This window comes from Dickeya undicola, assembly GCF_000784735.1.
Classification (GTDB): Bacteria; Pseudomonadota; Gammaproteobacteria; order Enterobacterales; family Enterobacteriaceae; genus Dickeya; species Dickeya undicola.
On record NZ_JSYG01000034.1, the window covers coordinates 57672 to 114733 of the forward strand.

Below are 57062 nucleotides of genomic sequence, written 5' to 3' on the forward strand. Positions count from 1 at the left end.
CAGCGATTCAGCTTCACTTTTTTATGGGTGGTGGACACGCAAATCGGCACCACCGGCACACCGGCGGCAATTGCGGCGTGAAACGCACCGGTCTTGAACGGCAACAGGCCGCGTCCACGGCTACGGGTGCCTTCAGGAAACATCCACACCGAAATGTTGCGATCTTTAATATGCTTCACGACCTGTGAAATAGTACCGTGCGCTTTGGCGCGGTTATCCCGGTCAATCAACAAGTTACCGGTCAACCAGTACAACGGGCCGAAAAACGGGATCCACACCAGACTCTTCTTGCCGACGGTCACGGTGCCGGGCATCACCACGTTTGCCGCCGTCACCATGTCATAGTTGTTCTGATGATTAGCGATATAGATGCAATTGCCGTCAATATGGGACGTTTGCGAATAACGAATTTCGACCTTAAGACCAAACACCACCGACAAACGCCCGAACAGGCGGCCAAATCGGGAAACATGACGGGGATCTCTCGGGGTAAACAAGCAGTACACAAATCCAGCCAGACAGAGCACCACAGAAAAGACGATCACCACCAAAAAGCGGAGAATGAATAACATAGCAACCTCATTAGCCAACAGCCGCCGCTAGTATAGCGACTCCGCGATAAAACACACGGCGAACCTTGCCGCAGCAGACCGCATTGTCCACCCCAAAGTGGCTATCGGACGTACAGGGAAAGACGAAAAGGGAATCTCGACGGGAAATGCTGCCTCAGCATCGGTGCCTTTCGAAAAAGGCACCCCGTTCACGGCCCGTCGCACACAACGACAGGCCGCCAGCCACCACAAGGCGGACTATTCTTCGCTGCTACCGACGCTTGCAATACCGGCAGGTGCATCAACCTCGATGCGCTCGACTCGCTGCAAACCACGTGGCAGTGGCGTACCTTTACAGCCCCGACTGGCCTGATACTTCTGCAACTCTTCCGGGCGCAATGAGTACTTGCGTTTGCCAGCATGGAGCGTGATGGTGGATTGCGGCGCGATCGCCATCAGCCACAAGATCCGATCGTCGCCACTGGCCAGTTGCGCCGCCGGGATCGAGACGATCTTATTGCCCTTACCTTTGGACAGCTCCGGCAAGTCAGACACCGGGAACAGCAACATACGGCCAGCCGCAGTGACGGTCAGCAGCAGATCATCTTCGCGTTGCAGCTCCAGCGGCGCTAGCACGCGTGCATTGTCTGGCAGGGTCAGCACCGCTTTCCCTACCCGGTTGCGTGCTACCAGATCGGCAAAGGTGCAGATAAAGCCGTAACCGGCATCGGAAGCCAGCAGCAACCGCTGGTTGTCCGCCGCCATTAATACCTGCTCAATGGTGGCACCCGGCGGCAGCGTCAGCTTCCCGGTCAGCGGTTCACCCTGACCACGCGCCGAGGGCAGCGTGAGTGGATCGAGCGCATAGCTGCGCCCGGTGGAGTCCATGAACACCACCGGCTGGTTGCTCTTGCCGCGCGCAGCAGCACGGTACGCGTCGCCCGCCTTATAACTCAGGCCAGACGGGTCAATATCATGCCCCTTGGCGCTACGCACCCAGCCCATTTCCGACAACACAATGGTGACCGGTTCAGACGGTGACAGGTCATGCTCGCTCATGGCTTTGGCTTCGCCGCGCTCATTCAGCGGCGAACGGCGCTCATCGCCGTAGGCTTTGGCGTCTTCCTGAATTTCTTTCTTCAGCAAGGTGTTCATTTTGCGCTCAGACGCCAGCAGCGCCTGAATCTGATCACGTTCTTTCGCCAAATCATCCTGCTCGCCACGGATCTTCATCTCTTCCAGCTTAGCCAGATGACGCAGTTTCAGTTCCAGGATGGCTTCAGCCTGGGTGTCGCTCAGGCCGAACTTCGCCATCAGCACCGGCTTCGGTTCGTCCTCGTTGCGGATGATATGAATGACTTCATCGATATTCAGGAACGCAATCAGCAAACCTTCCAGAATATGCAGGCGCTTGAGTACCTTATCCAGCCGGAAGTTGAGACGGCGGCGCACGGTGTCGCGGCGGAACGCCAGCCACTCGGTCAGGATCTCCCGCAGCCCTTTCACACCGGGGCGGCCATCCAGACCAATCATATTCATGTTGATGCGGTAGCTTTTTTCCAGATCGGTCGTGGCGAACAGATGATTCATCACCTGATCGGCATCCACACGACTGGAATAGGGCATTTGCAATACCAGACGGGTCGGGTTTTCGTGATCGGATTCATCGCGCAGATCATCGATCATCGGCAGCTTTTTCGACCGCATCTGGCTGGCAATTTGCTCCAGCACTTTGGCACCGGAAACCTGATGCGGTAGAGCGGTGATGACAACTTCGACCTTCTTCTTATTGTCGTCATCTTTTATCGTTTCTTTTTTCCAGAGAGCCCGCATACGCACCGAACCGCGGCCGCTTTCGTACATTTTGCGGATTTCGTCGCGCGGGGTGATAATTTCCGCCTCGGTGGGGAAATCCGGTGCCTGCACGTGGCGCAGCAACGCATCCAGCGGCGTCTCCGGCTCGTCGATCAGCGCTACCGCTGCCGCTGCCACTTCACGCACGTTGTGCGGCGGGATATCGGTAGCCATGCCGACCGCAATACCCGTGGTGCCGTTGAGCAGGATATTGGGCAGACGGGCAGGCAGCATTTTCGGCTCCTGCAGCGTGCCGTCAAAGTTCGGCACATAGTCCACGGTGCCTTGCCCCAGTTCGCCAAGCAGCACTTCGGCGTACTTCGACAAACGGGACTCGGTATAACGCATGGCAGCGAACGATTTGGGATCATCCGGCGCTCCCCAGTTACCCTGACCGTCCACCAGCGGGTAACGGTAGGAGAAAGGTTGCGCCATCAGCACCATCGCCTCGTAACAGGCGCTGTCACCGTGCGGGTGATATTTACCCAGCACGTCACCCACTGTACGGGCGGATTTCTTGAATTTGGCGCTGGCGCTCAGCCCCAGTTCAGACATCGCGTATACGATACGACGCTGCACCGGCTTGAGGCCGTCGCCAATAAAAGGTAACGCCCGGTCCATGATGACGTACATGGAGTAGTTGAGATAGGCGTTCTCAGTAAATGTGTGCAGCGCAAGACGCTCTGCGCCGTCATGAGTCATGTCACTCATTGATAATCCTTAAACCGTGGCGTTTTGCCATGTTCAAAAAAACTCGCTTATTTTACGCGATGAGCCACGCGGTGGCAGAAGCTGCCCGGATAGTACCGCAAGTTGTGTCTCTCTTCACTGCATCCCGCTGCCGCAACGCCTTACCCCGTTCAAAACCGGCGATTATTGACGATTTAGCAACAGTGTTGTGCGCCACGGCACATTTTTCTTCGTAAGCCCAACGGATAGACTGGCCTGAGATACATGCCCTTTATGCCACCCGAGGTCATCAACCATGCATAACGTACTCATCATCAACGCCGGAAAATCCTTCGGTCATTCCAAAGGCGAGCTTAACCGTACCCTGACGGATGTCGCCGCGTCTTTCCTGCGTGACAAAGGTCGTCAGGTTCGTATCACTACCGTCGATGACGGTTACGACATCGAACAGGAAGTACAGCATTTCCTGTGGGCCGACGCCGTCATTTACCAGATGCCAGGCTGGTGGATGGACGCGCCCTGGATCCTGAAAAAATACGTCGACGAAGTATTCACCGCCGGGCATGGCACCCTGTTCGCCAGCGACGGACGTACCCGCGCAGATGCCAGCAAGAAATACGGTTCCGGCGGGCTACTACAGGGCAAGCACTACCTACTGTCGCTGACCTGGAATGCACCGCTGGAAGCCTTTACCGACCCCGAGCAATTCTTCCACGGTGTCGGCGTGGATGGCGTCTACCTGCCGTTCCACAAAGCCAACCAGTTTATCGGCCTGTCGCCGCTGCCTACGTTCATCTGCAACGACGTCATCAAGCAGCCGGACGTGGAGCGGGACATCGCCCGCTACCGTGCGCACCTTGAGCAGGTTTTCGCCTGATTCCGGCCACATCGCCTTAATTTACCCTCACCGATTGACCCTCGGCGTAGCGCCCGCTTCACGACTAGAGCGGGTGCTGTGCCACCTTCTCGCTGAGAAAATCCAGAAAACAGACAATCCGGCTGGCTAGTTCCGTATTGCGGTAGTACACCGCATTCACCGGCAAGCGTCTGTCTAACGTTTCTTCCGCCAGCACTTGCACCAGTCGCCCGGCCGCCACATCGTCCTGGGTCATAAAATCCGACAGCCTGACAATGCCCTCTCCCCTCAGCGCCAGTTGACGCAACATTTCACCGTTGGATGCCGCAATCGTCGGTACGATCGGATAGCCATCGCCCAACGCGCTGCGCAACGGCCAAAGATTGAGTGAATCGGACTGGGTGAACCCCAGTAAGGTGTGGCCGCTCAACGCTTCTACGCTGAGCGGCGTACCGTGACGGTTCAGGTAAGCAGGACTTGCCAGAATCCGCAGCCGGGTGGCCCCCAGCAGCCGGGCATGGATGCTGGAATCACGTAGCTCGCCGATACGAATCGCCACATCGGTATGCTGTTCCAGCAAATCGATAATCACGTCATCGGTATTCAACTCCAGCGAAATGCAGGGATAACGCTGGCGAAACTCCGGGATCAAAGGCACGATCAAATGCTGCATGAATGAGGCGGCGGCATTGATACGCAACCGCCCGCTGGGCTTGCGGCGACGCAGCGCAATTTGCTCCTCTGCCAGCTCCACCCTCTGCAACACTTCCCGCGCATGTTGCAGAAATATCTGCCCTTCTTCCGACAACGCCAGACGTCGGGTAGTGCGATGCAATAACGTCATGCCGAGCTTACTTTCCAGGCGGCCCAACGCCCGGCTAATTCCAGACGTGGTCTGCCCCAGTTGCGCGGCGGCAGCGGTGACGGACCCACTGTCCACCACCACTACGAATGCCTGCATCTCTTCCAGAGTGACCTTCATCGTGCCTGGGCGTCAGACGTCAAGCTCGGCCTTGTCGCCCTTCTCCTGTAACCAGTTGCGGCGGTCTTCTGCACGCTTTTTCGCCAGTAGCATGTCCATGGTCGCCAGCGTCTGTTCAATGTCCTGCTCATTGATCGTGAGCTGAACCAGACGGCGGGTATTCGGGTCAAGCGTGGTTTCGCGCAGCTGCAACGGATTCATTTCACCCAGCCCTTTGAAACGCTGGACATTGGGCTTGCCTTTCTTGCGTTTGAGCTGTTCCAGAATGCCCGCTTTCTCTTCTTCATCCAGTGCGTAATAAACCTCTTTGCCGAGGTCGATACGGTATAGTGGCGGCATAGCAACATGCACATGGCCGCCTTGCACCAGAGCACGGAAATGACGCACAAACAGTGCGCACAGCAACGTGGCGATGTGCAGCCCATCCGAATCCGCATCCGCCAGAATACAGACCTTGCCGTAACGCAGCTGACTCAGATCATCGCTGTCGGGATCGATACCGATCGCCACCGAAATATCATGCACTTCCTGCGATGCCAGCACTTCATCGGACGACACTTCCCAGGTATTAAGGATCTTGCCCTTAAGCGGCATGATCGCCTGGTATTCGCGGTCGCGCGCCTGCTTGGCGGAGCCGCCCGCCGAGTCCCCTTCCACCAGGAACAGTTCGGTCTTGCTCAGATCCTGCGAGGTACAGTCCGCCAGCTTACCGGGCAACGCCGGGCCGCTGGTGAGCTTCTTACGCACTACTTTCTTAGCGGCGCGCATACGACGCTGAGCGCTGGAGATCGCCATCTCCGCCAGTTGCTCCGCCGCCTGCACGTTCTGGTTCAGCCACAGGCTGAACGCGTCTTTCACCACGCCGGAGACAAACGCCGCCGACTGGCGCGACGACAACCGTTCTTTGGTCTGGCCAGCAAATTGCGGATCCTGCATCTTCAGCGACAGCACATAGGCGCAACGCTCCCAGATGTCATCGGCGCTCAGTTTGACGCCGCGCGGCAGTATATTGCGGAATTCGCAGAACTCACGCATGGCGTCCAGCAGCCCTTGCCGCAGCCCGTTGACGTGAGTGCCGCCCTGTAAGGTTGGGATCAGGTTGACGTAGCTTTCGGTCAGCAACTCACCGCCTTCAGGCAGCCACAGCAGCGCCCATTCCACCGCTTCGGTGTCGCCGGGAATGGCACCGACAAACGGTTTTTCCGGCAATGTCGGCAGGCCGTTGACCGCTTCGCACAGATAATCGCTAAGACCGCCCTGATAGCACCAGCGCTGTTCGGTATTGTTTACGCCGTCTTTGAAGACGATTTCCACCCCCGGACACAGCACCGCTTTGGCTTTCAACAGATGCGTCAGCGACAATACGGAAAAGCGTGGGCTGTCGAAAAATGTCTCATCCGGCCAAAAATGCACCCGTGTGCCGGTGTTGCGTCGCCCGCAGGTGCCGGTCACCGTCAAATCCTGTACTTTGTTACCGTTTTCAAACGCGATGTCGTAGACCTGACCGTCGCGGCGCACCGTGACCTCCACCCGAGTGGAGAGCGCGTTAACCACGGAAATCCCCACGCCGTGCAGGCCGCCGGAAAACTGGTAGTTTTTGTTGGAGAATTTCCCCCCGGCGTGTAACCGACACAGGATCAGTTCGACGGCGGGAACGCCTTCCTCTGGGTGGATATCCACTGGCATCCCGCGCCCGTCGTCGATCACTTCCAGCGACTGATCAGGGTGCAGAATCACATCAATGCGACGAGCGTGGCCAGCCAGCGCCTCATCGACGCTGTTATCAATCACCTCTTGCCCCAAATGGTTGGGACGGGTGGTATCCGTGTACATCCCCGGACGGCGGCGCACTGGCTCCAGCCCGCTGAGGACTTCAATCGCATCAGCGTTATAACTTGATTGCGTCATGGTTAGAATGAATGTTGTCGTTGTTTGAAAGTCAGACGGTATCCCGCGATTATACGTGCCACAGGCACAACGCCAAGCGTCGATTATCAGGGTGAAAACGCCGTAAAAGCGCGTTAACCAACCTGACATTACGGGATACGAATGATGATGGGCACCGACCGCTCACCGCGGTCGTGCCGGGATGAGTCAATCTGCCGTCAATCCGAGGAAATCGATAATCGGCGCAAAGTAATGTTCAAAACCTACAAACGCGTGATTACCGCCAGACTCCACCGTCTGGCGGCAAGCGGTGTAATAGGCCACCGCCTGACGATAGTCCAGCACCTCATCCCCGGTTTGCAGCAGACACCACAGCAAATCCGGAGATTCCAGCGGCTCAACCTGCATCACCTTGAGATCGTAAATGTGCCGAGACTCTAACACATATTGCTCACCGGTGTAGGGGTTCTGCTGATCCCCGAGGAAATCGAGCAGCAGCTCATAGGGCCGCACCGCAGGGTTGACCACCACCGCAGGCAGATGAAAACGCTGCGACAGCCAGGTGGCGTAATAACCGCCCATCGACGACCCGACCAAACCGAGCGGCCGCCCGGCACGTTCCATAACCAGTTGTTCTATTCGTTCTGCCGCGTCTGCCGGGTAAGGAGGCAACTGCGGCACCAGCATCTCAATATGAGGATGATGCTGTGCCAGCCATTGCTGCAACGCCGTGGCTTTCGCCGACAGAGGCGAGCTGTTGAAACCGTGAAGATAAAGCAAGGTGGGCATCAGTAACCGTCCGAATCCATATCTGGCAGAAATTCATTCCCTTCAAGGCGGCATACCTGAGTTTCAACCTCACCCTCTGGCAACAATTCCAGATAACGCCAGCCAGGCGCGACATTATCAATGGTGAAGCTGGTGCAATGAGGCTTGAATTGCACGCAGGTCGAGGGCGTCGCCAGCAGGCGGCGGCCATTCCAATCCAGATCCATTTCCTGATGAATATGACCGCACAATACGGTACGCACGCGCGGGAAACGGGCCAGTAGCGCGTCCAGACTGTGGGCATTACGCAGACTATGTTGATCCAACCAGGTACAGCCTGACGGCAACGGATGATGATGCAGCATCAACAAGGTATGACGTTCCGGTTGGCTTTGCAGGCTGCGCTCCAGCCACTCCAGTTGGTATTCACTCAGCTCGCCGTGCGGCACGCCAAACACCTGACTGTCCAGCAGGATCACCTGCCAGTGTTCGCCCAGCAACACGTGTTTGGAAGGGGCGATTCCCGAGCGGGCCAATACATCCACCATCGCGGGCTGAAAGTCGTGGTTGCCGGGCAACCAGACGCAAGGCGCATTCAAGCGACGGATACCATCAGCGAAACGCGTGTAAGCTTCCTGAGTATGGTCCTGCGCCAAATCCCCTGTGGCGGTAATCAGATCGAACTGCCATTGCTGGGCGACGATGGCATCCAGCACCGCCTGATAGCTGCGGTAAGTATCAACACCGAGTAGCGTTCCTCGCTCACCGGCAAAAAGGTGGGTATCTGTTATTTGTAAAATCCTGATTCTGGCCCCACGTGCCACAGGAAGTGTCAACAGGCTTTCCAAATAGTGTCCTTGGGTCTTTGCAATCTGCCTAACAAATCGATCTATACCCTCAAAAATTCGCGTTGCAGCAAGGCGGCTCCCAGAATGAAGACAAATCGACACCGCCGATTTGAACGCTGCCAACGGCAGCTCCCGCAGAGCCAAACCCGAAAACAAGCCGGGTAAACGCGGCCAACACACCTGCAATCTACAGTATGACGAGTATATCTAACAAACAGGAACCGACAATGAACCACACGCCAGGCAATACCTTAGCCAATCAGCAAGAAACTGATTAATCTGATGCTTTTCGTCACGTTGATGTAATTTCTTATTCGGATAATCATAACGTGCCTTAAAGCGGAAGATCTGCTGGCTGGAACACACTTCCGCAACCATCGCATCGTAATACAAACGCACCACCAGCGTCGGCAGGCTCCAGTAGCTGACCGACGGCGCAATTTGCTGGATTTCTACCAGCGCGGTATACCGCGTAGACTCCAGAATCGTTAAACGGTAGCTGGCATGATGGACCTGATAAACCACCGCGGCCCCCACCTCTTCATTACGGGGAAGCAAGCGACGTAGCTGCGCAAAGTTGACTTCGTTTAGCCGCATCATTTCCGGGAAATCCGGGACATAACGCTTCATGATCCGTCCACCCAGTCTTTTTTTAATGTCTCATGGTGCAATGCCAACCATTGCAAGGCAATGACAGAGGCGGCGTTGTCAATAATCCCCTGTTCCACCCATTGATAGCTTTGTTCACGGCTGACCACGTGCACGCGAATGTCCTCGTTTTCTTCGGCCAGCCCGTGAATGCCGTCGGCGGCACCGGCATCCACCTCGCCGACCCAGATAGCCAGCCGCTCGCTGGTGCCACCAGGACTCGCCAGGTAGCTAAGCGCCGGGCGGCAACGCTTCACCACCAGCCCGGCTTCTTCCTGCGCTTCGCGACGGGCAACCTCTTCCAGGCTTTCGCCCGGCTCGATCATACCGGCCACCAGTTCGAACAACCACGGCGACGTGCTGGTGTCGTAGGCGGCGATGCGGATCTGTTCAATCAACACTACTTCATCGCGCACCGGATCATAGGGCAACAACACCACAGCATGGCCACGTTCCAAAATTTCCCGACTGACTTCACCACTCATGCCGCCATTGAACAAGCGGTGGCGAAAACGGTAGCGCTGCAGCGAAAAAAAACCCCTGTAGAGCGTTTCGCGTGCAATAATTTCTACATCATCTTTGGTAAATGTACCGGGTTTGGTCAAAGTACCGGGATGCGTATCTGAGGACGCCATAAACTCAACTCCTGTGAACAACACGGCGGGCAAGCCACTTTTTATGCGGCGAAATCGTGGACAGGCGTTCGCCGTTTTGTGCAATATTCATCATGCAATCGTGCCAGCCCGATAAGGATAGTCAGGTGCGGAAAGTCTACCAGCAAGAATGAGGCGTTCCCGGTATTAACACAATGTCTTTGCGATACCCGGAAACGGCAGTTCTGCCGGGGCAGCCTCTGGCAGCTGCCGGGCATTGTGCCCAGCCACAAGCCGCTAAGTAAAATAGGCTTTTGGGATAACCGCAAGGAAAAGATGGCACATTCAGCCACCTAATTCGATTGGTCGATTCTGATAGAATCGACAGGTATATCGTCTCCAGATGGCGCAACCAAGAAATTTTGCTGCACAACAAGGAATGCAAATGAAGAAACTGCTCCCACTTCTCATCAGCCTGGGTCTGGGCGGCTTTAGCGCCGTAAGTCAGGCCGAAGACCTATTACAAGTTTATCAGCAGGCTAAAACGACAAACCCTGATTTACGCAGCGCTGCCGCCACCCGAGACGCGGCCTTTGAAAAAATCAATGAAGCTCGCTCTTCCTTGCTGCCACAGTTGGGCCTGGGTGCTGACTATACCTATACCAGCGGCTATCGTGACCGCCGAGACATCAACAGCAACGCAACCAGCGCTTCTCTGCAATTAACCCAGTCCATTTTCAACATGTCTCTGTGGCGTTCGCTGACATTGCAGGAGAAACAGGCTGGTATTCAGGATGTTAGCTATCAGACTTCCCAGCAGACACTGTTACTCAATACCGCGACTGCCTATTTCAATGTGCTGCGCGCCATTGATTCGCTGTCTTACGTTAGTGCTCAGAAACAGTCGATTTACCGCGAACTGGACCAGACCACCCAACGTTTCAACGTTGGCCTGGTCGCCATCACCGACGTGCAGAACGCCCGCGCCCAATATGACAGCGTGCTGGCCAGCGAAGTGACCGCACGCAACAACCTGGATAACGCGATGGAAACCCTGCGCCAGGTGACCGGCCAGTTCTACCCGCAACTGGCAGGGCTGAATATCGATCGCTTCAGCCCACAGAAACCTGATGCGGTAAACGGCCTGCTGAAAGAAGCGGAAAACCGCAACCTCAGCTTGCTGTCGGCCCGCCTGAGCCAGGATCTGGCGCGCGAGCAGATTCGCTCAGCGGAAAGCGGACACCTGCCGACGCTCAGCCTGACTGCGTCTACGGGCGTCACTAATACCGATTTTTCAGGTTCCCGTGCAGTAGGCGACAGTTTCAACAACACCTATGTGGGGCAGAATCAGGTTGGGCTGAGCTTCTCCCTGCCTATCTACAGCGGCGGCGGCACCTCATCCAAAGTGAAACAAGCGCAACACAGTTTTGTGGCGTCAAGTGAGAATATGGAAAGCGCGCACCGCTCAGTCATTCAGACGCTGCGCTCCGCACATAACAACATCTCAGCCTCCATCAGTAGCGTTAACGCTTACAAACAGGCGGTGATCTCGGCGCAAAGTTCGTTGGACGCAATGGAAGCAGGCTATCAGGTGGGCACCCGTACCATCGTCGATGTACTGGACGCCACCACCACGTTGTACAACGCCAAGCAGCAGTTGTCCGGTGCTCGTTATGACTACCTGATCAACCAGTTGAATCTCAAGCAAGCGCTCGGTACGTTGAACGAAGACGACCTGCGTACCCTGAACGCCATGCTGGGTAAACCGGTATCGACATCCGCCGCTATCGGCGACGATGCACCTATGCCGGCAACGACACCTGCGGTAGCAAAAACCGCTGCCAAGGCCCGGCCCTGATGCCTCGCAGGGGGTCCCCACGTGGGCTCCCCTGCATTTTTCGTCCGCCGCATTCAGACAAGTAATGTCTCGTATACCGGCGCTTTACAAGCTGTTCACCCTTCTCCTATTCTAAAACCCGTTTTACTACATGTACTGTTTGTACATATACCGTTTGATACATATAAATGATGGGCACGATGCCCTTTTGCTCTGGGATCAACAATGAAAAGAACGTCAAACATCAACCATGCGCGTTTTCGCAAACGCTGGGGTTATCGTATCGCACCGATCGCACTGGCTGTCGGGGCCGTGTTTATTCTCTCCGGCTGCGAGAAAACCGACGAAACCGTATCGCTTTACCAAAACGCGGACGACTGTTCCCGCGCCAATCCGTCCATGAAGGACCAGTGTACCGCTACCTATAACAGCGCATTGAAAGAAGCAGAAAGGACCGCGCCCAAATACGCCACTCGTGAAGAGTGCGTGGCGGCTTTCGGCGAAAGTCAGTGTACGCAAAGCTCGACAACCAGCACTACATCGGCAGCCAACACGACGGCCAGCGCTGCGCCACAGCAAAGCGGCAGTTTCTGGATGCCATTGATGGCCGGTTTTATGATGGGCAAATTGATGGGTGGTAGCAGTTTTGCACAGCAGCCGGTGTTCAGTCCGCGTACCCCCAATAGCCCGGCCAACGGCAGCTATGTGGACGCCAGCGGCAAAAGCTATGGCACCGCCACCGGGCGTTCCATTACCGTTCCTAAAGACGCGATGGCCCCCAAACCGACTTCCAGTGTCGCGCCGTCCAGCATCACCACCACCCGCGGCGGCTTTGGCGACTCTGTAAACAAACTCAACAGTGCGCCTGCTGCCAACATGGCCGGTAATCAAGACAGCACTCGCGCTGCAACAAATACTACGGGTAGCAGCAGCACATCGGCCAATGGCAGTAGCACTCGCCAGACCAGCAGTAGTATTCCCGTTCGCCGTTCCTTTGGGGGCTAAGGTCACCTGCCATGAAACGTATTGCGATTCACGAACGCCCGAACTGGCAGGAAAAAGCGGCTGAGTATGGCTTTCAGTTCCACACCATGTATGGCGAACCCTACTGGTGTGAAGACGCCTACTATCAGTTTACGTTGGCGCAAATTGAAGAGCTGGAAGAGGCGACCGCCGAACTGAACCAGATGTGCCTGCAAGTGGTCGATAAGGTGGTCAACAGTGAAGCACTGCTGACTAAATTCCGCATCCCTCGCCACACCTGGGACTTCGTGCGCAATTCGTGGCTATCGCGCCAACCGGCGCTTTATGCCCGCCTGGACCTCGCCTACGATGGCAAGAGCCCGGCCAAGTTGCTGGAGAACAACGCCGATACCCCAACCTCGTTGTACGAGTCGGCGTTTTTTCAGTGGATCTGGCTGGAAGATCAGATCAATGCCGGTCACCTGCCGCCGCACGCGGACCAGTACAATAGCTTGCAGGAACAGCTCATTGAACGCTTTGAGTATCTGCGGACCCACCACGGTTTCAGCAATATGTATTTCACCTGCTGTCGGGACACCGAGGAAGATCGCGGCACGATACAATACCTGCAAGATTGTGCGCAGGAAGCCGGTGTGCCGGGCCAGTTCCTGTACATTGATGAAATAGGCTTGGGAGATCGTGGGCAATTTACCGATCTGCAAGACAATACTATCGGCAACCTGTTCAAGCTCTACCCGTGGGAATTCATGCTGCGTGAGACGTTCTCCACCAAGCTGGCAGATGCAGGGGTGCGCTGGCTGGAACCGGGTTGGAAAAGCGTGGTGTCCAACAAAGCGCTATTACCAATGCTGTGGCAGATGTTCCCCAACCACCCCAACCTGCTACCGGCCTACTTCACCGAAGATAACCCGCCCCCCATGACCGACTACGTGGTCAAGCCGCTGTTTTCTCGCGAAGGTGCCAACATACAGATTTACCAACAAGGTAAGCAGGTCGCCGCCGTGGACGGCCCTTACGGTGAAGAGGGTTGCATTATCCAGCAGTATCACCCGCTGCCGCGCTTTAACGACAGCTATACGCTGATCGGCAGTTGGCTGGTGGGTGATTCGCCTTGTGGTATCGGACTGCGGGAAGACCGGGAATTGATTACCCAGGACTTATCCCGCTTCTATCCGCATATCATTCTGGATTAACGCCAACACGTCTTGATGACACACATCGTCCTTCCGGGCGATGTGTGTTTTTAGCGGCCATCGAGGTCAGGGTATTATCCGACCTGTACCGACATCATGCTGAGCGATCCCATCACAATGCCGTCCGTCGGCGTAGATACTGGCTCCTGACCATCCCAACTGCCAAGGACGTACAGCAGCGGTAGGAAGTGGTCCGGCGTCGGGTTGGACAGCGCGGCACCAGAGTGTTGCATAAAATTCACCAGCGGGTGTTCCGCCGCGTCGCCCTGCCAGGCCAGATTACTGCGCACGAAATCATTGAACGACGTCGCCCAATCATAGGGTGCGCCATCACCATTCCACTTGATCATCCGCAGGTTATGCACCACGTTGCCGCTGGCGACAATCATGATGCCTTCGTCACGTAGCGCAGCCAGTTTACGGCCCAGCTCATAATGGTAAGCAGGTGGTTTGGTGCCGTCGACGCTAAGTTGCACCACCGGGATATCCGCCTCGGGATAAACCTTGATCAACACGCCCCAGGTGCCGTGGTCCAATCCCCACTCCTGATGATCTGCATATACCGATACCGGAGCCAGAACGTCCTGTACGCGTTTAGCCACATCCGGCGCACCCGGTGCCGGGTACTGGGTATCAAATAACGCCTGCGGGAAGCCGCCGAAATCATGGATGGTGCGCGGTTTATCCATCGCGGTAACCGCCGTGCCACGGGTATACCAGTGCGCGGATACCGCAACGATCGCCTTCGGGCGCGGCAGGGTTTCTCCCAATTTACGCCAGGCTAACGTGTAGTCATTTTCATCCAGCGCATTCATCGGGCTACCGTGGCCCAGAAACAGTGCTGGCATCCGGGAAGTGCTCATAGCGATATCCTTAGCAACAGTGAAGGTAATAAGTACCGATGGGGATTACTTTACCTCTACTGTTTCCTCGATACAGTCAGATTCCCATGATGATGATTGTCAATAAATTTGACGTTTTAGCCGTAACCGGAGTAAAGACATAAAAAAACCCCGCCGATTGGCGGGGTTCTGAAAGAGTGAAGTTGACCGATAAGCCGGGTTCTGTCGTGGACAGCCATTCATCTAGGCCAGCACTCGCGCGCTGGCTCAAGCAGCCTACCCGGGTTCAGTACGGGCCGTACCATGTGAACCCCTATTTGGCCTTGCTCCGGGTGGAGTTTACCGTGCCACGGACTGTTGCCAGCCGCGCGGTGCGCTCTTACCGCACCCTTTCACCCTTACCTGATCCCGCTTGCGCGGGCCATCGGCGGTTTGCTCTCTGTTGCACTGGTCGTAGACTTTCGCCTCCCAGGCGTTACCTGGCACCCTGCCCTATGGAGCCCGGACTTTCCTCCCCTCCGCCCGTCTTCCCCGAAAGGAACGACGACGAAGCGGCGACTGTCTGGTCAACTTCGGCGCGGATAATAGGGCAAATCGGTCGGCTTGTCATCTCTGATTATGCGTCATCGTCTTCCTGTTCCAGTCCATAGCGATAAAGCGCGTTCTTCTTCACGCCATGGATCTCCGCCGTCAGCGCCGCCGCCTTCTTCAGCGGCAACTCCGCCCGCAGCAGTTGCAAAGTACGCAACACCACCGCAGACAACGCCTCTTCGTCGGGCTGGTGCCCTTCCACGATCAACACCATCTCGCCTTTGCGGCGGTTTTCATCTTCCTGCACCCACGCCAGCAGTTCCCCCACCGGAGCACCGTACAGCGACTCCCAGGTTTTGGTCAGCTCTCGCGCCAGCACGACATAACGCTCAGCGCCCCAAACCTCAACCATGTCCTGCAGGCTATCCAACAAACGATGGGTTGATTCGTAGAAAATCAGAGTGCGCGGCTCTTCCAGCAGGTCGCGTAGCGTATCCTTGCGCGCCTTGGTCTTAGCAGGCAGAAATCCTTCATAGCAAAAGCGATCCGACGGAAGGCCCGCTGCGGACAGCGCAGTAATCGCCGCGCACGGCCCCGGCAGCGGCACCACGCGCACGCCAGCTTCGCGACAGCGACGCACCAGATGATAACCGGGATCGTTAATCAGCGGCGTACCAGCATCCGACACCAGTGCAATACTCATGCCCTGTTGCAAACGCGCCAGCAATTGCTCCGCCTTTTGCTGCTCATTGTGGTCATGGAGTGCGAACAGGCGCGCATTAATCGCGAAATGTTGTAACAATAAACCGGTATGACGGGTATCTTCTGCTGCAATAAGATCAACCTGTTGTAACACCGCCAACGCCCGCTGAGTGATATCCGCCAGATTGCCGATAGGCGTAGGAACAATGTAAAGCGTGGAGGCGGAAATCTGTGCTTGTTGGTCTTGATTCATTGTTTCATCCGGTTTGCCGATTTAATATTGAGCATCGTTAAAACATCACTGGATACAGTATGCTTCCGTTAAATTCTGTCCGTACCCATGCAGGCCGTCTGGTTCCTGTCATGCTGGCGGCACTGTTTCTCGCCGGCTGCCCCAGCCAGGCTCCGCAAGACACTGCGACCCAGCAGCACGTAGAGGGCAAAGCCGGTGCGTCTTCCGATTACTACCTGCAGCAGATGCAGCAAAGTGGTGATGATAGCAAGGCTGACTGGCAATTACTTGCGATTCATGCCCTGATTCAGGAAGGCAAACTCCCGCAGGCCAACGGCCAGTTGAACGCGTTGCCATCACAGTTGAACGACAAGCAGCGCCAGGAACAGCGCCTGCTGACCGCTGAACTGGCGGTTGCGCAGAACGATCTGAATGCCGCCAACAGCACGCTGGCCCAGTTGGATGTGAAATCGCTGTCTCCTCAGCAGCAGGAACGCTACTACCAAGCGCAAATCAAAGCGGCCCAGGATCATCCGTCATTAACGCTGATCCGCGCCTACATTGGGCAAGAGCCGTTGTTGCAGGGCGATGCACGTCAACGCAACATCGATCAAACCTGGACAGCATTAACTCGCCTGACTCAGCAGGATCTCGGCTCGATGGTGATCAATGTCGACGAAAATACCCTGCAAGGCTGGCTAGACCTGCTGAACCTCTGGCAGACCAAAGCTCAGGTTCCCTCAGACCTGCAGGCTGCGATAGAAGACTGGAAGAAACGTTATCCACGTCATCCGGCCGCCAAACAGCTGCCGTCACAACTGGGTGGCACGCCGCCCGCCGCAGCGACGCAACCGGGAGAAAGCGCACCTGCTGGCAGTAACGCCATCGCACTACTGTTGCCGCTGAACGGGCAGGCACAGATATTCGCCAATGCTATCCAGCAAGGGTTTAGCGCCGCCAAAAGCGGGCAGGCAACGCTGGCGATGCCGCCACAGGTCGCGCAATCAGCCTCGCCTGTCGAAGCGACCAGCACGGCTGCGCCTGCTACGCCATCAACAGATGCGAATGCCCCGACCCAGTCCGCTACGGCGGCTGTCTCAGCGCCTATTGCAACGGCAACCGCCGTTCCGGCGATGATGCCGACAGCAGCCAGTAACATTCCGGTGAAAGTCTACGACACCTCCAATCAGGCGCTGGCAAACGTGATTGCTCAGGCGCAGAAAGACGGTGCCACCACGATTGTCGGTCCGCTGCTCAAAAACGAGGTGGAACAGTTACCAGGACTCAATCCGTCCCTAAATGTGCTGGCGCTGAATCAGCCAGAACATATCCAGCCCAATCCGAACATCTGCTATTTCGCTCTGTCACCGGAAGACGAAGCCGCCGACGCGGCGCAATTCATTCACAAGCAGGGTAAGCAGCATCCGCTGATTCTGGCACCGCGCGGCAACCTGGGAGACAGGGTGGTGGCTGCTTTCGCCAAGTCCTGGCAACAGCAGGCAGGTGGCGTGGTATTGCAGCAGCGTACCGGCGGGGTGTATGACCTGAAGCAGGCGCTCAACAGCGGTGCAGGTATCCCACTCAACGGCCAACCGGTTATCATCGCGGCTTCCACCCCACAGTCAGCCACCACGGTTGGCGGGCTGACCATACCGAACCAGGCACCGCCGATCGCCACCGTTACCAGTGATGGCAACGTAGATGCGGTGTATATCATCGCCACGCCAGATGAACTGACGCTGCTTAAACCGATGATCGACATGCGCAACAAAGGCGCACTGCGCCCAGCGCTCTACGCCAGTTCACGTAGCTATCAGGCCGGTCTGGGGCCGGATTTCCGGTTTGAAATGGAAGGGTTACAGTTCAGCGATATTCCGCTGTTGACGGGGGCCAGCCCGGCGCTGATGCAGCAAGTCAGCACACAGTTCCGCAACGATTACTCGTTGGTGCGGCTGTTTGCCATGGGAATGGACGCCTGGAAACTGGCCAGTAACTTCTCGCAATTACACCAGCCGGGAAATTCGCTGTCCGGTGCAACCGGTGTGCTTAGCACCTCGCCAGATTGCGTCGTCAACCGTAAACTCACCTGGCTGCAGTTCCGTCAGGGACAACTGGTGCCCGCGTCCTGAACCGGCAGACTACCGGCGATCACTATGAACAACTGGCCCGGCGCTATCTTGAACGCGCCGGGTTGATGTTTGTCGCGGCCAACGTGACGGTGCGTGGTGGCGAACTGGACCTGATCATGCGCGATGGCAGTACCTGGGTCTTCGTTGAGGTTCGCTATCGCCGCAACAACGACTTTGGCGGCGCGGCAGCCAGTGTTACCCGGAAAAAGCAGCAATCATTGCTACACGCCGCAGCGGTATGGTTGTCCCGTCAGGGTGCTAGCCTCGACGCTACCGATTGTCGCTTTGACGTACTGGCGATAACCGGCACACAGGTGGAATGGTTGCCCAACGCGTTTGGGCAATCTAAGTAACATCATGATTTTCAACTTCAATACAGGTTAACAGAACGTGCTGGAGAGAATTAAAGTCTGTTTCACAGAAAGCATTCAAACCCAAATCGCCGCGGCGGAAGCGCTGCCAGATGCCATTTCGCGTGCCGCGCTGGCGATGGTGCAGTCGCTGCTCAATGGCAACAAAATCCTGTGCTGTGGTAACGGCACATCTGCCGCCAACGCACAGCATTTTGCCGCCAGTATGATTAATCGTTTTGAAACCGAGCGTCCTAGTCTGCCGGCGATTGCACTTAATGCCGATAACGTGGTCTTAACGGCTATCGCCAACGATCGTCTGCATGAAGAAGTCTACGCCAAGCAAGTGCGAGCACTGGGCCAGGCCGGTGACGTACTACTGGCGATATCCACGCGCGGCAACAGCCGTGATATCGTTAAAGCGGTAGAAGCCGCCGTCACACGGGACATGACCATTGTGGCCTTGACCGGCTATGATGGCGGTGAACTGGCGGGTTTGCTGGGCCAGCAGGATGTGGAAATCCGCATTCCGTCACACCGCAGCGCCCGCATTCAGGAAATGCATATGCTGACCGTCAACTGTTTGTGCGATTTGATTGATAACACGCTTTTCCCACACCAGAACGATTAAGGAGCACTCCATGAGGATCTACTCTTGCATTGCCGTGCTGTCTGCCTGTCTGATGCTACAGGGCTGTATTGGCGCTGTTGCCATTGGCAGCGCGGCGGTTGCGACCAAATCCGCGACCGACCCACGGACCGTCGGCACTCAGGTCGACGACGGCACACTGGAAGTCAGGGTATCCAACGCGCTGAGTAAAGACACGCAACTAAGCAAAGAAGCGCGGATCTCCGCAACCGCCTATCAGGGCAAAGTGCTGCTGACCGGTCAGGCCCCTTCGACCGAGCTGGCTAGCCGGGCTAAACAGATCGCGATGGGAGTGGAAGGTACGACCGAGGTGTATAACGAAATCCGCAAAGGCACACCGATTTCGCTGGGCACCGCGTCTATGGATACCTGGATCACCACCAAAGTCCGTTCTCAGCTACTGACCAGCGACACCGTGAAATCGTCTAACGTGAAGGTCACCACCGAAAATGGTGAAGTCTTCCTGTTGGGCCTGGTGACACGCCGTGAAGCGACGTCAGCAGCCCAAATCGCCAGCAGGGTCAGTGGTGTCAAACACGTGACGACCGCGTTCACCTACCTCGACTAATCCGCCTCTCCATATGGCGGCCAACCGGGCCGCCATACTGGCTATCCAGTAGATACCTGTCTTTACCCAGCAGAGGCTTATAACTATCCAGCCAAAGCCACAGGCATCTGCCACTCTGCTCGCTCATCCCGTGTTAATCATGGCCCGACGCATTCATGGCGTTGGCGTATTTCTCACGCTCGCGGGCGGCGATAGCAGCCAAATGCTACGGCGGGCATCAACGCTGACTCCAGCGTCTTTTTTCCCCTCTGGCGCTCCAGTCAGCAACGGTGCAAATCCCGCCTGCCTGATAGCCGCATCATAACGGGAAGAACCAATAGCCTGCTCGGCCTGTAACATTAGCGGAATCAGCGGGCCACTCTCTCGCCCCATAGTTTTATAAGGCCAGGGTCTGGACTCATCCAGATACGGAGCCATGAAATCCAGAGCCGACAGCAAACTGCTGCCTTTGGGGGTACGATACTGCCACAGGTTATCACCGTACTTTCCTGCCACGGTCGCCATCAGGCTAGCCGCCTGCAGATTGAAGTCGCTGTAATGGAACGATCGGGTACGAGCCAACTCTTCTGGTTGCGAACCATCCGCCGCCAGTTGATGGTCAAGCTTCTGGCGCTGCAATGCCACCATCGCCTTCACCGTTTCAGGCTGGCCCAGATAGGCGGCAATACCTGCCACCTGTACCGCATACCAACTACCATGATTATTCTTTGCCGAGGCTTCCTGCTTGCCGTTATGGCTGGTCAGCAACCAATGCAGGTAGTCCGTCATCCACTGCCGCATCTGCTGCTCGTCGCTGGCACCCCATCCCGGTGCCTGTCGCAACATAACCAGCGCATCCACAATACGGGTAGCGAAGAAACGACCATCAAGCACACCGGCACCTCGCCCGTCGTTTCTGCCTGGAATCGCCTGCGCGTAATTCAGATTGGGGTTCATACGCGTCTCAGGCGTGATAAACCAGGTACGAATCAGGGAAATCGCTTTACCGGCATATTCGGGACGGTCCGAGAAGTACCAGGCCAGCGCCAGCACACGTACCTGATCGGTAAACGTTGCCAAACGAATAGCATCCGTCTCCTCACCCTTGGTGGCTGGGTTTACCTTGCCGTCGTGTCGAATCCAGGGTAATCCGTCTTTCTGCTGCGGATCAGGCCACCAGTAAGCCGCCAAACTCAAATAATCATGACGGTTGCCACCGGGCGGCATTGAAAGTTTTTGAGTAACCGATAGGTCTGGCTTTTTCATGGCGCTATCCGCCGCCCGCAACAACTGCTGATAAGCCAGCTGCATCTGTGGTGGAGCAGTTTGACTGCGCAGTTGCTGTTTGACCTGGGTAAGTTTGTCTGCCTGTAAAAATACATAAGCAGAATTGTCGTTTTTAATACTAACCGTGTCGGCAGAGGCTCCCTGGCCCCACAGCAAAAGCGTCATAAGAAAAACTATGCCATATCGCATTATTTCCCTCCTTCTGTGTTCAGGATTCCCCCTATAGCCACGGGAAATGGAAACTGAACGTTGGAAAAAATCTATCAGTCAATCAGGTTTGTTAATAAAGCCGGTTCGCTTCCAGAAAATTTTCTCCGCCGATCTGGTTCATCTGACGCAAGATCCATTGCTGACGCCGCATAACATAGCCGGATGGTTTACTGGCGCGATAGCGGATAGGATTTGGCAACACCGCCGCCAGCATCGCCGCCTCCGATGCCGTCAGTCGGCTCGCTGGTTTATTGAAAAACTGACGTGACGCCGCCTCTATGCCAAAAATTCCGGGTCCAAACTCAGCAATATTCAGGTAAACCGTCAGAATACGACGTTTGGTCCATACCAGCTCAACCGCCGCCGTCAGGCCAGCCTCCAGCCCTTTACGCAACCAGCTGCGTCCGTCCCACAGCAGCAGGTTTTTTACCGTCTGCTGAGACAACGTGGAGGCACCGCGAATACGGTTCTCGTGTCGCTCGTTATGTTTGAGCGCCGCAGAAATCGCATCGAAATCAAACCCCCAATGCTGGGGGAATTTTTGATCTTCCGCCGCAATGACCGCGAGTGGTGCCACCGCAGCAATCTCATCCATCGACACCCAATCCGAATGGGCCACATACGTGAAGTCACCACTCAGCCAGGCGCTAAGCTGACGATCAATCATCACCGCAGAGAAGGGAACGGGCAGAAATGCAAACAACAGGATCGCGGCAACCCACAACGCAACGACGCCAAAGACGATGCGCAACACCCAGCGCCGGATGTTAGCTGCGACTCGTCCTAATCGGCCTTTCCCGGATCGGCCTGCTGACCTCATTCAGCCAGTTCCAAAACCCGAGCCACCAGTTTCTCAATTCCGCGGGCGGCTTCTCCAATCGAGTTCGCTAGCATGTAAGCTGGCGTCGTCACCACATTGTGTGTAACGTCAACGACAATGTCATCTACCGGGCACTTCACGTGCACGCCACCCATCGCTTCTATTGCTTGCGCCGTCCCTTCATCGTTACCAATTGTAAGCTGCACAGAGGTATCAAGCAGTTTCGGTAACATAGTGGGAGCAATGCAAATAAACCCCATTGGTTTATTTTTCTTATGAATTTCACGGGTGAGTATTTTCAGGTCGTTATCAATCTCACAGTCTGCACCGCGGGTAGCAAAATCACTCAAATTTTTTGCGGCACCGAATCCACCGGGGACAATCAGCGCATCAAGCTGTTGAGGATCAGCGCTGGATAGTGGTTGGATTTTCCCACGGGCAATCCGCGCCGATTCCGCTAAAACATTGCGTTTCTCACCGGTAACCTCACCAGTCAGATGATTAATCACATGCAGTTGTTCTTTGTCCGGAGCAAAGCAGACAGCTTCAGCACCGGCACGATCGATTGCAAGCAGAGTCAAGACAACTTCGTGAATCTCTGAACCATCATAAACGCCACATCCGCCGAGTACGACACCCACTTTTTTCATCATTAATGCCTCATTTCATTACATCAACTAATTGATTTTTTGATTGACAAACACTAATCTACATCACACATTTTAATGATTCTTGTAACAAACGACGCCATATTTGCTATGGTGTGTGTTGCCAGATGATGGGATTTCAAAACGCTTGCGTACCAACAACATCTGAGATTGAGCGCAGGTGTACCACTTTCCCTGGTGTTGGCGCATAATTCGCGCACCCCGGCTTCGGTCGGGGTCATTTTTTTTCAGCCTCTGAAACCCAGTCTTTCAATACCTGCACATCCTGCTGCCAGTCATGTTTCAACTCGTCAATCCACTCCTGCACGTTGTCCCACCATGCCGGTAATGTCGTAGTCTGAATTTGTTGCGCAACCTGTTGCAGGTGCTTGAGCCCAACCGAGCCTGCTGCGCCTTTGATTTTGTGCCCCTCTTCCGCAATACCTTTCTGGTCACGTGCGGTCATGTTGGAGTCCAGAATCGCCAGATAGCCGGGCATCATCTGCTCGAACATTGCCAGGCTCTGATGAATCAGTTTCGGCCCTACCAGCGTCAGATACTGCTCCAGCATCGGGATATCCAGCAGACGGTCCTGTAGCGACCCGGTATCCACCACCACGGCTTCCGGTTCTGGCTGCGCATGATGATCCCAGTATTGCTGGATTACCGCCGTCAGCGCTGGCACCGCCAGCGGCTTACTCAGTACGTCATCCATACCGGCGTCCAGGTACTCTTTTTTATCCTTAAGCACATTCGCCGTCAGGGCAACCAGCGGTGGCATCGACTGCCCGGCATAACGCTCACGTAGCCGACGCGCCACATCCAGACCGGTCATGTCCGGCAGTTGGATATCCAGCAGCACCAAATCAAATTCATCCGGATCGAACATATCCAGCGCCGCCTGACCGGTCATCGCCACGTCGACGCTGCTACCCAGTTTTTCCAGTACCGAGCGTGCCACTACCACGTTCAGTTCGATATCTTCCACCAGCAACACATGCAACGCTGGCAGTGGCAGTTCATCCTGTTCGTCTTCCTCTGACTCGGCATCACCCACCACCGGTGCAGCCACCGTCAGCACGAAACAAGAGCCTTTGCCCAGTTCACTGGTCACCTGAATATCACCACCCATGCTTTGTGCCAGACGCTTAGAAACCGCCAGCCCGATGCCAGTCCCCGTCGCCGGTTTACCGCCGTGTTGATCCTTGACCTGGTAATACATGGAGAAGATTTTTTCCAGCTCGTCAGCCGGGATACCCATGCCGGAATCCTCCACCTCAAAACGCAGCCGGTCGCCCTGCTCATGCCAGACCCGCACTACTACCCGGCCCTCACGCGTGAATTTCACAGCGTTGCTGAGCAGGTTCCACAGAATCTGGCGCAATCGGGTGCCGTCGGTGAGAATGGTTTTTGGCAACGGCTGATGCAGTTCCATCTCAAGTTGCAGCCCCTTGGGTTGAGCCAGCAGTCCGCCCAGGTTTTCCAGGTCCACCACAAACCCGACAAAATCCACCGGTTGGTTATCCAGTTGGACCTTGCGCCGTTCCTGCTTATCCATTTCGATGATGTCGTTGAAAATATTGCCGAGCGTGATGGCACTCACGTGGATGGTTTTCAGGTATTTTTGCTGCTCTGCATCCAACTGGGTGTCGAGCAGGATGCGACTCAGACCGACAATGCCATTAAGCGGCGTACGAAGCTCGTGGCTGATCGTAGAGATGAAGGTAGTCTTCTCCCTACTGGCGTTCTCTAACGCGTCCTGGTAGCGCTTACGCTCGGTAATATCGCGTCCAAAACCCATCAGGCCATGTCGCTTACCCATCCGGTCGTAAAACGGCACCTTGCGTAACTCAAAACAGGCTTTACGGCCATCCGGATAGACCAGCCACTGCTCATAGGTCAATGAGACGTTGTGGCGAAACACCTTTTCGTCTGTTTCCATGACTTTTTCAGCAATATCGGGCGGATAAACATCTATTGGTGTCAGGCCAATCAGTTGCTTCTGGCTTTTGCCAAGCAGCAGCTCCATCGCCCGGTTACAGCCGGAAAATTCTTTGTTTTCATTGCGGTAGTAAACCAGGTCCGGCGAAGCATCGAGAAAAGACCGCAACAGCGCTGATTGCTGTTCCAGTTCAATCTGAGCCTGCTCGCGGCGTGCCATCTCTTCACGCAGTTTGGATACCATCAGCAGGCGGGCTTCCTCCGCCTTGATACGATCGCTGATTTCCTGATTGAGCTGCGCGATATTGCCCTGCAACTGTTCGTTCAGTTCCTGATCGCGCTGACGCATCTCCTCCAGCTTGGCCACCAATCGTGACAGCCGCTGGCGCGACTCCTCAAGCTGCTCCACCACCACGGACAGGAAATACACCGCCCAGGGTGTGATTAATAAGCCGAAAAAGATAGAGCGCACCACATCGATGTTTTCCACCTTACCGGTGAGCAGCAGCGTCACCGCCATCTGCACCACCAACGCCAGTAAAACCAGCGCTGACGCCAGTAACAGAGAAAAACGGACTAGCCCCAGTTTGACCATTAAATCAACGTAGTACTGCGCCAACAGCCTGATTTGCCTCATAGCGGTGTTCCTTAATCATAAACCCGCAAATCATACCGTAAAAAAATCGTGTGCGCGGTAAATGAGCAGTCAATTTGCGAGCCGCCGCGGAGGTTAAGTTGTTGAGTAATGAAACGGCTGCCCCAGTGCGGAACCCTGCGCACCATGCTGTTGCAGGTAGTCGTGAACGCCGACCATGCCGGTCCAGCGATTTTCGCACCACAGCGGGGCCAGTAGCGTTGGCCGCCGGGCACTGGCGGAAATACGGTGATAAATAATCTCAGGTGGGGTGTGGCGAATCATCTCACCGGCAATCGATACATAACGCGCCAGTGACAGCTCCGGCAACCGACCGGCCCCCCAGGCTTTCGCCATGACGCTCCCCGTCACAATATGCAATGGGTGCAGTTTGATACCATCGACACCGGCTTCCACAACTTGCTGTAGTGTCGACAGGCAATGCTCGTCGCTCTCACCAGGCAAGCCGACAATCAGGTGGCTGCACACGTTTAGCCCTCTGGCGCGCGCGCGCTGTGCTGTCTGGCGGTAACAGGCGAAATCATGCCCGCGATTGATGCGTCGCAACGTTCGGTCATGAGCGCTTTGCAACCCCAGCTCCAGCCAGACTTCATAGCCTTGTTCGTGATAATCGGCCAGCAGGTCCAGCACCGTATCCGGTACGCAATCCGGCCGGGTGCCCACACACAGCCCCACCATGTCGGCCTGCGTTAGCGCCTGCTGGTACATGGACGCCAGCACCTGTACTTCAGCATAAGTGCTGGTATAAGCCTGAAAATAGGCTAGATAACGCCGGGCGCGATTGACTTTGTTAGCCTGGGCAACCAGTTGTTCGGCAATGCTGCGCTGCTGCATCTGCTCGTCGGCAAAAGACGCCACATTGCAGAAGGTACAACCACCACGCCCCAGCGTGCCGTCGCGGTTTGGGCAGCTAAATCCGCCGTGTAACGTCAATTTATGGATCTTTTCTCCATAACGACGCTGAAGATCGCCACCAAACATATTGATTAATTTTTGTAATTGCATATTCTGATTCTTCATTTCATAAAAAATCAGCCTACCTTTAACGCCTATTAACGGCGATGACCCCGATCAATACGTCCCGGCTTATATAACTGCATGTTTATTCGTTTTTATTGAAAATAAAATCACATCATTCCTGATTAATTTTTCTTATCTGCGAGGTTCCTTCCATTAAAAGATGACCGTAAAATGAAAAACAGTGTCATAAAGTGAAAAACCCACCCCATGCAGAATAAGATGCCACAAAGTCATGTCATTGCAGCATGTAGCGACAAAAACCCGCTATTAACATAGTGATACAGCTCACAGTTAGACCGATACCCCCACCTTGACAACGTCTTATTTTTATTAATTAAATCCTTTTATTTCATAAACATAAGTAAATATTATCCCTAAAGTGCTTACCTGTTATCGAGATTTGACCTGAACAGGGTTTCTCGCTAATTTGGGAATCCGCTGGAAGCTTTCCCGACGAGTCAACGTCTCGTCATATTTATGCAGTAAGAAGAAGACTCCCTCATCAAGCAAGCACACCACTTGTGAGACCTTACGAGAGGCCAGATAAAAGAGAGCGGCGCACACCACTGATGCCAACCTGGCGCAGTGAAGGGGTCGCTCGCGGTTAGCGCGCGGTTAACACGCAATTTAATAAGCGCCCGCATTTGGTGGTGGCATTGTGATGGGGAAGTCTATACAGAGCCTGGGGAGGTTCACTGAGATATGTTGTACGATGCATCCCATGAAAGAGACAACTGTGGTTTCGGATTGATCGCCCATATAGAAGGTGAACCGAGCCATAAAGTCGTGCGGACGGCGATTCACGCCCTGGCCCGTATGCAGCACCGCGGCGCGATTCTTGCTGACGGCAAGACCGGCGACGGTTGCGGATTATTACTTCAGAAACCCGATCGTTTCTTCCGCCTGGTCGCCGAAGAACATAACTGGCGTCTGGCCAACAATTATGCGGTCGGCATGTTATTCCTCAGCCGGGATGAAGAAAAGGCGCGTGCTACCCGCCGCATTGTCGAAGAAGAACTGCAGAATGAAACCCTGTCCGTACTCGGTTGGCGCGAAGTGCCGACCAACCCGGATGTGTTGGGTGAGATTGCGCTCTCTTCTCTGCCGCGCATCGAGCAGATTTTTGTCAACGCTCCTGCTGGCTGGCGTCCGCGAGATATGGAACGCCGCCTGTTCATGGCTCGCCGCCGTATCGAGAAACGTGTGCAGGATAAAGATTTCTATGTGTGCAGCCTCTCCAATCTGGTGAACATCTACAAAGGTCTGTGTATGCCTGCAGACCTGCCGCGGTTCTATCTGGATCTGGCGGACCTGCGTCTGGAATCGGCCATCTGCCTGTTCCACCAACGTTTCTCCACCAATACCGTGCCGCGCTGGCGTCTGGCACAGCCGTTCCGCTATCTGGCGCACAACGGCGAAATCAACACCATCACCGGCAACCGTCAGTGGGCCCGCGCTCGCGCCTACAAATTCAAGACCCCGCTGATTCCCGACCTGCTTAACGCAGCGCCGTTTGTAGACGAAAGCGGTTCAGATTCCATGTCGCTGGACAACATGCTGGAGCTGTTCCTGGCGGGCGGGATGGACATCGTGCGCGCTATGCGTCTGCTGGTGCCGCCGGCCTGGCAGAACAACCCGAATATGGACCCAGAGCTGCGCGCCTTCTTTGACTTTAACTCCATGCACATGGAGCCGTGGGATGGCCCGGCTGGTCTGGTGCTGTCCGACGGGCGCTACGCGGCCTGTAACCTCGACCGTAACGGTCTGCGTCCAGCTCGCTATGTCATCACCAAAGATAAGCTGATCACCTGTGCCTCCGAAGTAGGCATCTGGGATTACCAACCTGATGAAGTGGTGGAGAAAGGCCGCGTCGGCCCAGGTGAATTGATGGTTATCGACACCCGTACCGGTCGTATCCTGCATTCGACCGAAACCGACGATGACTTGAAAAGCCGACATCCGTACAAAGAGTGGATGGAGAAAAACGTCAAGCGACTGGTGCCGTTCGAAGAATTGCCTGACGACCAGGTCGGCAGCCGGGAACTTGATGACGTACAGCTGGAAACCTACCAGAAGCAATTCGGCTACAGTAACGAAGAGCTGGATCAGGTGATTCGCGTACTGGGGGAAAACGGTCAGGAAGCGACAGGCTCTATGGGTGATGACACGCCGTTCGCCGTGCTGTCGAGCCGCCCACGCATCATTTACGATTATTTCCGTCAGCAGTTCGCACAGGTGACCAACCCGCCGATTGACCCGCTGCGCGAAGCGCACGTGATGTCGCTCGCCACCTGTATCGGCCGCGAAATGAATGTCTTCTGCGAGGCAGAAGGTCAGGCTCACCGTCTGAGCTTCAAGTCCCCGATCCTGCTCTACTCCGACTTCATTCAGTTGATCAATCAGGATCCCGAGCACTATCGCGCCGAAAAGATCGATATCACCTTCGATCCCAAACAGCGCTCATTGCAGGACACCGTTGAAAAACTGTGCGACGAAGCAGAATACAAGGTACGCGCTGGAGCAGTATTGCTGGTGTTGACCGACCGCGGCATCGCGCAAGATCGCCTGCCAGTACCAGCACCGATGGCCGTGGGCGCGATTCAGGCCCGTCTGGTGGAAAAGAGCCTGCGCTGCGACGCCAACATCATCGTTGAAACCGCCAGTGCCCGCGATCCGCATCATTTTGCCGTGTTGCTCGGCTTCGGCGCGACTGCGATTTACCCGTACCTGGCCTATGAAGCGCTGGCCCGTCTGGTGGATAACCACACCATCGACAAACCGTACCGTACCGTGATGCAGAACTACCGCAATGGCATCAACAAAGGTCTGTACAAGATCATGTCCAAGATGGGGATCTCCACCATCGCATCCTACCGCTGTTCGAAACTGTTCGAAGCGGTCGGCCTGCACAATGATGTAGCGTCCCGCTGCTTCCAGGGCGTGGTGAGCCGTATCGGCGGTGCTAACTTCAGCGACTTCGAACAGGATTTGCAGAATCTGTCCAAACGCGCCTGGCTCAAGCGTCAGAAGCTCGATCAAGGCGGCTTGCTCAAGTTTGTCTACGGCGGCGAGTACCACGCTTACAACCCGGATGTGGTGAAAACACTGCAAACCGCGGTGCACAGCGGTGACTACCATGATTACCAGCAGTACGCCAAGCTGGTGAACGAGCGCCCCGCATCTATGCTGCGCGACTTGCTGGCGCTGCAGCCGCAGGAAGGCACGGCTATTCCGCTGGAGCAGGTCGAGCCGGATTCAGAACTGTTCAAACGCTTCGACACCGCCGCCATGTCCATCGGTGCGCTGAGCCCCGAAGCGCATGAGTCGCTGGCGGAAGCCATGAACAGTCTGGGCGGCTTCTCCAATTCCGGCGAAGGCGGCGAAGACCCGGCGCGTTACGGCACCAATAAAGTATCCCGTATCAAGCAGGTGGCTTCCGGTCGCTTTGGCGTCACCCCGGCCTATCTGGTCAACGCCGACGTTATCCAGATCAAGGTGGCGCAGGGCGCCAAACCGGGCGAAGGCGGCCAATTACCGGGCGACAAAGTCACACCGTACATCGCGCGCCTGCGTTACTCCGTACCGGGCGTGACCCTGATTTCGCCACCGCCGCACCATGATATTTATTCTATCGAAGACCTGGCGCAGCTGATTTTCGACCTGAAACAGGTCAACCCGAAGGCGATGATTTCGGTCAAGCTGGTTTCCGAGCCGGGCGTCGGCACCATTGCTACCGGTGTGGCAAAAGCCTATGCCGACCTGATTACCATCGCCGGTTACGACGGCGGCACCGGTGCCAGTCCGTTGTCCTCAGTGAAATACGCCGGTTGCCCGTGGGAATTGGGTCTGGTGGAAACCCAGCAGGCGCTGGTCGCCAACGGCCTGCGTCACAAAATTCGCCTGCAAGTGGACGGCGGCCTGAAAACCGGTCTGGACATTGTGAAAGCGGCGATTCTGGGGGCGGAAAGCTTCGGCTTCGGCACTGGTCCAATGGTAGCGCTGGGTTGTAAATACCTGCGTATTTGCCACCTGAACAACTGCGCCACCGGCGTAGCAACACAGGATGATAAACTGCGTCGCGACCACTATCACGGCCTGCCGGAACGTGTGGTGAACTACTTCACCTTCATCGCCCGCGAAACCCGCGAGCTAATGGCGGAACTGGGTATCAGCCGTCTGGTAGACCTGATCGGCCGTACCGATCTGCTAGTCGAACTGGACGGTATTACCGCCAAGCAGAACAAACTGGACCTGTCGCCGTTGCTGCACACCGTAACGCCGCAACCCGGCAAAGCGTTGTACTGCACCGAGGGTAACCCGTCGTTTGACAAGGGCCTGCTGAACAAAGAACTGATCGCACAGGCTCAGGCGCATGTCGACGCCAGACAGAGTAAGACGCTCTACTTTGACATCCGCAACACTGACCGCTCCGTCGGCGCAACCTTATCCGGCGTGATCGCGGAAAAACACGGCGATCAGGGGCTGGCAAGCGATCCGATCAAAGCGCACTTCACCGGTACAGCGGGTCAGAGCTTCGGCGTGTGGAATGCCGGTGGCGTTGAGCTGACCCTGACCGGCGACGCCAACGACTACGTGGGCAAAGGCATGGCTGGCGGGGCTATATCCGTGCGTCCACCGGTCGGCTCCGCCTTCCGCAGCCACGAGGCCAGCATCATCGGCAACACCTGCCTGTACGGTGCAACCGGCGGTAAGCTGTTTGCCGCAGGGCGTGCGGGTGAGCGCTTCGCGGTGCGTAACTCCGGTGCCATCACTGTGGTGGAAGGCATCGGCGATAACGGCTGCGAATACATGACCGGCGGTATCGTCTGCATCCTGGGTCGCACCGGCGTCAACTTCGGCGCAGGCATGACCGGCGGCTTCGCCTACGTGCTGGATGAAGACGGTGAATTCCGCAAGCGCGTCAACCCGGAACTGGTTGAAGTGCTGGATGTGGAAAACCTGGCGATTCATGAAGAGCATCTGCGCGGGCTGATTACCGAGCACGTCCAGCACACCGGCTCGCAACGCGGTGAGGAAATCCTCGCCAACTGGCCGGTCTGGGCATCAAAATTTGCGCTGGTAAAGCCGAAATCAAGTGATGTGAAAGCGTTGTTGGGTCATCGTAGTCGTTCCGCAGCGGAGCTGCGGGTACAGGCGCAGTAAGAGGTCATCATGAGTCAGAATGTTTATCAGTTTATCGACTTACAGCGCGTTGATCCGCCCAAGAAACCGCTGAAGATTCGTAAAATCGAGTTTGTTGAAATTTACGAGCCGTTCTCGGAAAGCCAGTCCAAGGCGCAGGCAGATCGCTGCCTGGCCTGCGGCAACCCTTACTGCGAATGGAAATGCCCGGTTCACAACTACATCCCGAACTGGCTGAAACTGGCTAATGAAGGCCGGATCATTGAAGCAGCGGAACTGTCTCACCAAACCAACAGTCTGCCGGAAGTATGTGGACGAGTCTGCCCGCAGGATCGTCTGTGTGAAGGGTCTTGCACCCTGAACGACGAATTCGGTGCCGTCACCATCGGCAATATCGAACGCTACATCAACGATAAAGCGATCGAGATGGGCTGGCGTCCGGACGTGTCGTCGGTACAGCCAACCGGCAAGCGCGTGGCTATTATCGGTGCCGGTCCTGCCGGGCTGGCTTGTGCCGACGTGCTGACCCGTAACGGCGTGAAAGCGGTGGTTTATGACCGCCACCCGGAAATCGGCGGTTTGCTGACCTTCGGTATTCCTGCGTTCAAGCTGGAAAAAGAGGTGATGACCAAGCGCCGTGAAATCTTCACCGAGATGGGTATCGAATTCCAGCTTAACACCGAGGTCGGCAAAGACATTCAGTTAAGCGACCTGCTGACAGAATATGACGCCGTATTCCTGGGCGTCGGCACCTATCAGTCGATGCGCGGCGGGTTGGAAAATGAAGACGCGCCGGGCGTCTACGATGCACTGCCGTTCCTGATTGCCAACACCAAGCACCTGATGGGCTTCCAAACTGGTGAACAGGAACCTTACACCTCGATGCAGGGCAAGCGCGTCGTAGTACTGGGTGGCGGTGATACGGCGATGGACTGCGTGCGCACCTCGATTCGACAGGGTGCAACGCACGTGACTTGTGCCTACCGCCGTGATGAAGAGAACATGCCGGGCTCCAAACGCGAAGTGAAAAATGCGCGCGAAGAAGGCGTGGAATTCCGCTTCAACCTGCAACCGCTGAGCGTCGAAATCAACGGCGCGGGTAAAGTGTGTGGCGTCCGCATGATTCGTACCGAACTGGGTGCGCCGGATGCCAATGGCCGCCGTCGCCCGGAAGCGGTGGAAGGGTCTGAGCATGTGCTGGAGGCGGATGCTGTCATCATGGCGTTCGGTTTCCGTCCACACAAAATGGCATGGTTGGCGGAGCACGGTGTGGATCTGGACGCTCAGGGCCGCATCATCGCGCCGGAGCAGAGCGACAGCGCTTTCCAGACCTCAAACCCGAAAATCTTCGCTGGCGGCGACGCGGTGCGTGGCTCCGACCTGGTGGTTACGGCGATCGCCGAAGGCCGCAAAGCGGCTGACGGCATCATGAACTATCTGGAAGTGTAAGCCTTACGGGTACTCAAAAGGCGGCTGCGGCCGCCTTTGCTTTTTGTTTTCTATAGACAACAAAAAAGGCACAGTGATGTGCCTTTTTATCTATCTCGACTATTTGACCACCCTTAGGGAAGGTCTGCCGCCTCTCGGTGGCTGCGGCGGCTCGTCATCAGGCAGCTCGTTCTGCAAAGAGGGAGACTCATTGTCCACCACCGACATCAGCGCAGGTTTGGACTCATCTTCACTTTGAGGCTGCTCGCCAAACTCTTCGACGATTTCGTAGGCCGGTTCTGGCTCGAACATGGTGCCCGCGCCATTTTCCCGCGCATAAATCGCCATCACCGACGCCATCGGGACAAACACCTGGCGGGGAACGCCACCAAAACGCGCGTTGAAACGTACGCTGTCGTCAGCCAGTTCGAGATTTCCCACCGCACGCGGCGCAATATTCAGGACAATTTGCCCATCACGGGCAAATTCCATCGGCACCTGCACGCCAGGAACGGTCACATCGACCACCAGATGCGGCGTCAGCTGGTTGTCCAGCAACCAGTCATAAAAGGCCCGTAATAAATACGGGCGGCGCGGAGAGAGCTGAGCCAACGTCATGCCATTACCCTCTGGATTGCAACCGGATTTCGCGCTCGGCTTCAGTCAGGGAAGCGAGGAAAGCATCGCGTTCGAACACGCGTGTCATGTAGCCTTTCAGTTCCTTGGCACCGGAACCGCTCAATTCAATCCCCAACAGCGGCAGACGCCACAGCAGCGGTGCCAGGTAGCAGTCCACCAGGCTGAATTCTTCACTCATGAAATACGGGGCTTCATTGAAAACCGGAGCGATCGCCAGCAGCTCTTCACGAAGTTGCTTGCGCGCGGCCTCCGCATCCTGTGCGTTGCCATTCAGGACGGTTTTCATCAACGAATACCAGTCCTGTTCAATCCGATGCATCATCAGGCGGCTGTTACCACGAGCCACCGGATAGACCGGCATCAACGGCGGATGAGGGAAACGCTCATCCAGGTATTCCATGATGATACGTGATTCATACAACGTCAGCTCACGGTCAACCAGCGTTGGTACGGAACCGTAAGGATTGAGGTCGATAAGGTCCTGCGGCAGATTATCCATGTCCACCTGTTCAATCTCGACACTCACCCCTTTCTCGGCCAGTACAATGCGGACCTGATGGCTAAAAATGTCGGACGGACCGGAAAACAGCGTCATTACCGAACGTTTGTTGGCAGCGACAGCCATGAAAACCTCCAAGTTATCGAAAAAATACGGCGAACAACCGCTCGAATAGGATCCTGCTGGCCTCGCCGCGTTTGGACTTCCCCACCGGGAAAGCGGACGACATCCGTCGTTCTGTTAAAATCACTTGCTGGCGAACAGGCACAAAACCGGCGAATAGTGTATCAGATTCTGTTTGTTTTGTGGGGGGATAAGCGTGTTTTCATGGCTAACCCACGGTAATTAAAGCAGATTTTTTCCATGAATAATTTAGGTCGAAAAAAAACCCGGTGACAAGCACCGGGCTTTCTGCGTTGATTTCGCTGCCAGGCAGCCAGAAATTAACGTTTGGAGAACTGCGGACGACGACGTGCTTTGCGCAGACCAACTTTTTTACGTTCAACCTGACGAGCGTCACGGGTAACGAAGCCAGCTTTACGCAGTTCAGAACGCAGAGATTCGTCGTATTCCATCAGAGCGCGGGTGATACCATGACGGATAGCACCGGCCTGACCGGAGATACCACCACCTTTAACGGTGATGTACAGATCCAGTTTACCAACCATATCGACCAGTTCCAGCGGCTGGCGAACGACCATGCGAGCAGTCTCGCGGCCGAAGTACTGTTCCAGAGTACGCTGGTTGATGACGATGTTGCCGCTACCCGGTTTGATAAATACGCGAGCGGCGGAGCTTTTGCGGCGACCAGTGCCGTAGTATTGATTTTCAGCCATTGCCTGTAATCCCGATTAAATGTCCAGAACTTGCGGTTGCTGTGCCGCGTGATTGTGCTCGTTACCAGCGTAAACTTTCAGTTTACGGTACATAGCACGACCCAGCGGGCCCTTCGGCAGCATGCCTTTAACCGCGATTTCAATTACGCGCTCAGGACGGCGGGCAATCATCTCTTCAAAGGTCGCTTCTTTGATACCACCGATGTGGCCAGTGTGGTGGTAGTACATCTTGTCAGAACGTTTGTTGCCGGTTACAGCAACTTTTTCTGCGTTCAGAACGATGATGTAGTCACCGGTATCAACGTGCGGAGTGTATTCCGCTTTGTGCTTACCGCGCAGACGACGAGCCAGTTCAGTAGCCAGACGGCCAAGAGTTTTACCGCTCGCATCAACAACGTACCAGTCGCGTTTTACGGTTTCTGGTTTAGCTGTAAAAGTTTTCATTAAAAGCTTACCCAATTTAAGTTACACGTTGGTGAACACCCAAACGCTTCATAAATATAGTGTTTTGAGGTTCACACGGCTATCTAGTCCAGCAAACCTACCCCTTCGAATAGCTATTGCCAGCGCGATTAAAGTTTCGGGAAAAAACTTTGTTGTAACGTGGGGTCGCAAGATTATAGAGAAGTCGACTTCAAAGATCGACTCTTTTCTCTCATGATTTCTAGCAAGGCATACGCCCTTTGTCGCCAGAAACGCTTGTTACGGCAAATGCGGCTGACGCAGGTACTCTTCGCTCTGCATTTCCTGCAAACGCGACAGACAGCGCTGGTACTCAAACTTCAGATGTTCACCCTGATAAATCTCAAACATCGTCGCCTGCGCCGACATAATCAGCTTCACCCGGCGTTCGTAAAATTCGTCTACCAGCGCCAGAAAGCGACGGGCCGCGTTCTCATCTTTAACTTCCATCACCGGAACATGGTGTAACAGCACGGTGTGATACAGCCGTGATAGCGCGATGTAGTCATTCTGGCTACGCGCCTCAAGGCACAGGGTGGCGAAATCCACCGCCAGCACCCCGTCACCAGCGCTCAGCGTCGTCAGCGGCCGATGATTAATCTCCAGCACCGGACCGGGCTGACTGAAATCGCGCCCAGACAAGCGGCGGAACATCGCCTGCATTTCTGCGTCGGTATCCGCATTGTTCGGGGTCAGATACAGATGCGCCTGAGTCAGGGTACGCAGCCGATAATCGATACCCGCGTCCACATTCAATACATCGCAGTGTCGTTTGATCAGCTCGATAGCGGGCAGAAAACGCGCGCGCTGCAACCCGTTGCGATACAGTTCATCCGGCGGAATATTGGAGGTTGCAACCAGCGCGATACCACGAGAAAACAGCGCCCTCAGCAGTTCCGCCAGCAGCATCGCATCGGTAATATCAGAAACGAAAAACTCGTCGAAGCACAGAATGTCGGTTTGCGCTTTAAATCCGTCAGCCACCTTTTCCAGCGGATTTTCCTGCCCCTGCAATTGGTTCAGCTCTTCATGCACGCGCAGCATAAAGCGGTGAAAGTGCAAACGTAACTTGCGTTCCGAAGGCAGGCTGTGAAAAAACAGGTCCATCAACCAGGTTTTACCCCGTCCCACGCCGCCCCACATATACAGCCCTTGTACCGGCGATGGCGATTTTTCTTTCTGCCCCAGCCAGGTACGCCACTTTGTCATCAGCCCCGTCGTACTTTCCGGTTGCGCCCACACCTGCTCCGTCAGCGTCTGATGAATGGTGTTCAGGCGGATAACCGTCTGATGTTGCACTTCATCCGGTTGGTAGGTCTGCGCCACCAGGGCCTGCTGGTAAAGCGCCAAAGGGGTTCTTCTCTGCATAGCACAAAATCCCTGAGAAAAATTTCGTTGTATTTTATCGTGCGTTAACGCCGGTTCAGCTCGTGATCGTGAGCGTTACCGCTTCGCGATGCCTGTGCTCTAGGTCAGACCAGACACAAGGGCTCCACTCCAGCGAGGTTAGCGGTTATAGTGACTATTATTAAGTGAAAAAACCCTACGGGACAACGAAGTCAAAATAGGAGTCGTTTTATGACCTGGGAGTCTGCGCTGATTGGATTTGTTATCGGTGTCATCATTGGCGCTGTCGCGATGCGGTTCGGCAACCGTAAACTGCGCCAGCAGCAGGTACTGCAAAACGAACTGGAGAAAAATAAGACCGAATTGGAAGAATATCGTCAGGAACTGGTTAGTCACTTCGCTCGCAGTGCGGAGTTGCTCGACAATATGGCGCGCGATTACCGCCAGCTCTATCAGCACATGGCGAAAAGCTCCAACAGCCTGTTGCCTGATGTCCCGATGCAGGATAATCCGTTCCACTATCGCCTGACCGAAGCCGAATCGGACAACGACCAGGCACCGGTGGATATGCCGCCTCGCGACTATTCAGGCAGCGCTTCCGGCCTGCTGCGCGGTACTCGCCCCGTCGGCAAGTGACCAATTGGTTTACTGTTCTTTCGACTGTATTCACCCTGACGACATGCCGTTTGTCGTCAGGGACGCCCGTTGTCGACCATTCTCATCGTCTCCCGCATCAGCGGCCGTTACATTCTACTGACGAAATATCAGTGAACTTTACACTCTGCCCTGGGTCTGAGTCTTCACCGCAAGTTTGAGTTTATATATCATCGTTTTATTCATAGGCAGGTCGTGAGAGAGTTAACAATCAATGAAAAAAACATCGTTGTTATATAGCGCACTGGCACTCGGTATTGGACTGTCGTTGTCTTCGCTGCCCCCGGCCAATGCCGCGTTACCTGCGGTTGTAGAAGGTCAGGCTTTGCCCAGCCTGGCACCGATGCTGGAAAAAGTGCTGCCCGCTGTAGTGAGTGTTCACGTGGAAGGAACGCAGGTACAGCGCCAGCGTATCCCGGAAGAATTCAAATTTTTCTTCGGTCCCAACACGCCCTCTGAGAAACAGAACTCTCGCCCGTTTGAGGGGTTGGGTTCCGGCGTCATTATCAATGCTGAAAAAGGCTACGTGCTGACCAACAACCACGTCGTCAACAACGCCGATAAAATTCAGGTGCAGTTGAATGACGGCCGTGAATACGACGCCAAGCTGATCGGCCGCGATGAACAAACGGATATCGCGCTGTTGCAATTGAATGACGCTAAAAACCTCACCGAAATCAAAATGGCCGACTCCGATCAGCTACGTGTCGGTGACTTCGCCGTTGCTGTCGGCAACCCGTTCGGGCTTGGTCAGACCGCGACGTCTGGCATCATTTCTGCGCTGGGCCGCAGCGGCCTGAACCTGGAAGGGCTGGAAAACTTTATCCAGACCGATGCCTCCATCAACCGTGGTAATTCCGGTGGTGCGCTGGTTAACCTGCGCGGTGAGCTTATCGGCATCAACACCGCGATTCTGGCACCGAGTGGCGGCAACGTCGGCATCGGCTTCGCTATTCCAAGCAACATGGCGCAGAATCTGGCACAGCAATTAGTGGAGTTCGGCGAAGTAAAACGCGGCCTGTTGGGTATCAAGGGCAGCGAGATGACCTCTGAAATCGCCAAAGCGTTCAAGGTGGATGCGCAGCGAGGAGCCTTCGTCAGCGAGGTCATTCCTAAGTCGGCTGCCGCGAAGGCGGGTATCAAAGCAGGCGATGTGTTGGTATCGCTGGATGGTAAGCCCATCAGCAGTTTTGCTGAATTGCGTGCCAAGATCGGTACTACCGCACCGGGTAAAACAGTTCGTATCGGTCTGCTGCGTGACGGCAAGCAGCAGGAAGTCTCCGTTGTTCTGGACAACAGTGCTAATGTCACGACCAATGCCGACACCCTGTCTCCGGCCTTGCAAGGTGCCACCCTCAACAATGGTCAGTTGAAGGACGGCAGCAAAGGTGTAGCGATCGACAATGTGGCTAAAGACAGCGCCGCTGCCAAGGTTGGCCTGCAAAAAGGCGACATTATTGTCGGTGTGAACCGCGAACGCGTGGAAAACATCACCCAATTGCGCAAAATTCTGGAAGCCAAACCTACGGTTCTGGCCCTGAATATTGTCCGCGGTGATGAGAGCATCTATCTATTGCTGCGTTAAGCCATGAAAAAATGGACGCCGCGCAATGCGGTGTCCATTCTTCTCTGATATTCTGCATCCAACCTTCTTTATGCACCCCAAACGCTCATGTTAACCAAACTGTTACGTTCGGCGCTGTTCGGTGTCATCGTGGCCGGTATCCTGCTGCTGGCAATCCCGACATTGCGTTCCAACCAAGGATTGTTCAAATCCGGCGACGGCGACAGCCAGGAAACCCCAGTCAGTTATTATCAGGGGGTACGCCGTGCCGCACCAGCCGTGGTGAACGTATACAATCAGGCCAATGATCCTAGCACCCAAAACGAGTTGAATATCCGCACGTTAGGCTCTGGCGTGATCATGAATAGCAAAGGGTACATCCTGACCAACAAGCATGTGATCAGCAATGCTGAACAAATTGTGGTCACGTTACAGGATGGCCGTATCTTTGAAGCACTGTTGGTCGGCTCAGACAGTCTGACTGACCTGGCAGTACTGAAAATCGAAGGTGCCAATCTGCCGGAAATCCCCATCAACCCGAAACGAGTGTCCCATGTCGGTGATGTCGTGATGGCTATCGGTAACCCCTACAACCTCGGCCAGACGGTAACTCAGGGGATTGTCAGCGCGACCGGCCGGGTGGGCCTGAGCTCTTCGGGTCGGCAGAATTTTCTGCAAACCGACGCCTCCATCAACCGGGGCAACTCTGGCGGTGCGTTGGTTAACTCGCTTGGTGAGCTGGTCGGCATCAATACGCTATCGTTTGATAAAAGTAATGATGGCGGTACACCGGAAGGTATCGGTTTTGCCATACCTACCGCACTGGCGACCAAAATCATGAACAAGCTGATCCGCGATGGGCGAGTGATTCGTGGTTATATCGGGATTAGTGGCGCGCAGCGCGAACGACTGGGTAATCAGGTCACTGGTCTGGAGCGGCTACAAGGTATCATCGTCAATAAGGTTGATTCCGGTGGCCCGGCGGATAAGGCGGGTATTAAAGTAGGTGATCTATTGCTGGAGGTTAACAACAAACCAGCGCGTTCAGTGATAGAAACGATGGATCAGGTGGCGGAAATTCGCCCCGGTTCAGTCATACCGGTGGTCATTTTACGTGATAATCAGGAAATAAAGCTCGATATGACCATCCAGGAATTCCCCAGCGACTAAGAACCTATCCCCATAGGAAATTGCCGGGTGACGAACAGGCCACCCGGCATGAGCGATTAGTCGTTAGCACTCACACGTTCAATGTTGGCACCCAGCGCACGTAATTTATCTTCAATGCGTTCGTAACCGCGATCGATGTGATAGATACGATCCACTAAGGTAGTACCTTCCGCAATACATCCCGCCAGCACCAGACTGGCCGACGCACGCAGGTCGGTCGCCATTACCTGCGCACCGGACAAGTGCTCAACACCATGACAAATCACCGTGTTGCTTTCGATTTCCGCCTGCGCACCCATACGAATCAGTTCGGGGATATGCATGAAACGATTTTCGAAAATGGTTTCAGTGATGACGCCGGTGCCTTCCGCCACCAGATTCAGCAGGCTAAACTGCGCCTGCATATCGGTCGGGAATCCTGGATGCGGAGCGGTGCGTACGTTAACCGCTTTCGGACGCTGGCCGTGCATGTCCAGGCTGATCCAGTCTTCGCCGATGTCGATATCAGCACCCGCTTCGCGAAGTTTGGACAACACCGCATCCAACGTATCCGGACGGGTGTGGCGGCACATGACCTTACCACCGGACACCGCAGCCGCTACCAGGAAAGTACCGGTTTCAATGCGGTCTGGCAGCACGCGATAGACCCCGCCGCCCAGGCGCTCCACGCCTTCAATGATGATTTTATCGCTACCTGCGCCACTGATTTTGGCACCCAGCGTATTGAGGAAATTCGCGGTATCGACGATTTCCGGCTCACGCGCCGCATTTTCGATAATCGTTTTGCCTACCGCCAGCGTAGCAGCGCTCATGATGGTGACGGTCGCGCCGACGCTGACCTTATCCATCACGATATGTGCACCTTTCAGTCGACCCTCGACTGTGGCCTTCACATACCCTTCTTCCAGTGTGATCTGTGCACCCAGCTGTTCCAGACCATTGATGTGCAAATCTACCGGACGGGCACCGATGGCGCAGCCGCCCGGTAGCGACACCTGCCCCTGACCGAAGCGCGCAACCAGCGGGCCCAGCGCCCAAATTGACGCACGCATGGTTTTAACAAGATCATAGGGAGCGCAGAATACGTTAACCTTACTCGCATCTACATGCACGGAACCATTACGCTCGACATGCGCGCCCAGCTGGCTCAGCAGCTTCATGGTGGTGTCGATATCACGCAGCTTGGGAACGTTCTGGATTTCCACCGGCTCTTCAGCCAGCAATGCGGCAAACAGAATAGGCAGGGCTGCATTTTTAGCGCCGGAAATGGTGACTTCACCAGCGAGCCGGGTTGGCCCCTGCACACGAAATTTATCCATAGTGACGATTTCTCAATGTTCAGACTCAATAGCACGGCCGGGCGGCCGCTGAATTACAGACCGCTCAGTTTGCGGTCGCGCTGCCATTCTTCAGGGGTATAAGCCTTGATCGACAACGCATGAATGCGATTATCCGCGATATATTCCATCAGTGGCGCGTAGACCGCCTGCTGCTGTTTTACGCGGCTCATACCCTTGAACAACTCGCCTATCACAATGACCTGGAAGTGGCTGCCGTCACCGGAAACATGCACTTCCTGCAGCGCCAGCGCGCCCATCAGCACGTCTTTAATTTCGTTGTTTTCCATTGCTCTCGATTCTACGTCAGGGGGATGATAAACAGGGTGGTATCTTAGATGAATCTGTCGCTATCTTAAACAAAAGAAATCCCCCTACGCGCACGCAGCAAGGGGGGTTAACGTTACGTGGAATGCAAGGTTCAGTCGGCTGACCGGACAGGAATGATTTCACTCAGGTTATATAACTGAATCAGGGTGCGAAGCCGATCGCTGGCGCCGATAATCGCCAGCGTTTTCCCCTGCTGCTCTTGCTGATGATAAAAATGCACCAGCAGGGCAAGTCCGGAAGAATCCACCCTCGCCACCTGACCAACATCCAGCACATTGCTATTGCTCAGCAGTGCGTCGCGCTGCCGCCACAGCGGCAACAGCGTATTCCGGTCAAGATCGCCTTCCAGGCGCAGGGTGCCGTCCTCCTGTCGCCAGCGCAGCGCATCAGCCATTTTTCTGACCCAGCGAAATCGGCTGCTGTGCCGCAGCCTGCAACTGTTTAGTCAGGCCATCGACCCCATTCTGACGCAGCGTAGACGCCCATTCGTTCTGCTTGGTGGTAATCATGCTCACCCCTTCGGCGATCATGTCATACGCTTGCCAGTAACCGGTTTTGGTGTTCTTGCGCCACTGGAAATCCAGACGGATTGGCGGGCGGCCGCCATTGTCGATAATGGTGACGCGAATGGAAACAATCTCGGCGTTGCCCACCGGCTGCTCCGGCGCAATTTCGTAGGTCTGACCATGGTAAGACGCCAGCGCCTGACCATATGCCTGTTCCAGATAAGCCTCAAACGCTTTGAAATAGGCTTCGCGCTGCTCCGGTGTGGCGTTTTTGTAATACTGGCCCAGCACCAATGCGCCAGCGTATTTCACCTGCACATACGGCAGCAGTTCTTCACGCACCACGGTACGCAGATAGTTGGGATCCTGCTTAATGCGTGGCTGTTCATTCTTGAGACGGTCGAAGGTTTTCTGCGCCGCATCGCGCATCAGGCTGTAAGGGTTAGTCTGGTCAGCAGCGCTGACGAACGGGGCTATCACCAACAGAGCCACCATCAATAAACGTTTCAACATGCTGTGTCCTCTCAAGGCTGTTGGGCTGGTTTTGCGCCAGATTCAGGGGTTGTCGCCTCGCCACGTTTCTCCGCCGGTTTAGTTGGTGCCGGTTGAGCATGGCTCTGATTCGCACTATTTGGGGTAACCGTGTCCTGACTGGTATTATTCTGGCTGGCATTGTCAGTATTGTTGCCACCGCTCTTATATAGGAATTGACCGATAAGGTCTTCCAAAACCATAGCCGACTTGGTGTCCTGAACAGTGCCGCCGTCTTTGAGAATCGACGTGCCCATGTCCTCGTCTTCAAAACCCATGTTCAGCGCCAGATACTGTTCGCCCAGCAGGCCGGAAGTACGAACCGCCAGCGAACTGGTATCCGGAATGTGGTCGTAACGCTTATCGATATCCATTGTTACCCGCGGCAGATACGTTTTGGTATCCAGCGAGATATCCGCCACACGGCCAATCACCACCCCACCGACTTTCACTGGAGAGCGCGCTTTGAGGCCGCCGATATTGTCGAAGGTCGCGTACAAACGGTAGGTCTGTTGCTGCCCCAACGATTTCAGGTCAGCGACTTTCAGACATAAAAAGACTATGGCGCACAGCGCAATCAGCATGAATACGCCAACCCAAATTTCATGTTTCTTTGTTTGCATCGACTTATTTCCCAAACATCAGTGCTGTCAGCACAAAATCCAATCCCAGTACCGCCAGCGACGAATGCACCACGGTGCGGGTCGTCGCGCGGCTGATGCCTTCTGACGTCGGAATCGCGTCATAACCGTTGAACAGCGCAATCCAGGTCACGGTAATGGCAAACACCAGGCTCTTGAGAACGCAGTTAAGCAAGTCTTTCTGCCACTCCACTGCGTTTTGCATCGCCGACCAGAAAAAGCCGTTGTCGATGCCTTTCCAGTCCACACCGACCAGCGCACCACCCCAGATGCCGACAGCGACAAAAATCACCGTCAGCAGCGGCATGGTGATTACCCCGGCCCAGAATCGTGGTGCTACCACGCGACGCAACGGGTCCACCGCCATCATCTCCATACTGGATAACTGCTCGGTGGCCTTCATCAGCCCGATTTCCGCCGTCAGTGCGGAACCGGCGCGTCCGGCGAACAACAACGCGGTCACCACCGGCCCCAGTTCGCGCAGCAACGACAGCGCCACCATCATGCCCAGACTGGCTTCGGCGCTGTAGGTAGTCAGGACCAGATACCCCTGCAACCCCAGCACCATACCGATGAATACCCCAGACACCATGATGATCAGCAGCGACTGCACGCCGACGCTATACAGCTGTTTGCGCAGCAACGGCCACTGTTTGACCGGCTCCGGCTTTCCGACCAGCGCATTGAACAGCATCAGCCCGGCTCGCCCGAAAGCAGCGCAGACTTGAATGCCAACACGTCCCAGCGACGCTAATGCCTGTATTAGCATGAATTACTCACTCCCCAAGCCTAACAGCCCACGCTGATAATCACCCGCCGGATAGCGGAATGGCACCGGGCCATCAGCAATGCCATCCAGAAACTGCCTCACACGAGGATCGTTATTCTGCTGCAATTCAGTCGGCGAGCCTTCCGCCACCACATGCTGGTCGGCGATGATATAGGCATAATCGGCGATACTCAGCACTTCCGGCACATCATGGGACACCACGATGCAGGTTACGCCAAGCGCATGATTCAACTCATCGATCAGCTTCACCAGCACCCCCATGGTGATCGGGTCCTGGCCGACAAACGGCTCATCAAACATGATCAACTGCGGGTCGAGCGCAATAGCGCGCGCCAGCGCCGCACGCCGCGCCATTCCCCCGGACAGCTCCGACGGCATCAGCTCCGCCGCACCGCGCAGCCCAACCGCTTCCAGCTTCATCATCACGGTGCTATATAGCAGCGGCTCAGGCAGTTGCGAATGCTCGCGCAGCGGCCAGGCAACATTGTCGAACACGTTCAGATCGGTAAACAACGCACCGGACTGAAACAACATGCTCATCTTCTTACGAGTCTCATACAGGCGGGAACGGGAAAGGCTCGGAATATTTTCCCCGTCAAACCAGATGTCACCGCTGTCCGGTTGCAGTTGTCCACCAATTAGCCGTAGCAGCGTGGTCTTACCGATGCCCGACGGCCCCATGATGGCCGTGATCTTTTGTTTTGGCACGTTCAGCGAGACATCCGAAAAAATCGGCCTGTTGCCCCGCCGGAAACTGAGCCCGCGAATTTCTACCAGATTTTCGTGGTTCATGGTTTCTTTCCTCAACGGCTGCCGATAGCAGCCGCCCGTTTTCACATTTTTGCGGCCCAACCCCGACAACCGTCTTCTGGGGTGTTACGCTGGCTCTTCACTGTTACAGAATCAGGGCACCGGTTCGTGACCAAAATTGCCATTGGTTTTACTTTTTCGCCCTGCGCAGTCAGAATTAGCGCTAACGAGGAAAAATGGCGGTTTTGCTTATTATTCGTCCAGAAATACTGGTTTGTTCGCCAATAAACCGGTGATTATACCTGAATAAAGGACGCTGCATGCTTTTTGCGACAGTACTGTTAATTGTTGGTTTAGTATTACTGGTTTATGGTGCAGACCGCCTGGTGTATGGCGCAGCCGTACTGGCCCGCACATTCGGCGTACCGCCGATGATTATCGGCATGACGATTGTCGGAATGGGCACCTCGTTGCCCGAACTGATGGTATCGGTGACCGCAGCACTCAATCATCAGACCGACATGGCGGTCGGCAATGTTCTGGGGTCGAACATCGCCAATATTCTGTTAATCCTCGGCAGCGCCGTCCTGATTCGCCCACTGACCGTTCATTCCACACTGCTGCGTCAGGAACTGCCACCCATGCTGGTGGTGACACTCTTGTGCGGGGTCCTGCTGCACGACAGTTTCCTGAGCCGCCTGGACGGCGTGATTCTGTTACTGGCCGCCGGTGGCTGTATCGCACTGATGCTACGTATGGCGCACGCCGCCCAGAACCGCGGCGACGACAGCCTGACCCGTGAGCAGATGGCTGAGCTACCCAGAGAGAACAACCAGACCGTGGCGCTGTTATGGCTGCTGATCGGCCTGATTATTCTGCCGATGTCGGCACGGATTGTGATCGATAACGCCACGGTCATCGCCAATTACTTTAATATCAGCGAATTGACCATCGGGCTGACGGTGCTGGCCGTCGGCACCAGTCTGCCGGAATTGGCGACCGCGATCGTTGGTACGTTGAAAAAAGAAGACGACATCGCGCTCGGCAACCTGATTGGTTCCAATATCTTTAATATCGTGATAGTGCTGGGCGTGCCCGCCCTGTTATCCCCCGGTGCGGTAAACCCGCTCGCGTTTACGCGCGATTACTGGGTGATGCTGGGGGTTAGCGCGCTCCTGACGGTTCTCTGTCTCCGCCAGAAACGGCGCATCGGTCAGGGCGCGGGCGCATTGCTGTTGTGTGCGTTCATCGCGTACCTTTCGGTGCTGTTCTTGTTCTCATAGCCAGCGTATTGGCAACGCAGGATGTTTTACATGTCACATTTCGAGCTACAACCTGGTTTCGATTTCCAAACCGCCGGTCGGCAGGTCCTGACCATCGAACGCGACAGCCTCGCGCAGTTGGATCAATACATTGACGACAATTTTTCGCGCGCCTGCGAGAAAATGTTTTACTGCCACGGCAAGGTAGTGGTGATGGGCATGGGTAAGTCGGGGCATATCGGCTGCAAGATGGCTGCCACCTTCGCCAGCACCGGTACACCGGCTTTTTTCGTCCACCCCGGCGAAGCCAGTCACGGCGATTTAGGGATGATTACCGCGCAAGATATCGTGATCGCCATTTCCAACTCCGGCGAGTCCCATGAAATCCTGGCGCTCATCCCGGTGTTGAAGCGCCTGCAGGTGTGCCTGATCTGCATGACCGGCAATCCGGAAAGCACTATGGCTAAAGCGGCGGACATCCATCTTTGTGTCCACGTATCGCAGGAAGCCTGCCCGCTGGGTCTGGCACCGACCTCCAGCACCACCGCCACGCTGGTGATGGGCGATGCGCTGGCCGTCGCGCTGTTGCAGGCGCGTGGCTTTACCGCTGAAGATTTCGCGTTGTCGCACCCCGGCGGCGCACTTGGCCGCAAACTGCTGTTGCGGATCAACGATATCATGCACACCGGTGACGAGATCCCCCGCGTCAGCCGCGACGCGTCGTTGCGTGATGCACTGCTGGAGATTACCCGCAAGAATCTGGGGATGACGGTGATTTGCGGCCCTGATGATCGCATCGAAGGCATCTTTACCGACGGTGACCTGCGCCGAGTATTCGACATGAATATCAACCTGAACAGTGCTGGCATCGCCGATGTGATGACCCGAGGTGGTATCAGGGTTGCGCCGCAAACGCTGGCAGTGGATGCACTGAACCTGATGCAGTCCCGCCATATCACGTCGCTGCTGGTGGCGGAAGATGACCGCCTGTTGGGAATCGTCCACATGCACGATATGCTGCGCGCCGGCGTGGTATAAACCGGCACAGGCGTACAACGCAGAATGAAAAATCAAGGATATGTGTGAATGAGTGAAACCCGGCCGCAAACCGATACCTGCTACGGGCCTGTCGATACCCAGGTCATGCAACGTGCTCGCGATATACGTCTGTTAATCTGCGATGTCGACGGCGTACTTTCCGACGGCCTGATCTACATGGGAAATCAAGGAGAAGAACTCAAAGCCTTCAACGTACGCGACGGCTATGGTATTCGCTGCCTGCTGACGTCCGACATTGATGTAGCGATTATCACCGGCCGTTCATCTCAGTTGCTGGTTGACCGCTGCCAAACGTTGGGAATACGCCATCTTTATCAGGGGCAATCAGATAAGCTTTTGGCCTTCCGTGAGCTGTTAGATACACTGTCGCTCACCGCCAGCCAGGTTGCCTACATCGGTGATGATCTGATCGACTGGCCGGTGATGGCCGAAGTCGGGCTGAGCGTTGCCGTAGCAGACGCCCATCCGCTGCTGCTGCCCAACGCGCACTATGTGACGCGCATTGCTGGTGGCCGTGGTGCGGTCAGAGAGATTTGCGATCTTATTCTGCTGGCTCAGGGTAAACTGGACTTCGCCAAAGGGCTGTCGATATGAGTAAAACAAAACGCTGGCTAACGCTGTTGCTGGCATTGATTGCGTTGGTGCTGATCGGGTTAAATCTGACAAACCAGCGTACAGGAAACGGGCCAACGGAAGTGCAGAATAACGATCCGGCCTATACCATGCAGCAAAACATTACTGTGGTGTATGACCCAACCGGAAAGCTGAGTTACAAGCTGGTGGCTGAAAAAGCAGAGCACTACAACGCCGACCAGGTAAGCTGGTTCACCCAGCCGGTGGCGACCATGTTCGATGAGAAAGCCGTCGCCACCTGGTCGGTACGGGCTGATCGCGCCAAACTGACAAAAGACCGTATGTTGTATCTGTACGGCCATGTCGAGGTCAACAGCCTGACCAACGACTCACAGCTGGAGCGGATTAAAACGGATAATGCGCAGATAAATCTGGTTACGCAGGATGTGACGTCAGATGACGAAGTCACCCTGTACGGTGTCAACTTTACCTCTAACGGACTGAAAATGCGTGGAAATCTGCGCAGCAAAACCGCTGAGTTGATCGATAAGGTAAAATCCTATTATGAAATCCAACCAAAAAATTAATGTATTACACAGCATCCTGATCGCCAGCTCGCTTTTTGCCGTCAGTATTCCGGCACTGGCGCTGACCGGAGACACCGAGCAACCCATCCACATCACCTCCGATCAGCAGGCGTTGGATATGCAGGGCAATGTGGTGACGTTCACCGGCAACGTTATTGTCACGCAGGGGTCAATAAAAGCGCAGGCCGACAAGGTGGTGGTCACTCGCCCTAACGGCCAGCAAGGTCATGAAGTCATTGAAGGTTACGGTAAACCGGCCACCTTCTATCAAATGCAGGACAACGGCAAGCCGGTCAAAGGCCATTCGCAGAAGATTCGCTACGAGATGGACAAACAGCTGGTCATTCTGACCGGCGACGCTTACCTGGAGCAGTTGGACAGCAACGTTAAAGGCGACCGCATCACCTATCTGGTGCAACAGCAGCAAATGGAAGCGTTCAGCGACAAAGGCAAACGCGTCACCACCGTGCTGGTCCCGACGCAGTTGCAGGACAAAGGCACCCAGAACGGTGCCAAGCCCAGTGGCAACACCAGCAAGCCCACCAAACAACAGTGAGTAACGCGCTAACCCATGGCAACACTAATCGCCGAAAATCTGGCCAAGGCGTATAAAGGCCGCAAAGTGGTGGAAAACGTCAGCCTGACTGTGAATTCGGGTGAAATCGTCGGGCTGCTTGGGCCTAACGGGGCTGGTAAAACCACCACCTTTTATATGGTTGTGGGTATCGTCCCCCGCGACGAAGGCCGCATCGTGATCGACGATGAGGACATCAGCCTGCTGCCGCTGCATGATCGCGCCCGCCGTGGTATCGGTTATCTGCCGCAGGAAGCCTCGATTTTTCGGCGTCTGAGTGTCTACGACAACCTGATGGCGGTGCTGGAAATCAGAAAAGATCTGACCCGCGAGCAGCAGCAGGATCGCGCCAACCAACTGATGGAAGAGTTTCATATTGTTCATCTGCGCGATAGTTTGGGACAATCACTGTCCGGTGGTGAACGCCGCCGGGTGGAAATCGCCCGGGCGCTGGCCGCCAACCCCAAATTTATCCTGCTCGACGAGCCCTTTGCAGGGGTAGACCCGATTTCAGTTATCGACATCAAGAAAATCATTGAGCATCTGCGCGATAGTGGGTTGGGTGTGTTGATTACCGACCATAACGTTCGCGAAACGCTCGACGTTTGTGAACGCGCTTATATCGTTAGTCAGGGCCAGCTTATTGCCCACGGCTCCCCGATGGATATACTGGCGAATGAGCAGGTAAAACGAGTCTATCTGGGCGAAGGCTTCCGACTCTGATAACGTCATGTTTTAAGTTGATCATTCAAAAAGGAAGTTAGCGCGCGTTATGAAGCAAGGTTTGCAACTCAGGCTCAGCCAGCAACTGGCTATGACACCGCAGTTACAGCAGGCCATCCGCCTGCTGCAGTTGTCCACGCTTGAACTCCAGCAGGAAATCCAACAGGCGCTGGAAAGCAACCCGTTGCTGGAGCAAGCCGATATTCATGACGAAGTGGAAACCCAGGAAAGCAGTGACAGCGAAACGCTGGATACCCGCGAAGCGTTGGAGCAGAAAGATATGCCCGACGAGCTGCCGCTCGACGCCGCCTGGGATGAAATCTACACCGCGGGTACGCCATCCGGCACCAGCACTGACTACCGCGACGAAGAGCTGCCTGTCTATCAGGGCGAAACCACCCAGACGCTACAGGATTACCTGATGTGGCAGGTGGAGCTGACGCCGTTTTCCGACACCGATTCCGCCATCGCTACGTCTATCGTGGACGCAGTGGACAACACCGGCTACCTGACCGTGTCGCTGGACGATATCCGCGATAGCATCGGTAATGACGAGGTGACGCTGGAAGAAGTGGAAGCGGTACTCAAGCGCGTGCAGCGCTTTGACCCTGTCGGCGTAGCCGCCCGCGATTTACGCGAATGCCTGTTGGTGCAGCTATCGCAGTTCGACAATGGCATTCCCCGTCTGGCTGAGGCCAGGCTCATCGTCAGTGAATACCTTGACTTGCTCGCCAACCATGACTTCCGCACGTTGATCCGCAACAGCCGTCTCAAGGAAGAGGTGCTGAAAGAAGCGCTGGCGCTGATCCAGTCACTGGATCCGCGTCCGGGGCAGTCGATCAACACCGGCGAATCCGAGTATGTCATTCCGGATGTGTTGGTGCGCAAGATGCAAGGCCACTGGACGGTGGAACTCAACACCGACAGCGTGCCGCGGTTGCAGATCAATCAGCAGTACGCCGCGCTTGGCAGCAGCGCGCGCAACGACAGCGACGGCCAGTTCATCCGCAGTCATTTGCAGGAAGCCCGCTGGCTCATCAAGAGTCTGGAAAGCCGTAACGATACCCTGTTGAAGGTTACCCGCTGTATCGTGGAACAGCAGCAGGCGTTCTTCGAACACGGCGAAGAATTCATGAAACCCATGGTGCTGGCGGATATCGCCCAGGCCGTGGACATGCACGAGTCCACCATTTCCCGCGTAACGACCCAGAAATTTCTGCACAGTCCGCGCGGTATTTTTGAGCTGAAGTATTTCTTTTCCAGCCACGTCAACACCGACAACGGAGGTGAGGCGTCATCCACCGCTATCCGTGCGCTGGTCAGGAAACTCATTGCTGCGGAAAACCCCGCTAAACCGCTGAGCGACAGCAAGTTGACCTCACTGCTTTCCGAACAGGGAATCATTGTGGCCCGCCGTACTGTCGCCAAGTATCGAGAGTCTTTATCTATCCCGCCGTCAAACCAGCGCAAACAGCTGGTTTGACCCCTACATGAGAAGGAAGACGATATGCAGCTTAACATTACCGGACACCACGTCGAAATTACGGATGCTATGCACGAATTCGTAACCTTAAAATTCGCCAAACTTGAGCAATACTTTGATCGTATCAATCAGGTGTACGTGGTATTGAAAGTGGAAAAGATCCAGCACATTGCTGATGCCACCATCCACGTCAACGGAGGTGAGCTGCACGCCACATCGGAAGCGGGTGATATGTATGCCGCCATTGATCTGTTGATCGACAAGCTGGCAAGGCAGTTAAACAAACATAAGGATAAACTGAAACAGCACTGATCTTGCCGTTTCAGGTGCAGGGACAGCAACCGGCCTGTCATAGGTGGCGGGCCGGTAACCGAAGGCAACAGTGTCGTTAAGTGAACGTATCATGAACAACGAGCCCGTTATGCAACTTAGCGCCGTCCTCCGTAAGGAGTGCACGCGCAGCGCCGTCCACTGCCAGAGCAAAAAGCGCGCCCTGGAAATCATCAGCGAACTGGCCGCCAGGCAGCTCAACCTGCCGCCGCAAATGGTGTTTGAAGCGATCCTGACGCGGGAGCGCATGGGCAGTACCGGTATAGGTAATGGCATTGCCATTCCGCACGGCAAGCTGGAAGATGAGAATACGCTGGGCGCGGTTGGTGTCTTTATCCAGCTGGAGCAGCCGATCGCCTTTGACGCTATCGACAACCAACCGGTCGACCTGCTTTTTGCCTTGCTGGTTCCCGCTGAACAATGTAAAACCCATTTACATACTTTGTCGCTCGTCGCCAAACGGCTGGCGGATAAAACCGTATGCAAGCGGCTGCGCGCCGCACAAAGCGACGAAGAACTGTATCAGATCATGACGGAAGCGGACCTGCCCGACCAGCCTTGACGGCTGGCAGCACCGGTTTCGATTGCTATCCACAACACGCGTAACAGCAGGCACGAGCCTGACAGGATGCCGGCCCGGCCGGGAAAACAAAGTTAGCTAACTGTGGCGGTGGACATTCACCATCCCGCTGCCAGGGGGGAGTCGTCAGATGGTGCTGATGATTGTCAGTGGTCGTTCAGGTTCGGGGAAATCCGTAGCCCTACGCGCGCTGGAAGACATGGGTTTCTATTGTGTGGATAACCTGCCGGTGGTGCTGTTGCCCGAGTTGGCGCACACACTGGCGGAACGGAATATCTCCGCGGCGGTCAGCATTGACGTGCGTAACCTGCCGGAAACGCCGGAAGTGCTGGAACATGCCTTGACCCGCCTGCCACAGAGTTTCTCTCCCCAACTGCTGTTTTTGGACACCGATCGCAATACGCTGATTCGGCGTTACAGCGACACCCGTCGTCTGCACCCACTCTCCAGCAAAAACCTGTCGCTGGAAAGTGCTATCGATGAAGAAAACGATCTGCTGGAGCCGTTGCGCTCGCGTGCCGATCTGATCATCGATACCTCGGAGATGTCGGTGCACGAACTGGCAGAAATGCTGCGTACCCGTTTACTGGGTAAACGCGAGCGCGAACTAACGATGGTATTCGAGTCATTCGGCTACAAGCACGGTATCCCGATAGATGCGGACTACGTGTTTGACGTGCGTTTCCTGCCTAACCCGCACTGGGACCCGAAACTGCGCCCGATGACAGGCCTGGATAAACCGGTGGCTGCGTTTCTAGACAGGCACACCGAAGTCCACAACTTCATTTACCAGACCCGTAGCTACCTGGAACTGTGGCTGCCGATGTTGGAAACCAACAACCGCAGTTACCTGACCGTCGCTATCGGTTGTACCGGTGGGAAGCACCGTTCTGTTTACATCGCCGAGCAACTGGCGGATTACTTTCGCTCCCGTGGCAAGAACGTGCAATCTCGCCACCGTACGCTGGAAAAACGTAAATCATGACCGTCAGGCAAACCGTTGAAGTAAAAAACCGTCTGGGGATGCACGCCCGCCCAGCCATGAAATTGTTCGAGCTGGTGCAAAGTTTTGACGCAGAGGTGTTGCTACGCAATGAAAGTGGCACCGAAGCCGACGCCAGCAGCGTTATCGCCATGTTGATGTTGGATTCGGCCAAAGGGCGTCATATCGAGGTGGAAGCTACCGGCCCGGATGAAGAACAGGCGCTGGCGGCGGTCATTCAGCTGTTTGAAGCCGGGTTTGACGAGGATTAATCTGCCAGACATTCTCCTGCCGGAGTGAGTTCCTATGCTTGCTCCCAATCGCTTTCTTTTTCTCTGGTAAGTTTTTATCTGTGCCGCGTTTTTATCTGTGGTGAGTTTTTATGCGGTAAGTTCCCTGCATCCCTGCTACCATCAGATTAACTTATGACCCTGCCCTTCGTGGCGGGGGCGTTGTTGTCTGCTATTGCAAAAACTGGAGAGACATATGGATAAACCGCACCTGACGATTAGCGAGCTGGATGCCGAACGCCTGGATGCGCTGCTGGAGCAACCCGCTTTTGCCGATACAGAGGTGGCTCAGGCCCTGAGTGAAGAACTGGACCGGGCGGATATCGTCCAGCCAGTCGAAATTCCGGCCGATGTGGTTACCATGAACAGCCGGGTTCGGTTCCGCGACCTGCTCACGACGGAAGAACATATCCGCACGCTGGTCTATCCGGCCAGCCTGAAAGACAGCCGGGAACAGATCTCGGTCATGGCACCACTTGGCGCTGCGCTGCTCGGTATGCATATCGGCAACAGCATCGCCTGGCCGTTACCAAATGGTGAAGAAACGCGGATTGAAGTGATCGAACTGCTCTATCAGCCGGAAGCGGCAGGCGAATACCACCGCTGATAAGCGGTGACAGTGCTGAACGACTGCCCTGAATCTCCGGGCAGTCGATATCGTTAAAAAAACCTTACACCCCGGCAATCTTCATCGATGGTAACAAAACCGAACCGCACTGGATGTTGCTACGCGTCTCGATATCATCACCGATGGTCACCATGTTACGCAGCATATCTTTCAGGTTGCCAGCAATAGTGATTTCGCTCACTGGATACTGAATTTCGCCGTTCTCCACCCAGAATCCGGCCGCACCACGGGAATAATCCCCGGTTACCGCACTCACGCCTTGCCCCATCAGGCTGGTGACCAGCAGCCCGGTGCCCATTTCCTTCAACATGCCGTCAAAGTCCAGCCCGCGCCCGGCAATACGCCAGTTATGAATCCCACCCGCATGGCCGGTACTTTTCATGCCCAATTTACGACCGGCATACGTGGTCAACAGCCAGGTTTGCAATACGCCATCTCTGACAATATCACGCTGCTCGGTACGAACCCCTTCACTGTCGAATGGGGTGGACGCTAATCCTTTACGTAAATGCGGCAGTTCCTGAATAGTCAGCCATTCCGGCAGAATCTGTTTGCCGAGACTATCCAGCAGGAAGGTAGATTTACGGTAAACGCTACTGCCGCTGATGGCACCAACCAGATGGCCGAACAATCCGGTCGCTACCTCGGCGGAGAACATCACTGGCGCTTCCATGGTGGCCAGTTTACGCGGCGACAGGCGTGCCAGCGTCCGGCGGGCGCACTCTTCCCCAACCCACGTCGGCGAGCTTAGGTCGCCCAGCGCACGGCCGATGGTGTAAGCGTAATCGCGCTCCATCTCGCCGTTGTGCTCGGCAATCACACTGACCGACATGGAGTGTCGGCTGGAGCAGTAGCTTTGCAGCATACCGTGGCTGTTGCCGAATACCTTGATACCGTAGTGACTGTTGAAGCTGCCGCCCTCGGTGTTGGTGATGCGCTTGTCAGCTTTCAGCGCCGCTTGTTCAGCAGCTGCTGCCAATTCGATGCCGCGATCGGCGTCCAGCTCTGCTGGGTGGAACAAGTCCAGATCCGGTGCCTCAAACGCCAGCAGATCTTTGTCCGCCGGGCCAGAGCATGGGTCAACCGACGTGTAACGGGCAATATCCAACGCCGCCTGCACCGTGCGGGCAATGGCATCCGGGCTCATGTCGGTAGACGACGCGCTGCCCTTACGCTGTTGATAGTAGACGGTAATACCGAGCGCACCGTCACTGTTGAATTCGACGTTTTCAACTTCACCATACCGGGAGCTGACGCTGATCCCCGTTGTTTTCGTGACGGCAACTTCCGCCGCATCAGAACCGGCACGGGCCAATTCCAGCGCCTGCGATACCGCCTGTTCCAGCACTTTACGCTGTTCTGCAACCTGAGTGATTATTGTCATCGATTTGCCATAATGAGTGAGAAAACATTCAGATAATCCATGATGCAACGAATGCTGTCCGCCTGCTATTCGTCACCTTACCTCAGACGTAAAATGAGGTAGTCTGTGATTGAGTCTAACAGGATCGGCGGACAATTTCGCACAAAGCCCATAACCTGATAGGATCAGCCTCTTTTATTGGGGAGCCACGATGAACAAACATCCCGAAGACTGGCAGGATGACGTCCCGGACGCCAGCCAGGACGATGAAGACGAAGAGATAATTTGGGTCAGCAAAAGCGAAATCAAACGCGATGCTGAAGCCCTGAAAGCGCTGGGCACCGAGCTGGTTGAGCTGGGTAAGAACGCGCTGGAGCGCATCCCGCTGGATGAAGACCTGCGTGCCGCGATTGAACTGGCACAGCGCATCACCAAGGAAGGCCGCCGCCGTCAGTTGCAGCTGATTGGCAAGATGCTGCGCGCCCGCGACCCGGAGCCCATCCAGACCGCGCTGGACAAGCTGCGCAACCGTCACAACCAGCAGGTGTCGCTGTTCCACAAACTGGAGCAGTTGCGCGACCGGTTGGTAAACGAGGGCGACGGCGCGATTCCGGACATCCTGGCGCTTTATCCGCAGGCCGACCGCCAGCAACTGCGCTCGCTGGTGCGTAACGCTCAGAAAGAAAAAGCCGCTAATAAGCCGTCCAAATCAGCCCGGCAGATTTTCCAGTATCTGCGCGAACTGGCGGAAGCTGAATAATTTCAGGCAGGCACCTTCCGGTGCCTACTTTTTATTTGGTTGACGCCACCAGCGCGGAGCCGGCGAAAATGAACAGGGTGCCGGTGGCGCGGTTGAACAACCGCAGGCGACGCGGATGGGCAAACAGCGCCGATACGCGGTGACCCATGCAGGCGTAAGTAAACATGATGCTGAAATCCAGCACCACCCAGGTAAGCGCCAGCAATGCAAACTGCATGGCTTGCGGGGCGCTGGTATCAATAAAATTGGGAAACAGGGCGGCAAAAAACAGAATATCTTTGGGATTACTGACCCCCACCATAAAACCGTGGCGATAAAGACCTAACACCCCCGGGGCCGTTTCATCAGCCTCCGCTGACGGCGTCAGAGAATCCTCCCGTGCCCGCCAGGCAGAAATACCGAGCCAGATCAGGTAGAACGCCCCAACCACTTTCAGCACCAGAAACGCCGTCGCCGACGCGGCCAGAATCGCGCCCAGTCCCAATGCCGATGCCGTCATCAATACCAGCGAACCGGTCGCACCGCCCAGAATCGTCGCCAGCGCGCGCCGTTGTCCGTAACGCAGGCCATGCGCCATACTGAGCAGCGCCGATGGACCCGGTACGGCGATCAGCACGGCAATAACACCGAGGTAAACCAGCCAAAGATGCAAAGTCATTAATTCTGTCTTCCGTTGATGTCAATTTATCTTACAAGCGGTTAAGGTAACGTTTTCGTTATATTATTTTAAACACAACGAAATAGCAGACCACAACCCGAAGAGACTGCTCCCACATGCCAACGCTATTTATGTATTACGTGGGCGGACGCGCCCAGGGTGCCAACATCGAACTGCATGACGTCCAGTTTGCCGCCGTGGAACGCCCCGAAGACGGATTTTCTCTGCTGAAAGCCAACTGGTTCGGCGATAAAAGCCAGGTCCATGTCGATAGCTACACCCCCTGTCAGTGGGCGGACGGCTATGATATCACGCTCAGCAGCCAGCCGTT

Annotated in this window: 56 protein-coding genes and 1 other RNA gene (2 of these 57 cut by a window edge); 27 read left to right on the forward strand and 30 right to left on the reverse strand. The window is 55.5% G+C overall.

What is annotated here, in order from left to right; all coding sequences use genetic code 11:
* Window positions 1-572, reverse strand: partial view of a 1-acylglycerol-3-phosphate O-acyltransferase gene (locus tag OB87_RS16040; protein WP_033570417.1) — the 5' portion only. Its footprint begins 166 nt before the window's first position; only the first 572 of its 738 coding nucleotides appear in the window; the start codon lies at window positions 570-572; its stop codon lies off the left edge, out of view.
* A 237-nt stretch (window positions 573-809) separates the two neighbouring features.
* On the reverse strand, window positions 810-3116 hold the full coding sequence (gene parC / locus OB87_RS16045; protein ID WP_033570418.1) for a DNA topoisomerase IV subunit A: 2307 nt from the start codon (window positions 3114-3116) through the stop codon (window positions 810-812).
* Window positions 3117-3390: 274 nt separating this feature from the next.
* Between parC and OB87_RS16050 the strand changes: the two genes are divergently transcribed.
* Window positions 3391-3972, forward strand: a complete 582-nt coding sequence (locus OB87_RS16050; protein ID WP_033570419.1) for an NAD(P)H-dependent oxidoreductase — start codon at window positions 3391-3393, stop codon at window positions 3970-3972.
* A gap of 64 nt (window positions 3973-4036) precedes the next feature.
* Here OB87_RS16050 and OB87_RS16055 read toward each other — a convergent pair whose 3' ends face one another.
* From OB87_RS16055 to nudF, 6 genes are all read right to left on the reverse strand, one after another.
* Window positions 4037-4933, reverse strand: coding sequence for a LysR family transcriptional regulator (locus OB87_RS16055; protein ID WP_033570420.1), 897 nt, complete (start codon window positions 4931-4933; stop codon window positions 4037-4039).
* A 12-nt stretch (window positions 4934-4945) separates the two neighbouring features.
* On the reverse strand, window positions 4946-6841 hold the full coding sequence (gene parE / locus OB87_RS16060; protein ID WP_033570421.1) for a DNA topoisomerase IV subunit B: 1896 nt from the start codon (window positions 6839-6841) through the stop codon (window positions 4946-4948).
* 186 nt (window positions 6842-7027) lie between these two features.
* Window positions 7028-7609, reverse strand: coding sequence for an esterase YqiA (yqiA, locus tag OB87_RS16065; RefSeq protein ID WP_033570422.1), 582 nt, complete (start codon window positions 7607-7609; stop codon window positions 7028-7030).
* Window positions 7609-8436 carry a 3',5'-cyclic-AMP phosphodiesterase gene (cpdA, locus tag OB87_RS16070; protein WP_033570423.1) on the reverse strand — a complete coding sequence of 276 codons (828 nt, stop codon included), beginning with the start codon at window positions 8434-8436 and terminating at the stop codon, window positions 7609-7611. The genes yqiA and cpdA overlap by 1 nt, the downstream gene beginning before the upstream one ends.
* A 207-nt stretch (window positions 8437-8643) precedes the next feature.
* On the reverse strand, window positions 8644-9066 hold the full coding sequence (locus OB87_RS16075) for a DUF1249 family protein (protein ID WP_200884312.1): 423 nt from the start codon (window positions 9064-9066) through the stop codon (window positions 8644-8646).
* The gene (nudF, locus tag OB87_RS16080; RefSeq protein WP_033570425.1) at window positions 9063-9719 is read right to left on the reverse strand and encodes an ADP-ribose diphosphatase; all 657 of its coding nucleotides are present in this window, start codon (window positions 9717-9719) and stop codon (window positions 9063-9065) included. Before nudF ends, OB87_RS16075 begins: the two co-directional genes overlap by 4 nt.
* Window positions 9720-10122: 403 nt before the next feature.
* Here nudF and tolC point away from each other — a divergent pair, with 403 nt between their 5' ends.
* The 3 genes from tolC (at window position 10123) to OB87_RS16095 (ending at window position 13691) form a co-directional block, all read left to right on the forward strand.
* Window positions 10123-11535: an outer membrane channel protein TolC gene (tolC, locus tag OB87_RS16085; protein WP_033570426.1), complete on the forward strand. Its 1413-nt coding sequence runs from the start codon at window positions 10123-10125 to the stop codon at window positions 11533-11535.
* A gap of 204 nt (window positions 11536-11739) precedes the next feature.
* Entirely contained in the window at window positions 11740-12519 is a 780-nt protein-coding gene (locus OB87_RS16090; RefSeq protein ID WP_033570427.1) for a DUF1190 family protein, read from the forward strand.
* A gap of 11 nt (window positions 12520-12530) precedes the next feature.
* On the forward strand, window positions 12531-13691 hold the full coding sequence (locus OB87_RS16095) for a glutathionylspermidine synthase family protein (RefSeq protein WP_033570428.1): 1161 nt from the start codon (window positions 12531-12533) through the stop codon (window positions 13689-13691).
* Window positions 13692-13765: 74 nt separating this feature from the next.
* Here OB87_RS16095 and ygiD read toward each other — a convergent pair whose 3' ends face one another.
* The 3 genes from ygiD to rsmI form a co-directional block, all read right to left on the reverse strand.
* Window positions 13766-14554 carry a 4,5-DOPA-extradiol-dioxygenase gene (ygiD, locus tag OB87_RS16100; RefSeq protein WP_033570429.1) on the reverse strand — a complete coding sequence of 263 codons (789 nt, stop codon included), beginning with the start codon at window positions 14552-14554 and terminating at the stop codon, window positions 13766-13768.
* A gap of 174 nt (window positions 14555-14728) precedes the next feature.
* Window positions 14729-15107, reverse strand: an RNA gene (rnpB, locus tag OB87_RS19510) — RNase P RNA component class A.
* A 42-nt stretch (window positions 15108-15149) separates the two neighbouring features.
* Window positions 15150-16019, reverse strand: a complete 870-nt coding sequence (rsmI, locus tag OB87_RS16105; protein WP_033570430.1) for a 16S rRNA (cytidine(1402)-2'-O)-methyltransferase — start codon at window positions 16017-16019, stop codon at window positions 15150-15152.
* Between the two features lie 59 nt (window positions 16020-16078).
* Between rsmI and OB87_RS16110 the strand changes: the two genes are divergently transcribed.
* The 4 genes from OB87_RS16110 to dolP are packed head-to-tail and all read left to right on the forward strand — an operon-like array spanning window position 16079 to window position 19694.
* Window positions 16079-18127 (forward strand): penicillin-binding protein activator, encoded by a 2049-nt coding sequence (locus OB87_RS16110; RefSeq protein ID WP_033570431.1) that lies wholly within the window; start codon window positions 16079-16081, stop codon window positions 18125-18127.
* The gene (locus OB87_RS16115) at window positions 18124-18480 is read left to right on the forward strand and encodes a YraN family protein (protein WP_200884313.1); all 357 of its coding nucleotides are present in this window, start codon (window positions 18124-18126) and stop codon (window positions 18478-18480) included. Before OB87_RS16110 ends, OB87_RS16115 begins: the two co-directional genes overlap by 4 nt.
* A gap of 37 nt (window positions 18481-18517) precedes the next feature.
* Window positions 18518-19108, forward strand: a complete 591-nt coding sequence (diaA, locus tag OB87_RS16120; protein ID WP_013316039.1) for a DnaA initiator-associating protein DiaA — start codon at window positions 18518-18520, stop codon at window positions 19106-19108.
* A gap of 10 nt (window positions 19109-19118) precedes the next feature.
* Window positions 19119-19694: a division/outer membrane stress-associated lipid-binding lipoprotein gene (dolP, locus tag OB87_RS16125; RefSeq protein ID WP_033570433.1), complete on the forward strand. Its 576-nt coding sequence runs from the start codon at window positions 19119-19121 to the stop codon at window positions 19692-19694.
* A 153-nt stretch (window positions 19695-19847) separates the two neighbouring features.
* Here the strand turns inward: dolP and OB87_RS16130 are convergent, their stop codons facing one another.
* From OB87_RS16130 to OB87_RS16150, 5 genes are all read right to left on the reverse strand, one after another.
* Window positions 19848-21149, reverse strand: coding sequence for an alginate lyase family protein (locus tag OB87_RS16130; protein WP_033570434.1), 1302 nt, complete (start codon window positions 21147-21149; stop codon window positions 19848-19850).
* Window positions 21150-21240: 91 nt separating this feature from the next.
* Entirely contained in the window at window positions 21241-21990 is a 750-nt protein-coding gene (gene mtgA, locus OB87_RS16135) for a monofunctional biosynthetic peptidoglycan transglycosylase (protein ID WP_050515740.1), read from the reverse strand.
* Entirely contained in the window at window positions 21987-22640 is a 654-nt protein-coding gene (elbB, locus tag OB87_RS16140) for an isoprenoid biosynthesis glyoxalase ElbB (protein ID WP_033570502.1), read from the reverse strand. Before elbB ends, mtgA begins: the two co-directional genes overlap by 4 nt.
* Before the next feature lie 235 nt (window positions 22641-22875).
* A complete protein-coding gene (gene arcB, locus OB87_RS16145; protein ID WP_033570435.1) occupies window positions 22876-25215 on the reverse strand; it encodes an aerobic respiration two-component sensor histidine kinase ArcB in 2340 nt (779 codons plus the stop codon).
* A gap of 93 nt (window positions 25216-25308) precedes the next feature.
* Window positions 25309-26238 carry a TIGR01212 family radical SAM protein gene (locus tag OB87_RS16150; RefSeq protein ID WP_033570503.1) on the reverse strand — a complete coding sequence of 310 codons (930 nt, stop codon included), beginning with the start codon at window positions 26236-26238 and terminating at the stop codon, window positions 25309-25311.
* 717 nt (window positions 26239-26955) lie between these two features.
* Between OB87_RS16150 and gltB the strand changes: the two genes are divergently transcribed.
* Window positions 26956-31416, forward strand: coding sequence for a glutamate synthase large subunit (gene gltB, locus OB87_RS16155; RefSeq protein WP_033570436.1), 4461 nt, complete (start codon window positions 26956-26958; stop codon window positions 31414-31416).
* A gap of 9 nt (window positions 31417-31425) precedes the next feature.
* On the forward strand, window positions 31426-32844 hold the full coding sequence (locus tag OB87_RS16160) for a glutamate synthase small subunit (RefSeq protein ID WP_033570437.1): 1419 nt from the start codon (window positions 31426-31428) through the stop codon (window positions 32842-32844).
* Window positions 32845-32943: 99 nt separating this feature from the next.
* On the opposite strand, the gene sspB is transcribed toward OB87_RS16160, so the two are convergent.
* From sspB to zapE, 5 genes are all read right to left on the reverse strand, one after another.
* Window positions 32944-33441, reverse strand: a complete 498-nt coding sequence (sspB, locus tag OB87_RS16165) for a ClpXP protease specificity-enhancing factor (RefSeq protein WP_033570438.1) — start codon at window positions 33439-33441, stop codon at window positions 32944-32946.
* 4 nt (window positions 33442-33445) lie between these two features.
* A complete protein-coding gene (gene sspA / locus OB87_RS16170; protein WP_024104257.1) occupies window positions 33446-34087 on the reverse strand; it encodes a stringent starvation protein SspA in 642 nt (213 codons plus the stop codon).
* 317 nt (window positions 34088-34404) lie between these two features.
* On the reverse strand, window positions 34405-34797 hold the full coding sequence (gene rpsI, locus OB87_RS16175) for a 30S ribosomal protein S9 (protein ID WP_013316025.1): 393 nt from the start codon (window positions 34795-34797) through the stop codon (window positions 34405-34407).
* Window positions 34798-34812: 15 nt separating this feature from the next.
* Entirely contained in the window at window positions 34813-35241 is a 429-nt protein-coding gene (rplM, locus tag OB87_RS16180; RefSeq protein WP_012883052.1) for a 50S ribosomal protein L13, read from the reverse strand.
* Between the two features lie 258 nt (window positions 35242-35499).
* Window positions 35500-36627 (reverse strand): cell division protein ZapE, encoded by a 1128-nt coding sequence (gene zapE, locus OB87_RS16185; protein WP_033570439.1) that lies wholly within the window; start codon window positions 36625-36627, stop codon window positions 35500-35502.
* Window positions 36628-36837: 210 nt separating this feature from the next.
* Between zapE and zapG the strand changes: the two genes are divergently transcribed.
* From zapG to degS, 3 genes are all read left to right on the forward strand, one after another.
* Complete coding sequence (zapG, locus tag OB87_RS16190; protein ID WP_033570440.1) at window positions 36838-37242, forward strand: Z-ring associated protein ZapG; 405 nt, start codon at window positions 36838-36840, stop codon at window positions 37240-37242.
* A 232-nt stretch (window positions 37243-37474) separates the two neighbouring features.
* A complete protein-coding gene (gene degQ / locus OB87_RS16195) occupies window positions 37475-38845 on the forward strand; it encodes a serine endoprotease DegQ (protein WP_033570441.1) in 1371 nt (456 codons plus the stop codon).
* A gap of 87 nt (window positions 38846-38932) precedes the next feature.
* Window positions 38933-39994, forward strand: a complete 1062-nt coding sequence (gene degS / locus OB87_RS16200) for an outer membrane-stress sensor serine endopeptidase DegS (protein WP_033570442.1) — start codon at window positions 38933-38935, stop codon at window positions 39992-39994.
* A gap of 56 nt (window positions 39995-40050) precedes the next feature.
* Here degS and murA read toward each other — a convergent pair whose 3' ends face one another.
* The 7 genes from murA to mlaF form a co-directional block, all read right to left on the reverse strand.
* A complete protein-coding gene (gene murA / locus OB87_RS16205) occupies window positions 40051-41313 on the reverse strand; it encodes a UDP-N-acetylglucosamine 1-carboxyvinyltransferase (RefSeq protein WP_033570443.1) in 1263 nt (420 codons plus the stop codon).
* A 53-nt stretch (window positions 41314-41366) separates the two neighbouring features.
* A complete protein-coding gene (gene ibaG, locus OB87_RS16210; RefSeq protein WP_033570444.1) occupies window positions 41367-41621 on the reverse strand; it encodes a BolA family iron metabolism protein IbaG in 255 nt (84 codons plus the stop codon).
* 131 nt (window positions 41622-41752) lie between these two features.
* Window positions 41753-42055 (reverse strand): lipid asymmetry maintenance protein MlaB, encoded by a 303-nt coding sequence (gene mlaB, locus OB87_RS16215; RefSeq protein WP_033570445.1) that lies wholly within the window; start codon window positions 42053-42055, stop codon window positions 41753-41755.
* Complete coding sequence (mlaC, locus tag OB87_RS16220; protein WP_033570446.1) at window positions 42048-42680, reverse strand: phospholipid-binding protein MlaC; 633 nt, start codon at window positions 42678-42680, stop codon at window positions 42048-42050. Before mlaC ends, mlaB begins: the two co-directional genes overlap by 8 nt.
* Window positions 42681-42691: 11 nt before the next feature.
* A complete protein-coding gene (mlaD, locus tag OB87_RS16225; protein WP_033570447.1) occupies window positions 42692-43321 on the reverse strand; it encodes an outer membrane lipid asymmetry maintenance protein MlaD in 630 nt (209 codons plus the stop codon).
* A 4-nt stretch (window positions 43322-43325) separates the two neighbouring features.
* Complete coding sequence (gene mlaE, locus OB87_RS16230; RefSeq protein WP_033570448.1) at window positions 43326-44108, reverse strand: lipid asymmetry maintenance ABC transporter permease subunit MlaE; 783 nt, start codon at window positions 44106-44108, stop codon at window positions 43326-43328.
* Window positions 44109-44111: 3 nt separating this feature from the next.
* On the reverse strand, window positions 44112-44921 hold the full coding sequence (mlaF, locus tag OB87_RS16235) for a phospholipid ABC transporter ATP-binding protein MlaF (protein WP_033570449.1): 810 nt from the start codon (window positions 44919-44921) through the stop codon (window positions 44112-44114).
* A gap of 278 nt (window positions 44922-45199) precedes the next feature.
* Here mlaF and OB87_RS16240 point away from each other — a divergent pair, with 278 nt between their 5' ends.
* The 12 genes from OB87_RS16240 (at window position 45200) to rnk (ending at window position 53929) form a co-directional block, all read left to right on the forward strand.
* Entirely contained in the window at window positions 45200-46162 is a 963-nt protein-coding gene (locus OB87_RS16240) for a calcium/sodium antiporter (protein ID WP_033570450.1), read from the forward strand.
* A 30-nt stretch (window positions 46163-46192) separates the two neighbouring features.
* A complete protein-coding gene (kdsD, locus tag OB87_RS16245; protein ID WP_033570451.1) occupies window positions 46193-47179 on the forward strand; it encodes an arabinose-5-phosphate isomerase KdsD in 987 nt (328 codons plus the stop codon).
* Window positions 47180-47227: 48 nt separating this feature from the next.
* Entirely contained in the window at window positions 47228-47794 is a 567-nt protein-coding gene (gene kdsC / locus OB87_RS16250) for a 3-deoxy-manno-octulosonate-8-phosphatase KdsC (protein WP_033570452.1), read from the forward strand.
* The gene (gene lptC, locus OB87_RS16255) at window positions 47791-48360 is read left to right on the forward strand and encodes an LPS export ABC transporter periplasmic protein LptC (protein ID WP_033570453.1); all 570 of its coding nucleotides are present in this window, start codon (window positions 47791-47793) and stop codon (window positions 48358-48360) included. Before kdsC ends, lptC begins: the two co-directional genes overlap by 4 nt.
* On the forward strand, window positions 48338-48916 hold the full coding sequence (gene lptA / locus OB87_RS16260) for a lipopolysaccharide ABC transporter substrate-binding protein LptA (protein WP_033570454.1): 579 nt from the start codon (window positions 48338-48340) through the stop codon (window positions 48914-48916). Before lptC ends, lptA begins: the two co-directional genes overlap by 23 nt.
* A gap of 15 nt (window positions 48917-48931) precedes the next feature.
* Window positions 48932-49657: an LPS export ABC transporter ATP-binding protein gene (lptB, locus tag OB87_RS16265; protein WP_033570455.1), complete on the forward strand. Its 726-nt coding sequence runs from the start codon at window positions 48932-48934 to the stop codon at window positions 49655-49657.
* 49 nt (window positions 49658-49706) lie between these two features.
* Window positions 49707-51140, forward strand: coding sequence for an RNA polymerase factor sigma-54 (gene rpoN, locus OB87_RS16270; protein WP_033570456.1), 1434 nt, complete (start codon window positions 49707-49709; stop codon window positions 51138-51140).
* A 24-nt stretch (window positions 51141-51164) separates the two neighbouring features.
* Window positions 51165-51452 carry a ribosome hibernation promoting factor gene (gene hpf / locus OB87_RS16275; RefSeq protein WP_033570457.1) on the forward strand — a complete coding sequence of 96 codons (288 nt, stop codon included), beginning with the start codon at window positions 51165-51167 and terminating at the stop codon, window positions 51450-51452.
* Between the two features lie 91 nt (window positions 51453-51543).
* Complete coding sequence (ptsN, locus tag OB87_RS16280) at window positions 51544-52032, forward strand: PTS IIA-like nitrogen regulatory protein PtsN (protein ID WP_033570458.1); 489 nt, start codon at window positions 51544-51546, stop codon at window positions 52030-52032.
* 148 nt (window positions 52033-52180) lie between these two features.
* Window positions 52181-53035, forward strand: a complete 855-nt coding sequence (gene rapZ, locus OB87_RS16285) for an RNase adapter RapZ (protein WP_033570459.1) — start codon at window positions 52181-52183, stop codon at window positions 53033-53035.
* Window positions 53032-53304 carry a PTS phosphocarrier protein NPr gene (gene npr, locus OB87_RS16290; RefSeq protein WP_033570460.1) on the forward strand — a complete coding sequence of 91 codons (273 nt, stop codon included), beginning with the start codon at window positions 53032-53034 and terminating at the stop codon, window positions 53302-53304. The genes rapZ and npr overlap by 4 nt, the downstream gene beginning before the upstream one ends.
* Window positions 53305-53518: 214 nt before the next feature.
* Entirely contained in the window at window positions 53519-53929 is a 411-nt protein-coding gene (rnk, locus tag OB87_RS16295; RefSeq protein ID WP_033570461.1) for a nucleoside diphosphate kinase regulator, read from the forward strand.
* Window positions 53930-53993: 64 nt separating this feature from the next.
* On the opposite strand, the gene pmbA is transcribed toward rnk, so the two are convergent.
* Window positions 53994-55334, reverse strand: a complete 1341-nt coding sequence (gene pmbA / locus OB87_RS16300) for a metalloprotease PmbA (RefSeq protein WP_033570462.1) — start codon at window positions 55332-55334, stop codon at window positions 53994-53996.
* A gap of 190 nt (window positions 55335-55524) precedes the next feature.
* Between pmbA and yjgA the strand changes: the two genes are divergently transcribed.
* Window positions 55525-56073 carry a ribosome biogenesis factor YjgA gene (yjgA, locus tag OB87_RS16305; RefSeq protein ID WP_033570463.1) on the forward strand — a complete coding sequence of 183 codons (549 nt, stop codon included), beginning with the start codon at window positions 55525-55527 and terminating at the stop codon, window positions 56071-56073.
* Window positions 56074-56104: 31 nt separating this feature from the next.
* On the opposite strand, the gene OB87_RS16310 is transcribed toward yjgA, so the two are convergent.
* A complete protein-coding gene (locus OB87_RS16310) occupies window positions 56105-56731 on the reverse strand; it encodes a LysE family translocator (protein WP_033570464.1) in 627 nt (208 codons plus the stop codon).
* A 116-nt stretch (window positions 56732-56847) separates the two neighbouring features.
* Here OB87_RS16310 and OB87_RS16315 point away from each other — a divergent pair, with 116 nt between their 5' ends.
* A protein-coding gene (locus OB87_RS16315) for a DUF1543 domain-containing protein (RefSeq protein WP_033570465.1) crosses the window boundary here: on the forward strand, window positions 56848-57062 show its 5' portion. It continues 286 nt past the right edge of the window; 215 of the gene's 501 nt are visible here — the first part of the coding sequence; its start codon is at window positions 56848-56850; its stop codon lies beyond the right edge, outside the window.

What these genes read in the sequence shown, in the direction of transcription:
- parC (WP_033570418.1), bottom strand. Translation starts at nt 3,116, where the DNA reads ATGAGTGACATGACTCATGACGGCGCAGAGCGTCTTGCGCTGCACACA.
- OB87_RS16050 (WP_033570419.1), top strand. Translation starts at nt 3,391, where the DNA reads ATGCATAACGTACTCATCATCAACGCCGGAAAATCCTTCGGTCATTCC.
- OB87_RS16055 (WP_033570420.1), bottom strand. Translation starts at nt 4,933, where the DNA reads ATGAAGGTCACTCTGGAAGAGATGCAGGCATTCGTAGTGGTGGTGGAC.
- parE (WP_033570421.1), bottom strand. Translation starts at nt 6,841, where the DNA reads ATGACGCAATCAAGTTATAACGCTGATGCGATTGAAGTCCTCAGCGGG.
- yqiA (WP_033570422.1), bottom strand. Translation starts at nt 7,609, where the DNA reads ATGCCCACCTTGCTTTATCTTCACGGTTTCAACAGCTCGCCTCTGTCG.
- OB87_RS16075 (WP_200884312.1), bottom strand. Translation starts at nt 9,066, where the DNA reads ATGAAGCGTTATGTCCCGGATTTCCCGGAAATGATGCGGCTAAACGAA.
- nudF (WP_033570425.1), bottom strand. Translation starts at nt 9,719, where the DNA reads ATGGCGTCCTCAGATACGCATCCCGGTACTTTGACCAAACCCGGTACA.
- tolC (WP_033570426.1), top strand. Translation starts at nt 10,123, where the DNA reads ATGAAGAAACTGCTCCCACTTCTCATCAGCCTGGGTCTGGGCGGCTTT.
- OB87_RS16090 (WP_033570427.1), top strand. Translation starts at nt 11,740, where the DNA reads ATGAAAAGAACGTCAAACATCAACCATGCGCGTTTTCGCAAACGCTGG.
- OB87_RS16095 (WP_033570428.1), top strand. Translation starts at nt 12,531, where the DNA reads ATGAAACGTATTGCGATTCACGAACGCCCGAACTGGCAGGAAAAAGCG.
- ygiD (WP_033570429.1), bottom strand. Translation starts at nt 14,554, where the DNA reads ATGAGCACTTCCCGGATGCCAGCACTGTTTCTGGGCCACGGTAGCCCG.
- rsmI (WP_033570430.1), bottom strand. Translation starts at nt 16,019, where the DNA reads ATGAATCAAGACCAACAAGCACAGATTTCCGCCTCCACGCTTTACATT.
- OB87_RS16110 (WP_033570431.1), top strand. Translation starts at nt 16,079, where the DNA reads ATGCTTCCGTTAAATTCTGTCCGTACCCATGCAGGCCGTCTGGTTCCT.
- dolP (WP_033570433.1), top strand. Translation starts at nt 19,119, where the DNA reads ATGAGGATCTACTCTTGCATTGCCGTGCTGTCTGCCTGTCTGATGCTA.
- OB87_RS16130 (WP_033570434.1), bottom strand. Translation starts at nt 21,149, where the DNA reads ATGCGATATGGCATAGTTTTTCTTATGACGCTTTTGCTGTGGGGCCAG.
- mtgA (WP_050515740.1), bottom strand. Translation starts at nt 21,990, where the DNA reads ATGAGGTCAGCAGGCCGATCCGGGAAAGGCCGATTAGGACGAGTCGCA.
- elbB (WP_033570502.1), bottom strand. Translation starts at nt 22,640, where the DNA reads ATGAAAAAAGTGGGTGTCGTACTCGGCGGATGTGGCGTTTATGATGGT.
- arcB (WP_033570435.1), bottom strand. Translation starts at nt 25,215, where the DNA reads ATGAGGCAAATCAGGCTGTTGGCGCAGTACTACGTTGATTTAATGGTC.
- OB87_RS16150 (WP_033570503.1), bottom strand. Translation starts at nt 26,238, where the DNA reads ATGCAATTACAAAAATTAATCAATATGTTTGGTGGCGATCTTCAGCGT.
- gltB (WP_033570436.1), top strand. Translation starts at nt 26,956, where the DNA reads ATGTTGTACGATGCATCCCATGAAAGAGACAACTGTGGTTTCGGATTG.
- OB87_RS16160 (WP_033570437.1), top strand. Translation starts at nt 31,426, where the DNA reads ATGAGTCAGAATGTTTATCAGTTTATCGACTTACAGCGCGTTGATCCG.
- sspB (WP_033570438.1), bottom strand. Translation starts at nt 33,441, where the DNA reads ATGACGTTGGCTCAGCTCTCTCCGCGCCGCCCGTATTTATTACGGGCC.
- sspA (WP_024104257.1), bottom strand. Translation starts at nt 34,087, where the DNA reads ATGGCTGTCGCTGCCAACAAACGTTCGGTAATGACGCTGTTTTCCGGT.
- rpsI (WP_013316025.1), bottom strand. Translation starts at nt 34,797, where the DNA reads ATGGCTGAAAATCAATACTACGGCACTGGTCGCCGCAAAAGCTCCGCC.
- rplM (WP_012883052.1), bottom strand. Translation starts at nt 35,241, where the DNA reads ATGAAAACTTTTACAGCTAAACCAGAAACCGTAAAACGCGACTGGTAC.
- zapE (WP_033570439.1), bottom strand. Translation starts at nt 36,627, where the DNA reads ATGCAGAGAAGAACCCCTTTGGCGCTTTACCAGCAGGCCCTGGTGGCG.
- zapG (WP_033570440.1), top strand. Translation starts at nt 36,838, where the DNA reads ATGACCTGGGAGTCTGCGCTGATTGGATTTGTTATCGGTGTCATCATT.
- degQ (WP_033570441.1), top strand. Translation starts at nt 37,475, where the DNA reads ATGAAAAAAACATCGTTGTTATATAGCGCACTGGCACTCGGTATTGGA.
- degS (WP_033570442.1), top strand. Translation starts at nt 38,933, where the DNA reads ATGTTAACCAAACTGTTACGTTCGGCGCTGTTCGGTGTCATCGTGGCC.
- murA (WP_033570443.1), bottom strand. Translation starts at nt 41,313, where the DNA reads ATGGATAAATTTCGTGTGCAGGGGCCAACCCGGCTCGCTGGTGAAGTC.
- ibaG (WP_033570444.1), bottom strand. Translation starts at nt 41,621, where the DNA reads ATGGAAAACAACGAAATTAAAGACGTGCTGATGGGCGCGCTGGCGCTG.
- mlaB (WP_033570445.1), bottom strand. Translation starts at nt 42,055, where the DNA reads ATGGCTGATGCGCTGCGCTGGCGACAGGAGGACGGCACCCTGCGCCTG.
- mlaC (WP_033570446.1), bottom strand. Translation starts at nt 42,680, where the DNA reads ATGTTGAAACGTTTATTGATGGTGGCTCTGTTGGTGATAGCCCCGTTC.
- mlaD (WP_033570447.1), bottom strand. Translation starts at nt 43,321, where the DNA reads ATGCAAACAAAGAAACATGAAATTTGGGTTGGCGTATTCATGCTGATT.
- mlaE (WP_033570448.1), bottom strand. Translation starts at nt 44,108, where the DNA reads ATGCTAATACAGGCATTAGCGTCGCTGGGACGTGTTGGCATTCAAGTC.
- mlaF (WP_033570449.1), bottom strand. Translation starts at nt 44,921, where the DNA reads ATGAACCACGAAAATCTGGTAGAAATTCGCGGGCTCAGTTTCCGGCGG.
- OB87_RS16240 (WP_033570450.1), top strand. Translation starts at nt 45,200, where the DNA reads ATGCTTTTTGCGACAGTACTGTTAATTGTTGGTTTAGTATTACTGGTT.
- kdsD (WP_033570451.1), top strand. Translation starts at nt 46,193, where the DNA reads ATGTCACATTTCGAGCTACAACCTGGTTTCGATTTCCAAACCGCCGGT.
- kdsC (WP_033570452.1), top strand. Translation starts at nt 47,228, where the DNA reads ATGAGTGAAACCCGGCCGCAAACCGATACCTGCTACGGGCCTGTCGAT.
- lptC (WP_033570453.1), top strand. Translation starts at nt 47,791, where the DNA reads ATGAGTAAAACAAAACGCTGGCTAACGCTGTTGCTGGCATTGATTGCG.
- lptA (WP_033570454.1), top strand. Translation starts at nt 48,338, where the DNA reads ATGAAATCCAACCAAAAAATTAATGTATTACACAGCATCCTGATCGCC.
- lptB (WP_033570455.1), top strand. Translation starts at nt 48,932, where the DNA reads ATGGCAACACTAATCGCCGAAAATCTGGCCAAGGCGTATAAAGGCCGC.
- rpoN (WP_033570456.1), top strand. Translation starts at nt 49,707, where the DNA reads ATGAAGCAAGGTTTGCAACTCAGGCTCAGCCAGCAACTGGCTATGACA.
- hpf (WP_033570457.1), top strand. Translation starts at nt 51,165, where the DNA reads ATGCAGCTTAACATTACCGGACACCACGTCGAAATTACGGATGCTATG.
- ptsN (WP_033570458.1), top strand. Translation starts at nt 51,544, where the DNA reads ATGAACAACGAGCCCGTTATGCAACTTAGCGCCGTCCTCCGTAAGGAG.
- rapZ (WP_033570459.1), top strand. Translation starts at nt 52,181, where the DNA reads ATGGTGCTGATGATTGTCAGTGGTCGTTCAGGTTCGGGGAAATCCGTA.
- npr (WP_033570460.1), top strand. Translation starts at nt 53,032, where the DNA reads ATGACCGTCAGGCAAACCGTTGAAGTAAAAAACCGTCTGGGGATGCAC.
- rnk (WP_033570461.1), top strand. Translation starts at nt 53,519, where the DNA reads ATGGATAAACCGCACCTGACGATTAGCGAGCTGGATGCCGAACGCCTG.
- pmbA (WP_033570462.1), bottom strand. Translation starts at nt 55,334, where the DNA reads ATGACAATAATCACTCAGGTTGCAGAACAGCGTAAAGTGCTGGAACAG.
- yjgA (WP_033570463.1), top strand. Translation starts at nt 55,525, where the DNA reads ATGAACAAACATCCCGAAGACTGGCAGGATGACGTCCCGGACGCCAGC.
- OB87_RS16310 (WP_033570464.1), bottom strand. Translation starts at nt 56,731, where the DNA reads ATGACTTTGCATCTTTGGCTGGTTTACCTCGGTGTTATTGCCGTGCTG.